Origin of the sequence: Wolbachia endosymbiont (group B) of Ischnura elegans (assembly GCF_947251585.1) — a bacterium.
Classification (GTDB): Bacteria; Pseudomonadota; Alphaproteobacteria; order Rickettsiales; family Anaplasmataceae; genus Wolbachia.
In genome coordinates this window covers 516088-573758 of record NZ_OX366371.1, presented here as the reverse complement: position 1 = coordinate 573758, position 57671 = coordinate 516088, and the positions used below count along the sequence as shown (strand labels likewise).

The 57671-nt window shown below is 34.3% G+C and carries 56 protein-coding genes and 8 pseudogenes (2 of these 64 only partly in view); 45 read left to right on the top strand and 19 right to left on the bottom strand.

The window, feature by feature from the left end:
* Positions 1 to 482: the final stretch of an IS66 family transposase gene (gene tnpC, locus OPR58_RS02965; RefSeq protein ID WP_265022241.1), read on the top strand. Its footprint begins 874 nt before the window's first position; 482 of the gene's 1356 nt are visible here — the last part of the coding sequence; its start codon lies beyond the left edge, outside the window; it ends in the stop codon at positions 480 to 482.
* Between the two features lie 71 nt (positions 483 to 553).
* Here tnpC (OPR58_RS02965) and OPR58_RS02960 read toward each other — a convergent pair whose 3' ends face one another.
* Positions 554 to 2152, bottom strand: coding sequence for an ABC transporter permease (locus tag OPR58_RS02960; RefSeq protein ID WP_265022964.1), 1599 nt, complete (start codon positions 2150 to 2152; stop codon positions 554 to 556).
* Positions 2153 to 2282: 130 nt separating this feature from the next.
* Here OPR58_RS02960 and trhO point away from each other — a divergent pair.
* The 11 genes and pseudogenes from trhO to OPR58_RS02905 all read left to right on the top strand — a co-directional run.
* A pseudogene (gene trhO / locus OPR58_RS02955) lies at positions 2283 to 2792 on the top strand (oxygen-dependent tRNA uridine(34) hydroxylase TrhO); the annotation flags it as partial.
* Between the two features lie 225 nt (positions 2793 to 3017).
* The gene (locus tag OPR58_RS02950) at positions 3018 to 3962 is read left to right on the top strand and encodes an IS110 family RNA-guided transposase (RefSeq protein WP_265022222.1); all 945 of its coding nucleotides are present in this window, start codon (positions 3018 to 3020) and stop codon (positions 3960 to 3962) included.
* Positions 3963 to 4183: 221 nt separating this feature from the next.
* A pseudogene (locus OPR58_RS02945) lies at positions 4184 to 4525 on the top strand (major capsid protein); the annotation flags it as partial.
* Complete coding sequence (locus OPR58_RS02940; RefSeq protein WP_264686591.1) at positions 4525 to 4836, top strand: head-tail joining protein; 312 nt, start codon at positions 4525 to 4527, stop codon at positions 4834 to 4836. The pseudogene OPR58_RS02945 and the gene OPR58_RS02940, both read left to right, overlap by 1 nt.
* Positions 4829 to 5305 carry a phage tail protein gene (locus OPR58_RS02935; protein ID WP_265022963.1) on the top strand — a complete coding sequence of 159 codons (477 nt, stop codon included), beginning with the start codon at positions 4829 to 4831 and terminating at the stop codon, positions 5303 to 5305. The genes OPR58_RS02940 and OPR58_RS02935 overlap by 8 nt, the downstream gene beginning before the upstream one ends.
* A 10-nt stretch (positions 5306 to 5315) precedes the next feature.
* Positions 5316 to 5789: a hypothetical protein gene (locus OPR58_RS02930; RefSeq protein WP_253308731.1), complete on the top strand. Its 474-nt coding sequence runs from the start codon at positions 5316 to 5318 to the stop codon at positions 5787 to 5789.
* Positions 5776 to 6240 carry a phage baseplate assembly protein V gene (locus OPR58_RS02925; RefSeq protein ID WP_047759504.1) on the top strand — a complete coding sequence of 155 codons (465 nt, stop codon included), beginning with the start codon at positions 5776 to 5778 and terminating at the stop codon, positions 6238 to 6240. The genes OPR58_RS02930 and OPR58_RS02925 overlap by 14 nt, the downstream gene beginning before the upstream one ends.
* Entirely contained in the window at positions 6237 to 6491 is a 255-nt protein-coding gene (locus tag OPR58_RS02920; RefSeq protein ID WP_047759655.1) for a PAAR domain-containing protein, read from the top strand. Before OPR58_RS02925 ends, OPR58_RS02920 begins: the two co-directional genes overlap by 4 nt.
* A 2-nt stretch (positions 6492 to 6493) precedes the next feature.
* Positions 6494 to 6829: a GPW/gp25 family protein gene (locus OPR58_RS02915; RefSeq protein ID WP_265022510.1), complete on the top strand. Its 336-nt coding sequence runs from the start codon at positions 6494 to 6496 to the stop codon at positions 6827 to 6829.
* A 2-nt stretch (positions 6830 to 6831) separates the two neighbouring features.
* On the top strand, positions 6832 to 7632 hold the full coding sequence (locus OPR58_RS02910; RefSeq protein WP_265022509.1) for a baseplate assembly protein: 801 nt from the start codon (positions 6832 to 6834) through the stop codon (positions 7630 to 7632).
* Positions 7632 to 8419 (top strand): annotated as a pseudogene (locus OPR58_RS02905) (phage tail protein); the annotation flags it as partial. The gene OPR58_RS02910 and the pseudogene OPR58_RS02905, both read left to right, overlap by 1 nt.
* Positions 8420 to 8649: 230 nt before the next feature.
* Here OPR58_RS02905 and OPR58_RS02900 read toward each other — a convergent pair.
* Positions 8650 to 9594 (bottom strand): IS110 family RNA-guided transposase, encoded by a 945-nt coding sequence (locus OPR58_RS02900; RefSeq protein WP_264336326.1) that lies wholly within the window; start codon positions 9592 to 9594, stop codon positions 8650 to 8652.
* A gap of 221 nt (positions 9595 to 9815) precedes the next feature.
* Between OPR58_RS02900 and OPR58_RS02895 the strand changes: the two are divergent.
* From OPR58_RS02895 to gatC, 8 genes and pseudogenes are all read left to right on the top strand, one after another.
* A pseudogene (locus OPR58_RS02895) lies at positions 9816 to 10190 on the top strand (phage tail protein); the annotation flags it as partial.
* 665 nt (positions 10191 to 10855) lie between these two features.
* Positions 10856 to 12157, top strand: a complete 1302-nt coding sequence (gene ltrA / locus OPR58_RS02890) for a group II intron reverse transcriptase/maturase (protein WP_265022346.1) — start codon at positions 10856 to 10858, stop codon at positions 12155 to 12157.
* A gap of 170 nt (positions 12158 to 12327) precedes the next feature.
* Positions 12328 to 12975: an ankyrin repeat domain-containing protein gene (locus OPR58_RS02885; protein WP_265023158.1), complete on the top strand. Its 648-nt coding sequence runs from the start codon at positions 12328 to 12330 to the stop codon at positions 12973 to 12975.
* Between the two features lie 25 nt (positions 12976 to 13000).
* Positions 13001 to 13462 (top strand): ankyrin repeat domain-containing protein, encoded by a 462-nt coding sequence (locus OPR58_RS02880; RefSeq protein WP_236514967.1) that lies wholly within the window; start codon positions 13001 to 13003, stop codon positions 13460 to 13462.
* Between the two features lie 106 nt (positions 13463 to 13568).
* Positions 13569 to 13844: a hypothetical protein gene (locus OPR58_RS02875; protein ID WP_017532679.1), complete on the top strand. Its 276-nt coding sequence runs from the start codon at positions 13569 to 13571 to the stop codon at positions 13842 to 13844.
* A complete protein-coding gene (locus OPR58_RS02870; protein WP_265022962.1) occupies positions 13753 to 15402 on the top strand; it encodes a recombinase family protein in 1650 nt (549 codons plus the stop codon). The genes OPR58_RS02875 and OPR58_RS02870 overlap by 92 nt, the downstream gene beginning before the upstream one ends.
* 74 nt (positions 15403 to 15476) lie before the next feature.
* Positions 15477 to 16397, top strand: a complete 921-nt coding sequence (locus tag OPR58_RS02865; RefSeq protein ID WP_265022961.1) for a ribose-phosphate diphosphokinase — start codon at positions 15477 to 15479, stop codon at positions 16395 to 16397.
* Positions 16387 to 16740, top strand: coding sequence for an Asp-tRNA(Asn)/Glu-tRNA(Gln) amidotransferase subunit GatC (gene gatC / locus OPR58_RS02860; protein WP_010401704.1), 354 nt, complete (start codon positions 16387 to 16389; stop codon positions 16738 to 16740). The genes OPR58_RS02865 and gatC overlap by 11 nt, the downstream gene beginning before the upstream one ends.
* A gap of 38 nt (positions 16741 to 16778) precedes the next feature.
* Here the strand turns inward: gatC and OPR58_RS02855 are convergent, their stop codons facing one another.
* Positions 16779 to 18035, bottom strand: coding sequence for a Tol-Pal system protein TolB (locus OPR58_RS02855; RefSeq protein ID WP_064085826.1), 1257 nt, complete (start codon positions 18033 to 18035; stop codon positions 16779 to 16781).
* A gap of 304 nt (positions 18036 to 18339) precedes the next feature.
* Between OPR58_RS02855 and OPR58_RS02850 the strand changes: the two are divergent.
* Positions 18340 to 18504, top strand: a pseudogene (locus OPR58_RS02850) (IS5 family transposase); the annotation flags it as partial.
* 47 nt (positions 18505 to 18551) lie between these two features.
* Here the strand turns inward: OPR58_RS02850 and OPR58_RS02845 are convergent.
* Entirely contained in the window at positions 18552 to 19511 is a 960-nt protein-coding gene (locus OPR58_RS02845) for an IS5 family transposase (RefSeq protein ID WP_265022394.1), read from the bottom strand.
* Between the two features lie 107 nt (positions 19512 to 19618).
* On the opposite strand from OPR58_RS02845, the pseudogene OPR58_RS11400 reads away from it, so the two are divergent.
* Positions 19619 to 20408 (top strand): annotated as a pseudogene (locus tag OPR58_RS11400) (IS5 family transposase); the annotation flags it as partial.
* Between the two features lie 294 nt (positions 20409 to 20702).
* On the opposite strand, the gene OPR58_RS02830 reads toward OPR58_RS11400, so the two are convergent.
* Positions 20703 to 21086, bottom strand: a complete 384-nt coding sequence (locus tag OPR58_RS02830; protein WP_265022960.1) for a hypothetical protein — start codon at positions 21084 to 21086, stop codon at positions 20703 to 20705.
* Between the two features lie 157 nt (positions 21087 to 21243).
* On the opposite strand from OPR58_RS02830, the gene tnpC (OPR58_RS02825) reads away from it, so the two are divergent.
* A complete protein-coding gene (tnpC, locus tag OPR58_RS02825) occupies positions 21244 to 22587 on the top strand; it encodes an IS66 family transposase (RefSeq protein WP_265022273.1) in 1344 nt (447 codons plus the stop codon).
* Between the two features lie 157 nt (positions 22588 to 22744).
* A complete protein-coding gene (locus OPR58_RS02820) occupies positions 22745 to 23710 on the top strand; it encodes an IS110 family RNA-guided transposase (RefSeq protein ID WP_265022959.1) in 966 nt (321 codons plus the stop codon).
* 70 nt (positions 23711 to 23780) lie between these two features.
* Here the strand turns inward: OPR58_RS02820 and OPR58_RS02815 are convergent, their stop codons facing one another.
* On the bottom strand, positions 23781 to 24203 hold the full coding sequence (locus OPR58_RS02815) for a DUF6444 domain-containing protein (RefSeq protein WP_265022563.1): 423 nt from the start codon (positions 24201 to 24203) through the stop codon (positions 23781 to 23783).
* Between the two features lie 175 nt (positions 24204 to 24378).
* On the opposite strand from OPR58_RS02815, the pseudogene OPR58_RS11395 reads away from it, so the two are divergent.
* Positions 24379 to 25327, top strand: a pseudogene (locus tag OPR58_RS11395) (IS5 family transposase).
* Positions 25328 to 26182: 855 nt separating this feature from the next.
* Here OPR58_RS11395 and OPR58_RS02800 read toward each other — a convergent pair.
* The gene (locus OPR58_RS02800) at positions 26183 to 27460 is read right to left on the bottom strand and encodes an IS4-like element ISWpi18 family transposase (RefSeq protein WP_264336305.1); all 1278 of its coding nucleotides are present in this window, start codon (positions 27458 to 27460) and stop codon (positions 26183 to 26185) included.
* A 269-nt stretch (positions 27461 to 27729) separates the two neighbouring features.
* Here OPR58_RS02800 and OPR58_RS02795 point away from each other — a divergent pair, with 269 nt between their 5' ends.
* The 6 genes from OPR58_RS02795 (at position 27730) to OPR58_RS02770 (ending at position 32075) form a co-directional block, all read left to right on the top strand.
* A complete protein-coding gene (locus OPR58_RS02795) occupies positions 27730 to 28893 on the top strand; it encodes a phage major capsid protein (RefSeq protein ID WP_265022958.1) in 1164 nt (387 codons plus the stop codon).
* A gap of 149 nt (positions 28894 to 29042) precedes the next feature.
* Entirely contained in the window at positions 29043 to 29258 is a 216-nt protein-coding gene (locus OPR58_RS02790) for a hypothetical protein (protein ID WP_265022957.1), read from the top strand.
* Between the two features lie 304 nt (positions 29259 to 29562).
* Positions 29563 to 30357 carry a 4-hydroxy-tetrahydrodipicolinate reductase gene (gene dapB, locus OPR58_RS02785; RefSeq protein WP_010401420.1) on the top strand — a complete coding sequence of 265 codons (795 nt, stop codon included), beginning with the start codon at positions 29563 to 29565 and terminating at the stop codon, positions 30355 to 30357.
* Positions 30354 to 31112 (top strand): phosphate ABC transporter ATP-binding protein PstB, encoded by a 759-nt coding sequence (gene pstB, locus OPR58_RS02780; RefSeq protein ID WP_265022956.1) that lies wholly within the window; start codon positions 30354 to 30356, stop codon positions 31110 to 31112. The genes dapB and pstB overlap by 4 nt, the downstream gene beginning before the upstream one ends.
* Before the next feature lie 68 nt (positions 31113 to 31180).
* Complete coding sequence (locus OPR58_RS02775; protein WP_265022955.1) at positions 31181 to 31315, top strand: hypothetical protein; 135 nt, start codon at positions 31181 to 31183, stop codon at positions 31313 to 31315.
* Complete coding sequence (locus OPR58_RS02770) at positions 31293 to 32075, top strand: ankyrin repeat domain-containing protein (RefSeq protein ID WP_265022954.1); 783 nt, start codon at positions 31293 to 31295, stop codon at positions 32073 to 32075. The genes OPR58_RS02775 and OPR58_RS02770 overlap by 23 nt, the downstream gene beginning before the upstream one ends.
* A gap of 202 nt (positions 32076 to 32277) precedes the next feature.
* On the opposite strand, the gene dxr is transcribed toward OPR58_RS02770, so the two are convergent.
* Together dxr and OPR58_RS02760 are read right to left on the bottom strand one after the other, a co-directional pair.
* Positions 32278 to 33453, bottom strand: a complete 1176-nt coding sequence (gene dxr, locus OPR58_RS02765) for a 1-deoxy-D-xylulose-5-phosphate reductoisomerase (protein WP_265022953.1) — start codon at positions 33451 to 33453, stop codon at positions 32278 to 32280.
* A gap of 27 nt (positions 33454 to 33480) precedes the next feature.
* Entirely contained in the window at positions 33481 to 33975 is a 495-nt protein-coding gene (locus tag OPR58_RS02760) for a hypothetical protein (protein ID WP_265022952.1), read from the bottom strand.
* Between the two features lie 321 nt (positions 33976 to 34296).
* Here OPR58_RS02760 and OPR58_RS02755 point away from each other — a divergent pair, with 321 nt between their 5' ends.
* The 5 genes from OPR58_RS02755 to OPR58_RS02735 are packed head-to-tail and all read left to right on the top strand — an operon-like array spanning position 34297 to position 37848.
* Positions 34297 to 34992, top strand: coding sequence for a hypothetical protein (locus tag OPR58_RS02755; RefSeq protein ID WP_265022951.1), 696 nt, complete (start codon positions 34297 to 34299; stop codon positions 34990 to 34992).
* Positions 34993 to 35033: 41 nt separating this feature from the next.
* Positions 35034 to 35645, top strand: coding sequence for a hypothetical protein (locus OPR58_RS02750; protein ID WP_265022950.1), 612 nt, complete (start codon positions 35034 to 35036; stop codon positions 35643 to 35645).
* A 46-nt stretch (positions 35646 to 35691) separates the two neighbouring features.
* On the top strand, positions 35692 to 36162 hold the full coding sequence (locus tag OPR58_RS02745; protein ID WP_265022949.1) for a hypothetical protein: 471 nt from the start codon (positions 35692 to 35694) through the stop codon (positions 36160 to 36162).
* A 55-nt stretch (positions 36163 to 36217) separates the two neighbouring features.
* Positions 36218 to 37477, top strand: coding sequence for a proline--tRNA ligase (gene proS / locus OPR58_RS02740; RefSeq protein WP_264375623.1), 1260 nt, complete (start codon positions 36218 to 36220; stop codon positions 37475 to 37477).
* Positions 37474 to 37848 (top strand): holo-[acyl-carrier-protein] synthase, encoded by a 375-nt coding sequence (locus tag OPR58_RS02735; protein ID WP_007302804.1) that lies wholly within the window; start codon positions 37474 to 37476, stop codon positions 37846 to 37848. Before proS ends, OPR58_RS02735 begins: the two co-directional genes overlap by 4 nt.
* A gap of 52 nt (positions 37849 to 37900) precedes the next feature.
* Here the strand turns inward: OPR58_RS02735 and OPR58_RS02730 are convergent, their stop codons facing one another.
* The 7 genes and pseudogenes from OPR58_RS02730 to yidC form a co-directional block, all read right to left on the bottom strand.
* Positions 37901 to 38635 (bottom strand): hypothetical protein, encoded by a 735-nt coding sequence (locus tag OPR58_RS02730; protein WP_264682722.1) that lies wholly within the window; start codon positions 38633 to 38635, stop codon positions 37901 to 37903.
* Between the two features lie 58 nt (positions 38636 to 38693).
* Positions 38694 to 39083, bottom strand: coding sequence for a phage tail tube protein (locus tag OPR58_RS02725; RefSeq protein ID WP_007302803.1), 390 nt, complete (start codon positions 39081 to 39083; stop codon positions 38694 to 38696).
* Positions 39058 to 39459 carry a tail completion protein gp17 gene (gene gp17, locus OPR58_RS02720; RefSeq protein WP_264374690.1) on the bottom strand — a complete coding sequence of 134 codons (402 nt, stop codon included), beginning with the start codon at positions 39457 to 39459 and terminating at the stop codon, positions 39058 to 39060. Before gp17 ends, OPR58_RS02725 begins: the two co-directional genes overlap by 26 nt.
* A 226-nt stretch (positions 39460 to 39685) precedes the next feature.
* A pseudogene (locus OPR58_RS11390) lies at positions 39686 to 40634 on the bottom strand (IS5 family transposase).
* Between the two features lie 220 nt (positions 40635 to 40854).
* Entirely contained in the window at positions 40855 to 41337 is a 483-nt protein-coding gene (gene nusB, locus OPR58_RS02705) for a transcription antitermination factor NusB (RefSeq protein WP_064085381.1), read from the bottom strand.
* Entirely contained in the window at positions 41337 to 41765 is a 429-nt protein-coding gene (locus tag OPR58_RS02700) for a 6,7-dimethyl-8-ribityllumazine synthase (RefSeq protein ID WP_007302797.1), read from the bottom strand. Before OPR58_RS02700 ends, nusB begins: the two co-directional genes overlap by 1 nt.
* Complete coding sequence (yidC, locus tag OPR58_RS02695; RefSeq protein WP_265022948.1) at positions 41743 to 43452, bottom strand: membrane protein insertase YidC; 1710 nt, start codon at positions 43450 to 43452, stop codon at positions 41743 to 41745. Before yidC ends, OPR58_RS02700 begins: the two co-directional genes overlap by 23 nt.
* Before the next feature lie 113 nt (positions 43453 to 43565).
* Here yidC and OPR58_RS02690 point away from each other — a divergent pair, with 113 nt between their 5' ends.
* Positions 43566 to 44090 (top strand): TIGR02281 family clan AA aspartic protease, encoded by a 525-nt coding sequence (locus tag OPR58_RS02690; RefSeq protein WP_010401102.1) that lies wholly within the window; start codon positions 43566 to 43568, stop codon positions 44088 to 44090.
* 5 nt (positions 44091 to 44095) lie between these two features.
* Here the strand turns inward: OPR58_RS02690 and secF are convergent, their stop codons facing one another.
* Both secF and dnaA read right to left on the bottom strand, forming a co-directional pair.
* Complete coding sequence (gene secF, locus OPR58_RS02685; RefSeq protein WP_010401100.1) at positions 44096 to 44971, bottom strand: protein translocase subunit SecF; 876 nt, start codon at positions 44969 to 44971, stop codon at positions 44096 to 44098.
* Between the two features lie 157 nt (positions 44972 to 45128).
* Positions 45129 to 46511: a chromosomal replication initiator protein DnaA gene (gene dnaA / locus OPR58_RS02680; RefSeq protein ID WP_265022947.1), complete on the bottom strand. Its 1383-nt coding sequence runs from the start codon at positions 46509 to 46511 to the stop codon at positions 45129 to 45131.
* 325 nt (positions 46512 to 46836) lie between these two features.
* Between dnaA and OPR58_RS02675 the strand changes: the two genes are divergently transcribed.
* On the top strand, positions 46837 to 47574 hold the full coding sequence (locus OPR58_RS02675; RefSeq protein ID WP_007302792.1) for a type I glutamate--ammonia ligase: 738 nt from the start codon (positions 46837 to 46839) through the stop codon (positions 47572 to 47574).
* Positions 47575 to 47577: 3 nt separating this feature from the next.
* Here OPR58_RS02675 and OPR58_RS02670 read toward each other — a convergent pair whose 3' ends face one another.
* The gene (locus OPR58_RS02670; RefSeq protein WP_265022946.1) at positions 47578 to 48228 is read right to left on the bottom strand and encodes a hypothetical protein; all 651 of its coding nucleotides are present in this window, start codon (positions 48226 to 48228) and stop codon (positions 47578 to 47580) included.
* 161 nt (positions 48229 to 48389) lie between these two features.
* On the opposite strand from OPR58_RS02670, the gene OPR58_RS02665 reads away from it, so the two are divergent.
* The 7 genes from OPR58_RS02665 to tnpC (OPR58_RS02635) all read left to right on the top strand — a co-directional run.
* Positions 48390 to 51464: an efflux RND transporter permease subunit gene (locus tag OPR58_RS02665; protein ID WP_320109899.1), complete on the top strand. Its 3075-nt coding sequence runs from the start codon at positions 48390 to 48392 to the stop codon at positions 51462 to 51464.
* A gap of 87 nt (positions 51465 to 51551) precedes the next feature.
* Complete coding sequence (gene nusA, locus OPR58_RS02660) at positions 51552 to 53105, top strand: transcription termination factor NusA (protein ID WP_265022944.1); 1554 nt, start codon at positions 51552 to 51554, stop codon at positions 53103 to 53105.
* Between the two features lie 7 nt (positions 53106 to 53112).
* Positions 53113 to 55434 carry a translation initiation factor IF-2 gene (infB, locus tag OPR58_RS02655; RefSeq protein ID WP_139686428.1) on the top strand — a complete coding sequence of 774 codons (2322 nt, stop codon included), beginning with the start codon at positions 53113 to 53115 and terminating at the stop codon, positions 55432 to 55434.
* A 9-nt stretch (positions 55435 to 55443) separates the two neighbouring features.
* Positions 55444 to 55794, top strand: coding sequence for a ribosome-binding factor A (locus OPR58_RS02650; protein ID WP_006015187.1), 351 nt, complete (start codon positions 55444 to 55446; stop codon positions 55792 to 55794).
* Between the two features lie 3 nt (positions 55795 to 55797).
* A complete protein-coding gene (gene ubiA, locus OPR58_RS02645) occupies positions 55798 to 56685 on the top strand; it encodes a 4-hydroxybenzoate octaprenyltransferase (RefSeq protein WP_029237698.1) in 888 nt (295 codons plus the stop codon).
* Positions 56686 to 56874: 189 nt separating this feature from the next.
* Positions 56875 to 57123: a DUF6444 domain-containing protein gene (locus OPR58_RS02640; RefSeq protein ID WP_265022250.1), complete on the top strand. Its 249-nt coding sequence runs from the start codon at positions 56875 to 56877 to the stop codon at positions 57121 to 57123.
* A protein-coding gene (gene tnpC, locus OPR58_RS02635; protein WP_265022269.1) for an IS66 family transposase crosses the window boundary here: on the top strand, positions 57123 to 57671 show its 5' end (the start). It continues 561 nt past the right edge of the window; the window shows 549 of its 1110 coding nt (coding positions 1-549); its start codon is at positions 57123 to 57125; its stop codon lies off the right edge, out of view. Before OPR58_RS02640 ends, tnpC (OPR58_RS02635) begins: the two co-directional genes overlap by 1 nt.

Here is a 57671-nt window from a genome sequence, read left to right as displayed (position 1 = left end):
TGGCAAGAGATTTTGAGAGATTTGCCCATAGTAAAAATGTTGAAGTGAGCAAAATTGGCCAAGCACTAAAATCGCTCAGCAATAAGGTGTTTGTAGTAGATAAGGCAAAAAAACAAAATTTGATAGATAATTTGAGATTTTATCGACTGGTGCGAAAAATTCGGAAAAGGGTAAAACATTTTTTACGTAAAATGACGAGGGTTGCAAATAGCACTCAAGCTTCAAGAATGGCCGCTAAGATGTTACGATCTGAGGATATGATGTGGAAGTTTTTAAGAAAACCTGAAGTGATAGAAACAACTAATAACCTTGCAGAACGGCAAATTAGACGGTACGTAATTTATCGTAAAAACAGCTTTTTCACCTGGTCAGAACGTGGAGAAAGATTCGTGGAAAGAATGTTGTCGATATTTTTGACATCACGTCTAAATGGCCAGAACCCCTTTCAAAAGCTACAGAATCTAGTAGCTGTCACTGCTTAGTTCTTTAATTCATTCTCACAATCCGTGAACGGTTACTATTTTGTTACTCTGCTGAACAGATGCAAAATAGTTTATTTTTGATTCTTATCATCAAGTGTGAATAAGATTATTGTAGAGGTTAAACCTATAATAACTATCATTAACGAAAATGGGGCAGCTTCTCTGTAACGCTCATCGCTGACAAGTTCATATATTCTAGTTGATATAGTTTCAAAATTAAATGGTCTGATAATTAGTGTTGCCGTGAGTTCTTTTACCGTATCCATAAACACGAGCAGAAATCCCGATAGTATGCTTTTCTTGATAAGGGGAATATGAATATTCAGGCACGTGGAAATAGGCCCATGACCCATAGTATATGCAGTCCATTCAATTTCATTTGGTGTTTTTTTGAGTCCCGACTCTATCGCCTTGAAAGATATAGCAAAAAAACGAAATAAATATGAGTAAACTAATGCGCCAATAGTTCCTACCAAGCTAATTTCTACAATATATTGAGTAATGAAAGAAGATATTCTGCTTAAAAACATTATTATGCTAATTGCAATAATTGCATTTGGAATTGCATATCCAAGAGAAATTAGACGTGCTACGTTGCTTATTACCTTATTTCTACGCGCTGTATATCCAATAATTATCGCAATGCTAATTGAGATTAATGCGGTAATAAATGATAAACCAACACTATTTGCTATTATATTATAGAATCTTGCTTCGTATATGAAAAAGCCTTTCTCTATGCTCCAATATATAAGTGGAATCATTGGTAAAATAAAGCCTATTAATATCGGCAATAAACACATAAGATAAGAAAAGATCAACGATATAGAACCGTTTATACTACGTTTATTGTGATAATCTGCATTAGTATTGATTGAAGAGTAAGATATTTCTCTTTTTTGTAGTTTTTTCTCGATAACTATTAGTGTTGCAACGAAAATCAGTTCTGCAACTGCCAAAACAGTAGTTGAATATTTGTCATGCAATAAAAACCAAGTACGGTATATTCCTGTCGTGAAAGTATCGATAGCAAGAAACTGTGGTGTGCCGAAATCTGTAATTACTTCCATTAGTACCAAGGATAACCCAGCTATAATTGATGGACGTATGGAAGGTATGATGACAGAAAACAGACTCTGTAATGAGGAGAACCCAAGTGTTGATGCAATAGTGACTGAGTTACTAACGCTCTTTAGACTTGAGCGGACCAACATATAAACGTATGGATATAGACTAAATCCCATTACTAATATTCCACCACCTAGGGATTTGATCTCGGGAAACCAATAGTCACCTTTGCCCAATTGAAAAGTATCTCTTAACAAGCTCTGAATCGGACCTGAAAACTCTAGCGTATTTACATAAACAAACGATACTATATATCCAGGAATTGATATCGGAAAGAATAAGGCAATCTCAAAAATTCTACTTCCGGGAAACGAAAAAAATGTAGTAAGCCAAGCTGGAATTACTCCAAATATAAAGGATATTAACCCTACTCCTACCATCAAAATTAACGTATTGAGTATATATTCAGGAAAAAGTCTACTAATTACCCATCCAGAGTTTGCTGATTCTGTAAATAGAATCGATATTAACGATAGTATAGGGCAGACAAATAATACACTTACTAAAAACAAGAATATATTTTTAAATACTCTCAGAAACATTAACTTGAATCTATATTTGATATTAAAATGTTATATGCAAAAACTAAAGATATCCAGTAATTAACAGCCGTCCTATTGAATATCTTCATAATTTTATATATTATGTTTTAAATCGATAAACTAATTAATTATGAGTTTTGTTATTGCAACTTTCTATCATTTTGTAAAACTCTCTAATTATTATGACATGAAAGACGAAATAAAAGTTGCATGCGACAACGTTGAATTAAAAGGCACTATAATCCTTGCAGAAGAGGGTATTAATGCAACTGTATCTGGAGAAAGAAACGCGATTGATAAAATACTTGATTTTCTACGTTCTGATTATAGACTAAGGGACCTTACATGGAAAGAGAGTGCAGCAGAATATCAACCATTTAGTAAGATGAAAGTGAGATTAAAAAGAGAAATTGTGAATCTTGGTGTAAGTAATCTCGATACTTCCGTTAGAGGTCAGTACATTGATCCAGATTATTGGGATGATTTTATCTCTCAACCTGATGTTTTAGTGATAGACACACGAAATGATTACGAAGTAAAACTAGGCAAGTTTAAAAATGCAATCAATCCACATACTCAGCGTTTTCGAGATTTTCCTCAGTGGGCAGAGTCATTTTCTGAGAGTAAAGACCTGAAAGTTGTAAGTTAAAAATGTGATATAAAAGAGATAAGAGGGAAAGATAACCCTACTCACTATAGGAATAGGGCTATCACGGGCGTGTGCGACCGAATGAAAGTTGGTATTACAACCGTAGCCATCAAGGTAAACTAGCCCCATCCCTCGATACGTTTGAATAGTTGCATGGGACATATGTATGCACCCGTTTACAATCTTAAATTAATTAAACTATCGAGGTTATTTATTATGATTACATCTTATCAAAATTTCATTGGCATTGATATCGGAAAATTTAAAAATGTTGCTGCAGCTTATAACCAAAGGAGCGCTATCAAGTTTGACAATGATGCTACTGGTTGGCAACAGTTGTTTCAAAAATTTTCAGATATCCTACCTAATTCTCTAGTAACTTTAGAAAACACTGGAAAATATGAGCTTGGCTTAGCACATTTTCTTGTTGATAAGAATGTTGCTGTACATCGAGCTAATACTCGTAAAGTAAAAAGTTTTATCATATCACATGGAACTTTAGCAAAGACAGATCAATCAGATGCAAGAGCCCTTGCTCAATATGGTTTTGAACGCTATAGTGCTCTATCTCTATTTGTGCCTATGTCAAAAGAACAAACCGCCTTAGTTGCACTCTGTCAACGTCGTGATGACATTACACAAATGAGAACTCAAGAGAAATGTAGGCTTGCAGCACCTGAAAACGACTATATAAAGGAAAGTTGCCAAAAAACAATAGACTTTTTTACCAGTCAGATAAATGAGTTCAACGATGCCATACAAAGAATTATTGATAAAAATCCAGAGTTACAAAAGCGTCAAAAGATCTTGAGAACAGTGCCAGGAATAGGTCTCAAGTTATCACAAGTTTTTGTGTGTCTAATGCCAGAACTTGGCCACCTAAACAAAAAAGAAGTTGCAAGTCTTGCTGGAGTTGCTCCACATCCAAAAGAAAGCGGTAAAACTATTGGTTACCGAAGGATAACAGGTGGTAGGAGCAATGTTCGTGCAAAGCTTTTCACAGCTGCTATGGCTGCTGCAAGATCTAAATCTGCACTTGGTGCTTTTTATTCTGATCTTATTGGTAGAGGTAAAAAGAAGATGGTAGCTATAACAGCTCTAATGCGAAAAATCATAGTAATTGCCAATGCAAGACTTAAAGAAGCAATTAATATGAAATAAAAAATCTGTATAGAAAATAGGTTAACGAATATGTGCGTCTACACACATTTAAAGCACATATTCGTTAACCATAAAATCTAAGCAGTGCTTGCTGTTTGATATAAATTTCTTTCTGTATAAACTAGGGTTTTTGTTGCCAAAATACATTTTTCAATTGAATAAAAATACAAAATTATCAACAAATGAGACTAAATTCAAAAAATTTTAAAAAACATAGTTGATGGCAAGAAGGAGCAGCACTTCGAAATGATATGAGGTCAGGATTTACGTTCTGTGGCATAACATTTGAGGAATATAGAGGGCAAGCAACTGATCCTGAAGAAAATGTGAGGAGGTTTATAGAAAGAGAAAGTGGAAACTGTTTTCCACTAGGAACAGCGAATACATTTACGACATATTTCGCACCAGCAGACTTTAATGAAACAGTAAATACACTAGGACAGCCACTATATGCAAAACAAGAGCCAAGAAGATTTGATAGAGGGACCGATTTGCATACGCAGTCGAATCCATTGCCAATGTGCCATCGTCCGGGAGTTTTGGTAAAAATTAGTTCTAGTTGATGAATATAGGAAAATTATTGGAAGATTGTTTTGAGCATTTAGGAGTGGAAGCCACATATTGTAATAAAAACAAGGAGGGCATTCGTAGAATAAAAGTGCTAATTAAACGTCCTGAGACTACGTACTCTCTAGGTGCAGATGGAGCATTAACTCAGCAAATTGCTTCTATAGAAATACGTGATCAGGACGTTACTTCCTTTAGCATAGGTGATTATATCAAGATTGAAAAAAGGTTCTACAAGATTTTTGAACCACCGTTAAAAGATTCTTCGAGTGAAATATGGAAAATTGAGGCAATAGAAAGTGTTTGATATTAAAATTAGTAACAATATTGACGAAAAAGAGCAGAAAGTAAAACTGGCAGCTATAAAAGCACTAAATAGAACAGCACTATGGTTAAAAGCGCAAGCAGCTAAGGAAATCAGTGAGGAAAAGAAGATAAAATTAAGTTTGATAAGAAAGAGATTAAGAATTTTTAAAGCAAAGACAAGCAGGTTGAACGTATTAATTAGAGCGAATCTGTATGACGTCAGAACTTCATTAATTGGTAAAGTGAGACAAACAAGAAGAGGTACGAAAGTAGGAAAACATGAGTTTATTGGAGCGTTTACTGCAACAATGCCAAGAGATTATAAAGGAGCTTTTAAACGCGAGGGAAAAACAGCATTGCCAATAAAGGAAGTTAAATTGCCACTCGAACCTGAAGCATCAAAAGTAATGAGAGATCTTGTTAATTATGAGATTGAGAAAGTGTGTACAAAATTTTTGAACGTGAATTGAGCTATAAAGGATGAATTTGAAAGATTTACATGATAAAATTTGTACCACGCTGAAGAAAGAAATTTCTGCGATACAAACATGCGAAGTATATCCAGCAATAAGGAAAGAATTAGTAGCACCGGCAGTATTTATAGAATTATCAAGTCTAGAGCAAGGAAAAGATCCAGGAACAGAAGAATTAGCTCTGAAAGCAAGATTTGAAGCTAGAATAGTAGTTGATAGCACAATCGAAAATGCTCCTCTTATTGTCAGAACATTAGCTGCCGAGGTGGCAAAAGTTGTAAACAAAAATACATGGAATATAAAAAATGTTTCACCAGGAGAATTTATCTCTGCAGAAATTGACGGATTTAGACCCGAATTAGATGCATATTTGGTGTGGATGGTTGATTGGAGTCATCAGCTTCATTTAGGTAAATCGATATGGACAGAAAATAAGATTAAGCCACATACGATTATAATAGAAGAAAATGTTAGAGAGTAATTTTGCTATTTCAGAGCTGCAAAGAAAGTTAGCAAACATTGTACGAATAGGAGTTGTAAAAGAAGTAGATTATGAGAAAGCAAAAGTAAGAGTGAAGATAGGAGAACTTTTAACAGATTTTCTTCCATGGATAACTTCTAGAGCAGGAGAGGAAAGAAGCTGGCTACCACCAAGCATAAATGAACAGGTAGTAATATTGTCACCATTGGGAGAGTTATCATTAGGAGTAGTACTAGCTGGAATATATCAGCAAAATTATTCTGCTCCAGAGAATAGTGAAATGATTAACAGTTTAGTATTTCAAGATGGAACAAAGTTATTGTATGACAAAGAGAGCAAGAATCTTGAAATTTCTGTAGTGGATAAATTAAATTTCAAAGTAGGAAAATCAGAGATAGAAATGACAAAAAGTGGAATAAAACTGAAAGCAGAAAGGATCGACTTAAATTGAACAAAGGAATAGTGAGGTTAGGAGACTACTGTGGAGAAGCTATACCACATTTCTGCATTAGCGGAAGTAATAATGTTTTTGTAAACGGTAAGTCAATATGTAGACAAGGAGACAGTTTTAGTGAAGGAAGAGCATTAACTGAAGGATCAAAAACAGTGTTTGCAAATGGTCTTAGTGTAGGAAGAGTAGGAGATATAGTTTCATGTGGGTTTAAAGTAATAAAAGGCAGTGAAAGCGTTTTTGCAAAATAGAAATGAAGGGTATGGATGCTAAAACAGGAAAAACGTTAGAAGGAATAGAGCACTTAAAGCAGTCGATAATTGATATACTGACCACTCCTATTAACAGTAGAATAATGAGGAGAGATTATGGCTCAAGATTATTTGAATTAGTGGATAAGCCAGTTAATCGTGATTTAACACTAGAAATTTACGCAGCAACTGCAGAAGCTTTGGAAAAATGGGAAAAGAGATTTAAGTTAGAAAAAGTAAAAGTTGAAGGAGTAAAAGAAGGGAGAGTAACATTGAATTTAGAAGGTGTCTATCTTTCAGAAGGCAAGTTCATAAATATTAGTGGAGTAGTTGTTTAGAAATGCAAACATCTAATATTATTGAAAAACTAAGATATGAGGAAATATTTTCGAGAATGAAGGAAGAGTTAGTAAAGCGAGATGCAAGTTTTACAGGATTGGTAGAAAGTGATCCAGCAATGAAGGTATTAGAAGTAGCAGCATGGCGAGAACTTTTGCTTAGAGAAAGAATAAATGAAGCTGTAAAAAGTAATTTACTAAAATTTGCAACGGGAGAAGATCTTGGTAATTTAGCTGAATTTTATGGAGTAGAGAGAGAAAAAGAAGAAGAGGACGAACGATTTAGAAAAAGAATAAAAGCAAAAATAAAAGGCTGGAGTACAGGAGGAAGTAAAGAGTATTATCGTTATCAGGCACTGTCAGCAGATAGTAGAGTAAAAGATGCATTAGTAGAATCACCTATACCAGGGAAAGTACAAATTTCAATCTTATCAACACAATTATCCACAACTGGCATAGTGTCAGAAGAACTACTAGAAATTGTAAAAAAGCAGGTTACTAGAGATGATATAAGGGTTTTAACAGATACGATAACAGTAATTGGTTGCAATATTACGGAAATAGATATTCACAGCAGAATGAGCATGAGTCCTGTAATATCAGAGGAAGAAATCAAGAAGCAGTTTATTAAGAAGTTTGAATTAGTAAAAAGATTAGGGTGGAGTGTAACAAGATCATGGATAATAGCGAATCTATTTGTAGATGGTGTAGAAAATGTGGAATTGATCGAGCCAAGAGAGGATGTTGTGGTTCTGGGAAATGAATCTGCAAATTTGAAAAATTTAAAGATTGAGTTGAATTAATGTTATTGCCACCAAATGCAACAAAACAGGAAAAAGCGCTAGTAGATGCGATAGATTATAAGGTTGATCCAAGCTGTATTAGAGGATTTAAATTTAGATTGGAAGAAGAAACATTGCCGTGGATAATAGAAGAATATGGTTTAGAAGAAATACTACGCTGGGTAAAAGATAGAAGAAAAGCAGTAGTAGAAGGAGTAAAATTTCAAAGACTGCGAGGAACACCTAAATCACTTAAAATAGCACTCAAGTGGGCAAATATAGAAGACATTACAATCATCGAAGAACCACCCGGTAAACACTTTTTTGAGTTGCAAGTAGGGATAAAAGAGGTACCAAATGACTTCTTCGTAGATGCAGTAGTAGAGCTGGCAAAACTATCACTGCCTGTAAGATCGAGGTTGATGAGGATTTTTAACGATTATTATAATGTGCAGAGATTTATATTGGATGAGAGTTTATTTGGAGATCTTCTTTCTGATTATTCAGGGGTAAAAATAGAAAAAGATGGACCAGTGTTATCATTTGGAAGAGTAAATTTTTCAGGTCTAGTGGTCCAGTTATTAGGATTATAGAAAACTATCTACGCGATCATTATGAACGAGCTTTAAGCAATGATATATATCGCCTAGATGTAGCAATCCTTGGAGAAACAGAGCCTCACACAAAGAATTATAACGGTATTTATGAAAGAAATCATTTGTGGTACAACTTAAAAGCACTATATCCATTACCACAGAGTTTATTACCATCGATTAAATTTGCAAAAGCGCAGATAGTATTATCAGATCAACTATGTTTTTTAAAATTTTTTGAATTTAGTTTCATTACAACTTTTGTTTGTAATTTTGTTTTTTATTCGAGTAAAAAGTGCATTTTTGACAATAAAAACCCTAACTTAATCATAGAAAAATTTTGTATCAAACAACAGTTACTGCTTAGATCTTATGGTTAACGAATATGTGCTTTAAATGTGTGTAGACGCACATATTCGTTAACCTATTTTCTATGCAGATTTTTTTAATTCACATTGACTGCTTCTTTAAGCCTCGCATTGGCAATTACTATGATTTTACGCATTAGAGCTGTCATAGCCACCATCTTCTTTTTACCTTTACCAACAAGCCTTGAATAGAAGGCACCAAGCGCAGACTTAGACCTTGAAGCAGACATCGCAGCTGTAAAAAGCTTTTCACGAACGTTGCTTCTGCCACCACTTATTCTGCGATAACCAATAGTTTTACCACTTTCTTTCGGATGAGGTGCAACTCCAGCAAGACTTGCAATTTCTCCCCTACTTACATAACCAAGTTCTGGCATTAGACACAGAAAATCTTGAGATAATTTTGCACCTATTCCTGGAACTGTTTTAAGGATTTTTTGGCGCTTTTGTAACTCTGGATTCTCATCAATAATTTTTTGTATGGTATTGTTGAGCTCATCTATCTGGCTATTAAAGAATTCAATAGTTTTCTGACAGCTTTCTTTTATATGGTCGTTTTCAGGTGCTGCAAGCCTAGATTTCTCTTGAGCTCTCATTTTTGTAATGTCATCACGACGTTGACAAAGTGCAACTAAGGTTGTTTGTTCTTTTGACATAGGTGCAAATAGAGATAGAGTACTATAGCGTTCAAACCCATACTGAGCAAGGGCTCTTGCATCTGATTGATCAGACTTTGCTAAAGTTCCATGAGATAGAACAAAGCTTTTTACTTTGCGAGTATTAGCTCGATGTACAGCAATATCTTTATCAACAAGAAAATGTGCTAAGCCAAGCTCATATTTTCCAGTGTTTTCCAGAGTTACTAAAGAATTAGGTAAGATATTTGAAAAATCTTGAAACAATTGTTGCCAGCCAGCAGTATCATTGTCGAATTCGACAGCGTTCTTCTGTTTGTGAACTGCAACAACATTTTTAAATTTTCCGATATCAATGCCAATAAAATTTTGATAAGATGTAATCATAATAACCTCGATTAGTTTTAATTAATTTAAGATTGTAAACGGGTGCATACATATGTCCCATGCAACTATTCAAACGTATCGAGAGATGGGCTAGTGTACCTTGATCCGAACGGTTATAATACCAACAGTTGGTCGGTCGCACACGCCCGTGATAACTCTATTCCTATAGTGAGTAGGGTTATCTTCCCTCTTATCTCCTTTATATCATATTTTTAACTTACAACAGTTGGAATTTAGGAGAAATAAACGCATGTTTTCCAGTTGGTAGTGTAGAGGAAAGAGGAAATAAATTTGTATTGGGAAGCGATACACTTTCAGGGCAACGTTGGAATTTAAAACACAAACCAATTTTAGAAAGATTCAGTATTATCCATCGTTACAAAGTAGAAAATTATACAGATCAGAAGGTCAGAAAATATGTTTTAGCAGAACACAACGTTTACTATAAAAATGACTCAGATTCAGAGCAAAAAGACTCAATACACGAATTAGAAAATTACATTTTAGTGTTTTACCCAGGAGTACTTAGGTGGCACGAACATCGACATTTGCACAGAAGTTGGAAAAGTAGTCAAGTAATATCTCTAATAAGCTAAGCATTTATATTTAGATCCTCATATATTATATTAATAATAGGTAAAAGTGTATGAAATAAAAAGAAAAAGACTTGCTTTCTTATGCTAAAATAGACATGACTTGAATAGCAGCAGGTAAATATAAGAAATTTATCTGACGCTAGAAAAGCTAATTTTGTGAGGTATGAAATGGTGCGCCAAGAAGTGCTTGGAGAACAGTTGGTGAAAATCCAACATAAACAAAGTCTAGCCAACAGTTTAGAACAGACCACTATGTTGCATGAGGTAACGAGTGTAATAGAGCTAGTGGAATGGACAATGCAGGGTACAACGAAAGTGAAGGGATTGAGTCCCGAAATACCTGAAGACATAGAGGTCGACATTTTCATTTCGGTGGAAGACAGCATGAGGGATAATGCAAAGGCGAGTTATCACTCACTCTATCGGGATCTGAGACCGTGCCATGTATTGAAATGGACTTCAAGTGAACTTGGGAGATCCTATGCATTCCTATAAAGGTACGCTGGAACAAGTCAACAAAGGCAAGAACTAGCGGAAGATGCAGAGGAAGTCGGACTGATTGATAGTACTCGGAGTGTGGGAAAGCCACGTACAAGGGGAAGCGATCAGCAATATAGTAACTGGTATAGGGATTGCTATGCCAATACAACGGAGGTTGGAATAACATGCAAGATAAACTAAACCAGATAGCAGTAAGAGCAAAGCAAGATAAGCGACTGAAATTCACATCGCTAATACATCTAATAAATGTAGGAAACCTTGCAGAGTGTTATAAAGAGCTAAAGCGTAACAAGGCTTGTGGAATAGACTGGGTAACAGTGGAAGCTTACGGAGAAAATCTAAAAGAGCGACTGGAAGGACTAGTGGATAGTATGAAGGGAAAGCAATATCAACCACAACCGGTGAGGAGGGTGTATATACCAAAAGCCGGAAGTAAAGAGAAACGCGGACTCGGAATACCATCAACTGAGGATAAGTTGGTACAGATTATGCTGAAGAAGATATTAGAAAATATTTACGAGGCAAACTTTCTGGACAGCTCATATGGATTTCGACCTGGAAGAAACTGTCATCAAACGGTAAATGCACTAGATAAAGCAGTTAGGTACAAACCAATAAACTACATTGTAGAAGTGGATATCAAGAAGTTCTACGATAATATACAGCATAAATGGCTAATGAGATGTCTAAGGGAACGAATAACTGACCCAAATTTACTGTGGTTAATAAAGCGTTTTCTTAAGGCAGGGATAGTTGAAGCTGGATATTATGAAGCAACAAAACAAGGTACACCCCAAGGTGGTATAGTAAGTCCTGTATTAGCAAATATATACTTACATTATGTGTTGGATTTATGGCTTGAAAAGAAATTTAAACCAAGATCCAGAGGATATATACAACTAATAAGGTTTTGCGACGATTTTGTGGTTTGTTGCGAAAGTAAGGTAGACGCGGAAGAATTTCTGGAATTACTGAAACAAAGGTTAAATAAATTCGGGTTGGAAGTATCTGAAAACAAGACCAGAGTAGTAAAGTTTGGCAAGAGGGAGTGGCAACAAGCGATAAGAGAGAAACGAAGGACGGAAAGTTTCAATTTTCTGGGGTTTACGCACTATGGTGCAAAAAGTCGTCTTGGTAGATTAATGATGGGACATAAAACCTCAAAGTTAAATCTAGCCAGAAAACTAAAAGAAATCAAAGAGTGGTTGGAAAAAGTCCGCGGAAGTATTCGACTTAAAGATTGGTGGCAAGTACTGAAGGCTAAATTAACAGGACACTATAACTACTTTGGTATTAGCGGAAATTATTGGTGTTTAAAACAATTTTATACATCAGTAAGAAAGCTAGCATTTAAATGGATAAATCGGCGTAGTCAGAAAAAGAGTATGACCTGGGAACAGTTTGTACACTACGTAGAAGTAAATCCATTACCAAAGCCAAAAATACATTTTTCTTTATATGCATAAGAGGGACGACTGTGAAAACTAATATTGATGAGCCGTGTGCGGGAAATCTGCAAGCACGGTTCTTTAGGGGGAGTTGTAGTAATAAAACTCAAACGAGAGGAGTAAAGCTACAGCTTCTACCAAACAGTTTTAGCAAGAGTAAGTTTTTTAAAGAAGTATCAAGTAACGATATTAATAAAAGAAATGAAGAAGGAGAGACGATATTGCACCAAGCAGTAGAAATCTCCGATTACACAACAGTGAGGTTATTAATAAAAAAAGGGGCAGAGGTTAATGCAAGAGATAAAAATGGTTATACACCTCTGCACTGTGCAGTATTCGCAAAAAGTTTAGAAAATGTAAAAGTGCTGCTAAGAGAAGGAGCAGAAGTAAATGCCACTCAATATGTCACTGGATGTACGCCACTCCACTCTGCGTGCAAAGGAGCAGGAGTTGAAATAATAAAAGAGCTGGTAAAGGCTGGAGCTGAAGTTAATCAACTGAATAAGTACGGCGCAACGCCAATGTATTACATCTGGGAAAGTGAAAAGTATCGTCTATGTGATAGCAAAGAGAGTGAAAAGGCGAGTAAATTTTTGAGAGAAAAAGGAGGAATAACAAAAAGTAGAGAACTGACGTGCTATGGAATAGAGGGGCTAGTGGGAGAAATAGCAGACATGTTGAATGGGAGTTATTTGCCGGAGCTAAAAATAATAGAGATAGGAGAAATAAGGAAGAGAGACAAATCGCTAATAAAGAAAGAATGTCAAAATTTAGCAAGCAAGATAATCAGCCAAGTGAATGCAATGATAGATGAGGTGGTAAAAAGGAAGGCTTAGGTTTAAAGAAAAGGTGGGGTAAGTTATGGTAAAGCTGGGTAAAAAAGATAAGTCACTATTAGAGAACTCGTTTAAAAATATTTATGAAAGAGACGAAAAAGGAAGAACAGCTCTACATTATGCAGTAGAGGTAAAAACAGTGAGGTTATTAATCGAAAAAGGAGTAGATGTGAATGCAGCAGATGTAAGAGGACATACAGCACTGCATCTAGCGATAACGGAGAAACGTCTAGAAACAGTTAGAGAATTGATAAAATCAGGAGGGAATGTAAATGCTGAAGAGTATGGCAATAAATGCACTCCGCTGCATCTTGCATGTATGGTAGGAGAAAAAGAAATAGTGGAGGAGCTAGTAAAAGCAGGGGCTGAAATAGAGCAAGCAGATAAATTTGGAATAACAGCGATGGATTATGCGAAAAATAGCAAAGAAATAGCCGAGGTATTAAAGAAAGAAACAGAGAAAATGGAAAGTTTGTTAAAAAAATAAGAGTCGTATCAGAAAGCGCAACAGCAGTTGGTAAAGGAAGGGCTAGACCAAATTTGAAGGCTGTAGCTGATAAAAGTTGGTCTTTTTCATAAGAGTAAATGGATTGATGGAAAAAAGGAGTGGTAAGGCTCCTTGCACTACAAAAACATTTGCAGGAGAAACTATGAGAAAAAGAACATTAACTTGCCGATACGAGCCAGATGAATTAGCGGAACAACATCTAGCAGACGCCTATGAGCTGTTACTAAGGTATGCGGTAAAAAGAAACAATGAAAAGGAGATAAAGAAAAATGATAACAGTGGCCTTATATGCAAGAGTTTCATCGAAGAGTCAAGCGCAGAACAATACAATAGAGAGTCAAATTGCCGAGCTCAAGCATAGAATTGCTGCAGATAAGCATGAGTTATTGAATGAGTATGAATTTAAGGATGATGGGCTTAGTGGGTGGAGTTTAGAACGTGAAGGTTTAGATGCATTACGTGATAAAGTAGGAGAAGATCAAATTGATAAAATTTATATTCATTCACCTGACCGACTATCAAGAAAATCTGCACATCAAATGATATTACTTGATGAATTTGAAAAAGCAGGAGTAGAAGTAATATTCTTAAATCATAAGACTGAAAATAATCCAGAGTCTAAATTGTTATTGGGAATGCAAGGATTAGTGGCAGAATATGAGTGTACAAAGATTATGGAACGTAGTCGTAGGGGAAAACTCCATAGAGCAAAAAAAGGCTGTGTAAGTGTAATTGGCATTGCACCTTTTGGTTATAATCGTATAAAGCATGTAGATAGAGAAAAGACAAAGTTTGAAATAAATGAAGAGGAAGCAAAAATAGTAAAGCAGATATTCATGTGGGTAGGGCAAGAGAGAATAAGTATAAGGGAAGTGATACGTAGACTAAGAGATAAGTCAATTAGAACAAGAACTGGAAAGAAGGTGTGGTGTCCAATAATAATTTGGAAGGTGTTAAGAAATCCAGCATATAAAGGACAAGCAGCGTTTGGTAAATTAAAGAGGGTTGAAAAAAGAGAAAGAAATAAACAAAAGATTTCTATCTGTCGCACAGATGAGGACAGCTGGATTTATATACCAGTACCAAAAATAGTTGATGAAGGGTTATTTAATAAAGTACAAAAGCAACTGGATGAAAATAGAAAAAGAGCAAGGATGCAGAGAGAGGGAGGAAAAAAGAAATACCTATTACAAGGTCTAGTTGTGTGTCAAAACTGTGGATATGCGTATAGTGGTGCACAATGTGGAGTTGAGGGAAAAAAGTTTAGCTATTATCGCTGTAGTAGTACTATACGTATTACTGATGGTAGGGAGAAGTGTACTAATAAATTGGTCCGTACAGATATGTTAGAAACAGCTATATGGGAAAAGGTGAAAAATTTACTAAAAAACCCAGAGATAATAAAAAATGAGTATCACCGTAGAATTGCAGAAAATAAAAATGATGAATCATCAGATAAGAAGTTTGCAAGAAGGGAAAATCAAATAAAACAAGGCATCGAAAAGTTAATGGAAGACTATTATAGTCAAGAAAATGTAGGAGATAAAGGATATATAAGTGAGGAAGAATTTAAACAGACGATGAAAAGAATGAGGGAACGCTTAAGAGGGATAGAAGAAGAGAAGAAAAAGGTAGTTGATCAAAAAGCAATAGAGAAGGGAATGAACCTTATCATCAACAGTATAAAGAGTCTTTATACTAGTATAAAATCGAACTTGGAACAGCTAGATTGGCAAACTAAGCGTGGTATCATTAAAGCATTAGTAGAACGAATTCAGATTAGTCATGACCAGGTAGAGGTGGCATTTAGAATCGAAGAACCAGCCCAGGATGGAGAGATTTTTAATTTGCAACATTGTACTGGACGTCATGATAAGAAAGCTAGTGAAATGTTTCGAGTAACTTTTTCTTTTCTATGAGCTACTTGACGGCAAGAATAAAGTTTTAATCATTCCATGGTTTCTGTATAATTTTCAAAACTTAATTGGTATATATGAAGGTAATAATAGGTAGCGCTAGTAAACGATTAGGAGATTCAATAGCAAGTGGGCTAAATGCTCAGCTATTCCCCAATCAGGTGTCAAGATTTGCCGATGGTGAGGTAAATGTAGAAGTAGCAAATGATCTACGTAATCAAGAAGTATATATAGTACAATCTCTTTCTTCCCCTGTAAATGATAACCTTATGGAGCTTCTGCTTACAATTGATGCAGCAAAGAGATCTGGAGCCAAGAGAATAACAGCTATTATTCCTTATTACGGATACAGTAGGCAGGATAGGGTTATTAAAAACAATAATATGCAATCTGCTTTAAGTGCTAAATTAACTGCAAATCTTATTCAAACAGCTGGTGCAAACAGTGTTGCTGCTATTGATTTGCATTCAAGTCAAATTGAAGGTTTTTTTGATATACCAGTTACTAATCTAAGCTGTTTTGAAGTATTTGTTAACTCTATATACAAGGAAAACTTTGCAATAGTTGCGCCTGATGTTGGAGCAATTGGCAGAGCTCGTGCTTTTGCAAAGATTTTAGAGGAAAAACACAAGTTGGATAATGATATTGTTGTAGTAGATAAATATAGAGAAAAAGCAGGTACATCTGAGGTAATGAATGTAATCGGAGAAGTTGCAAACAAAAATTGCGTCATTGTTGATGATATAGTTGACTCTGGCGGAACATTATGTAATGCAGCTCTTGCTTTAAAAAACCGAGGAGCAAAGTCTGTAGTTTCGTGCATTACACATGGAATACTTTCAGGAAATGCAGTTGAGAAAATCTCTTCCTCTTCTCTGGATAAATTAGTAATTACGGACACCGTATTTCACAAATTTGAAAAAAATGATAAGATAGAGGTTGTTTCAATTGCAAATATTTTAATTTGCTTTATGCAAGGAGGTAAAAGTGCCAGCTAGATCAACAGAAGATGTTATCACTTCGTTAATAGAATTTGCAAATAAGAGAAAAATAACAATTACTAAAGAAGAAATGCTTAAAACTGCACAGCTTGTGAGGATTAAGTTATCTGATGATGAGATTCAATACTACTCAAAAGAACTGACAATGCTGGATTGGATACATGATACTTTGTTGAAAGTTAATACTGAAGGTGTTTCTCCTATGCGTTATGGAACTATAGATAAGGATGTCCATGTACGCGATGATATTATAAATTCTCAAAACATTAAAGAAGAAATATTATCCAATACAAAATCGGAGCATGGGTATTTCGTAGTACCGAAGGTTATAAACGATTAAGATAAAGCAAGATTTATACCGATTTTATAGATCTACTTTCAAAAATAAGACCAATCTGGTAAAGAAGCATTCGTTGGAGTAAAAACCATTTTTTGATTTTTCTTTACTAAATCTACTAAATATAATTTAGAGTTGCTTGGTGATTCTGCGTTAGTAAAGATAATTTCTCTGCCATTTGGTAGCCATGCCGGAGATTCAATTTTATGTCCCTCTGAAAGCAAGCGCTCTTCTTTGCCATCTGGCTTCATAACTCCTATGTAAAATTTTCCTGACTGAATTTTTGTAAAAGCTATCAGATCTCCTTTTGGCGACCAAACAGGTGTAGCATATCTTCCATTTCCAAAACTAATTCTCTTGGGTTTTTTGCTTTTTTTAGTGAAATCTATGATATATAGTTGCTGACTTCCACTTATATCAGAACTAAAAACCATGTACTTTTGATCTGGAGACAAAGAGGGAGAAGTACTTATAGCTGAACCTTTAGTAATTTTTTTTGTTCGTTTACTGCTTAAGTCTAGAGATAATATATTTGTTTCACCACTCAATGAGTGGGAAATAAAAAGAGATTTACCATCAGGAGAAAATCTTGGTGCAGAAATAACTCCTTCAAATGCGCTGATTATTGATTCAGTGTTATCTTTTAAATTTTTTAATATTATATAACTTTTACCATTTGTGTATGAGATATAAACAATACCCTTTCCATTTGGTGAAAATCTTGGTGTTGACACAAATTTCTCACCATTTGTTAAGTACTTTATATTACTTCCATCTTGATTCATCACAGCAATTTTACGGACGGATTTGTAATTGCTATCTTTTTCTTCAGCGATATATGTAATTTTTGTATTGAAATGCCCTTTCTCACCAATCAATCTATCATGTATCACATCTGAAACAAGATGACTAATTTTCCTCCAGTCTTTTGCTAGAAAAACAACCGACTGAGTAAGTAATTCTCTGTTTGTAAAGCTGTCAGATAAACGAAAAGATAGCTCTAAATTTCTGTTTGATACTTCACTTAAACTTACTGTGACTACAGTATCGCTTTTCCAAGACTCAACTTTCGTGTTACGTTTCACATTAAATAAGCCACAATTAGATAGATTTGTTTCAATTACTTTTGTGATGCTTTCACTTAGCTCACTTTCCACTTCTGTCTTGCATGCACATTTAGATACAACAAGATCAATATTACCAATATTGCTTTTTTTTATATCAACATATAAAACAGCTTTTGTGGAATAAGGAATAAATAACGAAATAAATAACACCAGTTGAACGAATAGCTTCATTAGATTTCTTGCATTACCTCCTGTCATCTCAGCAAATAGCTTACTTTTGAAGTTAAATTGCATGACAGTAGAGTAAATCAATTTCTGCAGTACTTGACACTGGAATCCAGAAATTTGACTGCAAGTAAGTGCACTGAGGTGGCAAGCATAAAAGTAGCTGTTTTATTCTAAAATAAACGTCTTTGACAAGGTTGCATGAAAAACTGGATTCCAGTGGGCTTTGTTGCATAGGTCAAATAAAAAGAACTGGCAGTTACTGACAAAATTCACTATAAGACAAGCATTTAACCTACTAAAGAAAAATATGCCACAAAAAATGAGAGTCAGTAACTGCCATGAATATAACAAATTTCTCCAAGAGAGGGGAAATATTTTTTATTACGTCAATGATGCCATAGAAAATTGGTACGAAAAAGGTCCAAAAATGGCTGGTGGCAACTATATTTATAGCGATAAGGTCGTGATTCTGGATGGCTTTGTTGCATAGCACTGATAGGCATGTAAATCACAATGAACTTACGCAGCTAATTTAAATTTAGCCATACCAATATCAGTAAATTTGTTCAGTAAGTAGCACTTAATTAACAGCTCTTTTTCACGATTTACCTCTGATTTATTTTTCAAGCCAAACCCAAATATTTGCTTCAACCTATAGAAAAAGACTTCAATATAAGACCGTGCTCCATACTTAACTTTTTTCTTCCATTCATTAATACCATCTTCATAATTCTCATATGACCTAATTCTACTAATATACTTGTTTCTTTCTGATAAGTAGTCAGCTAAACAAATTTTAGTATCCTTCCTAGGGCGAATAATAGGCACAATATTGTATTTTCTGCATTCTTTATACACACTTTTTATATCATAAGCCGCATCTGCTCGAATAGAACAAATGTTATATTTATCACTGACTTCTTCTAACATATCGCAGACCGGCAAATAGTCTACAGCAACACCACTAGTGTAGTTCATGCTTATTGCTTTCTTATCATTTATGTTTAAAATAACATGTAATTTTCTTACTTGACCATAACCACTGTATTTTCTTTTTTGAATATTAAGCTTACTATGCCCACCGTTATTATTGTAGATACTAACTCTAGTGCTATCTACGGCAATTTCAACATTTTCCAGATCATCTTTATTGCTTCTATGGTCATCAATCTTCAAATTAAGCTTTTTAAATCTTCTGGAAGCTTGTGTATAGCTGATAATCTTAAGTTTTTTGCCTATTTGTACCATATAACCTTTTACAAAACCTACAGCTTGTCTCAAGCCAATTCTAAAAAGATGAACTATTATGTGTATTAAAATTACAACTTTATCACTATAAGTGTTATTGCCACCTGCAACTTTTGGACTATTTTCATACCAATTTTCTATGGCTTGATTAACAAAATGAAAAACATTTCCTCTTTTTTTTAGAAACTCATTATATTCTCTTTGGTTACTTACTCTCATTTTTTGTGGCATAAGTTATACTTGTTTGAAAAATGCCTATTTTACAACAAAATGCGTTAGTAACCATAAGCTTTTCTCCTTACAATAACCTCAACCAACACTAGCTATGCAACAAAGCCATTCTGGTTCACATAATAACTTATTTATTTAGAATAGATCTGAGACAAACAGCGGGATTTATAGCAGGGTACCTTGAGCAAGTAAGGAAAAACTTGCAAGTTATTAGCTATTCCCAGGCCTCAAGAAGGCTTAAAAAACTTAACATCAAAATTAATGATCGAAGACATGATAAAAATAATACAGAAGATATTGAGATTGCCATAGATAGTACTGATCTACAATAATATTCCAGGTCATAGCAAGGCAAATGGTACAGATAGAAAGTATCGCCGCTATGAGCAAACAAGAAAACTGCATGTAATGCTAGAGATAGGTAGCAAAAAAGTTATAGCAGCAAAATACAGTGGCGGAGTTTATTCTGACCACTATGGAGCATGTGATCTTATTGCAAGGATTGATGTTAAATATAATATAAGCACACTATATGCAGACAGGGCATATAATCGAAAGAAGTTATACAAACTGTGCGATGAGCTTGACATAAAGACAAGGATTCCTCCGCAAAATAATTCAGTAGAGCATCCAAAGTTGGATTATATGGATGAGAGAAATTCTACAATCAAGCTCATAAAGTCATATGATGAAGATGGTATGAAGAGGTGGAAAAAAGAGATAAATTATGGGAAGAGATCTTATATAGAAAGTTTTTTCTCGCGACTGAAGCAAACATTTGGGTTTAGTTTTAGAAACAAATCTGAGGTTAATCGTGAGAGAGAACTGCTACTCAAGTGTTATTTGCTTAACAAATTTACTGATATAGGCATGGCTAAATTTGAGATAGCTTCATGAATTTATTCCACGTTACCTATTATCCGAAGAGTGATGCAACAAAGCCCACTGGGATCGAGATTGCAAGTAATGCATTCGGTTTGGTAAGTATGGATTTTGCGTTATAGAATGAAACACTTTTGGTAAAGAAAACTGGATCCCAGTGTCAAGCACTGGGATGACACCACTTTTGCTTCGATATTTACACATTAGTCATGCATCTGAACGGATACTTTGAGACAGCTTCTATAATAAGCTTAAATAACTAACACTAAAAAATGAAGGGCAGACTTATTTAGTCTACCCCTTTTATACTTAGTTGGGTGATGATCTTCCTTTCTTTTGTTGTTCAGCTTCTGGTGATTTAACAATTGAGCTTGGCACAAGTCTAATGATTAGTTCTTTATCATCATTTTCTTCAGAGCCTAAACCTAACGTTTTTAACTTTTTTTCATATTCATGTATTAATTCATACTCACATTTATCATTTTTTCTTCCTAATGAATTTATCTTTAATAATCCATCATTGTTATTCATTTCCTTACTTGTAGCAGTAATGTAGTAACTTTTACTTTCTAAGCTAAAATATATAAGATACTCATAGGGGATAATACTGCCATTTTGATCCTTATTTTTGTTGTATTTTTTGATATACTCAAAATCTTCATCTTTTACTTTCACAAATAGGTAACCGTTCACGCAATGGCGTCAACTTAAGAGCCTTCATTAGCAGACTCTCCTAAAGACATGATGGCGTTTAGGCTTATCAACTTTGTCCATTCACGGTATAAGAAAGTAGTTTACAAAAATTGCATAATTAGTATAAAAAACAATAAACTAGATAGATGAGGGGTTGATGATAGAGGTGCTACAAGAAAAGATTGTGGTATTGGAGTCAGAAGTTGGTACTCTGAAAGCAGAGAATGATAAGTTAAGGACAAAAATAATTGAGCTAGAGGATAAGCTGGGTTTAAATTCAAAAAATTCATCGCTGCCACCATCGCAAGATGTATATCGCAAAAAGACAAAAAAGAAGAGCGATAAAAAACCAGGCGGGCAGCCAGGACATGAAGCGCACAAGCGGGAATTGATGGTAGCAGATGAGGTGGTAAAATGTTCAATTGATACAATTTGCATGTGTGGAAGCCAAGTTATTTTAGAAGAAGAAACTGTGCATCAAAAGGTTGAATTGCCAAAAATTAAACCGATAGTGACTGAATATAGGCTACAAAAAGGCTACTGTAAGGCGTGTAAGAAAAGGATCTCAGCTAGTCTGCCTGAAGGTGTGACAAGGGATCTTTTAGGAGCTAATGCAAAAGCAGTAATTAGCAGTTTTAGTGGATTTTTTATCAATTCAAAAAGGGAAGTACAGCAAATTTTGAGCAGCATATTTAATCTGAATATAAGCCTAGGTTTGGTATCAAAGACCGAGGGTAGAGTATCAGAAAAATGTATATCTGAATACGAAAAAATAAGAGAAGAGCTACGGAAAAGCAAGTATTTACATATAGATGAAACAAGCCATAGGAACCAGGGAAAGAAAGGTTGGAGTTGGGTAGTAACGAATAAAACAGCAACACTTATGAAGTTAGTTGGATCTCGCGGAAAGAAGATATTAAAAGGGCTATTGCCAGAGTATGATGGAATAGTTATAAGCGATAGGTATGCTGCGTATAATTACTTTAATCGTGAAAACAGACAGATATGCTGGGCCCATTTAGCAAGGGACTTTGAAAGGTTTTTTTACAGTAAAAATGTTGAAGTGAGCAGAATTGGCGCAGCATTAAAATCGCTGAGCAACAGGGTATTTGTGGTAGATAGAGCACGTAAACAAAACCTGATAGACAATTTAAGATTTTTCCGGTTAATGAGGAAGATTCGAAAAAGGGTGAAACATTTTTTGCGAGAGATAACAAGGGTTGCAAAAGGAACTCAGGCCTTGAGAATGGCTGCCAATATACTACGTTCTGAAGATATGATGTGGAGATTCGTGCGCAATCCTGATCTGATCGAGACAACCAATAACCTTGCAGAACGTCAGGCTAGACGGTACGTCATTTATCGTAAAAATAGTTTTTTCACTTGGTCAGAACGTGGAGAAAAGTTCATTGAAAGAATGCTTTCGATATTTTTGACTGCACGTTTGAATGATCAGAATCCTGTCCAGAAACTACAGAATTTAGTCGCTATTCCTGCCTAATTGGGAATATTCCGTGAACGGTTACTCATAAGGACCGTTTTGCAGCAAGGTTCTCCTCTCTGGTTTATTATACTGAAAGTTCCGAACAACTGGTTGAGCTTTTAGGCTCGTATATAAGGGTGGAAAATGCAGTATACACATTATTTATGGAGGGATTATGAATTTATCAAATATTATTACTGGCATTGATATTAGCAAAAATAAACTAGATATCCATATTCATCCACTTGGACATCATAAAGTATTTGAAAATAACGTTCAAACTATTGATCAAATAATCGACTTTTTGCGTTTACATAACGTAACCAAAGTTCGACTTGAAGCAACTGGTGGGTACGAAAAATTATGTGCTTATACTTTATTAAGCCATGGTTTTGAAGTATATGTCATTCAACCAAGATGGGTGAGAGATTATGCAAAAAGCCTTGGTATTGCTACTAAAACTGATAAAATAGACTGTAGCATCATCTCACGTTATGTTAGTAATACAGACATGCGTGTCACTCCTTTAAAAGTTAGTAGTATTGACTGTTTGAAGCAAAAATTATCTCGCAGGAATCAACTAGTAGAAATAGCAAAAATACAAAAAACCCAAGCTCATCAAGTAACCGATTTATCTATAATCAAACAAATGGAAGAGCTACTTGCAGTTTTACAAAATCAAATTCAAGTCTTAGAAGATGAGGTAATGGAATTAGTCGATAAAAATCAAGAGCTTAAAAAAAAGTACATGTCAATAACTAGTATACCTGGTGTAGGTGCAATAACAGCTATTACTTTTATTTGTTATCTACCCGAGCTTGGAACTCTCCAACATAAAGAAATATCCAGCCTTTCCGGAGTTGCACCTTTTAATCGAGATAGTGGTTTTAGTAAGGGAAAAAGGTGTATTCAGGGTGGTAGATCACAAATTAGAAAGGTTTTACATATGTGCATTCTTAGTGCGCAAAGGTACAATTCTTATATAAAAATCTTCTTTGATAGGCTATACAATCAATATAAAAAACCATATAAAGTTACCTCTACTGCTGCAATGAGAAAATTACTTATCCTTGCTAACTCTTTAGTAAGAGACGGTAGACTGTTTACTGAGGAGTATAGCCCTAAAACTGCTTCTATATAGCAATAGCATAGCTGTGAATAAGTACGCCCACACAAATTTTAAGTACTTATTCACAGCTACATCAATTTTTCTATTGACTTTTAACACAACTGCTACAATGTCCTCTTTGCAACCTGTACTCAGTTACAATTGGCTTAATTTCTGGCAACTCTGCCTTCTGATGAATAATTTCATCTTCTAAAGTAATCTTACCTCCACACATACAAATTGTATCAATTGTGCATCTCACTACCTCGTCTGCAGCCATTAATTCACGCTTATGCACCTTATGTCCTGGCTGACCTCCTGGTTTTTTATCACTTTTCTTTTTTGCTTTCTTACGATATATATCTCGTGATGGTGGCAGCGATGAATTTTGCGAATTTAAGCCCAATTTGTCTTCTAATTCAACTATTTTTGCTTTCAAGCTATCATTTTCTCTGATCAGTGCTTTTATTTCTTCCTTGAGATTAGCGTTTTCTGCTACAACCTTTTCTTGCAGCACTGTTGTCATTTACCCATTCCATATTTAGCTTCCTATCTCTTTACACTTTTATACTTACTTTGTAAACCACCTTATCTCCGTGAACGGTTACGGGATGGCTTTGTTGCATAGGTCAAATAAAAAGAACTGGCAGTTACTGACAAAATTCACTATAAGACAAGCATTTAACCTACTAAAGAAAAATATGCCACAAAAAATGAGAGTCAGTAACTGCCATGAATATAACAAATTTCTCCAAGAGAGGGGAAATATTTTTTATTACGTCAATGATGCCATAGAAAATTGGTACGAAAAAGGTCCAAAAATGGCTGGTGGCAACTATATTTATAGCGATAAGGTCGTGATTCTGGTTCACATAATAACTTATTTATTTAGAATAGATCTGAGACAAACAGCGGGATTTATAGCAGGGTACCTTGAGCAAGTAAGGAAAAACTTGCAAGTTATTAGCTATTCCCAGGCCTCAAGAAGGCTTAAAAAACTTAACATCAAAATTAATGATCGAAGACATGATAAAAATAATACAGAAGATATTGAGATTGCCATAGATAGTACTGATCTACAATAATATTCCAGGTCATAGCAAGGCAAATGGTACAGATAGAAAGTATCGCCGCTATGAGCAAACAAGAAAACTGCATGTAATGCTAGAGATAGGTAGCAAAAAAGTTATAGCAGCAAAATACAGTGGCGGAGTTTATTCTGACCACTATGGAGCATGTGATCTTATTGCAAGGATTGATGTTAAATATAATATAAGCACACTATATGCAGACAGGGCATATAATCGAAAGAAGTTATACAAACTGTGCGATGAGCTTGACATAAAGACAAGGATTCCTCCGCAAAATAATTCAGTAGAGCATCCAAAGTTGGATTATATGGATGAGAGAAATTCTACAATCAAGCTCATAAAGTCATATGATGAAGATGGTATGAAGAGGTGGAAAAAAGAGATAAATTATGGGAAGAGATCTTATATAGAAAGTTTTTTCTCGCGACTGAAGCAAACATTTGGGTTTAGTTTTAGAAACAAATCTGAGGTTAATCGTGAGAGAGAACTGCTACTCAAGTGTTATTTGCTTAACAAATTTACTGATATAGGCATGGCTAAATTTGAGATAGCTTCATGAATTTATTCCACGTTACCTATTATCCGAAGAGTGATGCAACAAAGCCCACTGGGATCCAGATATAAAAAGTATTTGCAAATTATGCAGTAAACAATAGTCCTTAAGGACATATGTCAAAAACAATGTCCAAAAACTAGATCCCAGTGTCAAGCACTGGGATGACATCATAGACACGCAAAGCTACTTGTTTCGAAAACAGTATGTTAAACTAATTTTGCCTCGAACACAAAGGCAGTGCTTGACACTGTTTACTATGCAAATTGCCACAATGTTCGTACAGCTGTGACTGAAATGATAAAAAGAGGATAATTAAAGGATACCATTTATTGTTTTGGCAAATTTGTACAGCTACGTACTTTATTTGCACATTCTTCTGAACAGATACGCAGCGAAAAAAAATGCTTGACACAAAAAAATGGATGCTGTATAGTGCTAACGATTAAGTATAATATTTACCGTGGTGTAATACTACACTGCTTTTTTTACTTCAACAAGTAATCAGTATCATTTTTCTCTCGTTACCAAGCGCCTTACGTTTATTTGTATCTACCATGAAGCCAATGCTGGAATCCAGAAAAAAGACCGGTGAATGGCAGGCACGAGCATTATACGTATACAGTTGTATGAACGTTGTTTACCATGAGGGCGCCTCCCAGCACCACTGCCATTAAGTTAAGGGAAAGAGAAGTTAAGATTGGACAAAAAATTTGAAGTGATTGATAATTATGGTAAATACTAGGGTGAATTTTTAAGAAAAGGGAGTCTGAAAAGTGCAAGTTATTTAAAAAAGTAATAATTGCAGGTTATTTTGCAAAGAATGTACTAATGCAATGATACTGAAAAGATATCTTGAATTTAAAACACATGTTTTCTAGCTCTTTTCTGGTAGTTGAGTGAACGAATATCAGATATCTTATGACGATCAACTCTTCTCCCTTTTCTCACCACTAAAGTGTTCATCAAAAATAACTGTGATAGTCGATCCATAATGCAGTCTATGTCTGACTCTGTAGAAAAAATATCAAAGGCTAAGTTTTTAATCGCATTAAATGAGACAGATTTATTGATGCTTTTTTTTAGTTTACTATTCTGTGCGCTCAATGTCTCTTCATCATCTTCTATCATGATACTTTCTAGATTACTGATGAAGATAGTTGACCAAAAATCCTGCTTGATAGTTTCAATACTTTTTCCTGTGAAATTCTCTAAATTTAATCTTCCCTTCAGCCTAGAAAAAAATGTTTCTACTCCCCAGCGCAAGTAATATAATCTCTCAAACTCTTCAACTGTAAAACGTTTCTCATCTAACAGAGATGTTACTAACACTTCAACTTCGCCAGAAGAAAGTATTATTTTGACTAACCTGAATTTCATCTCATCAGGTAATCCTAGCTTTCGTAGCTGTCTTGCTACTTTAATAGGTGCGGTAGACACTACCACCGTACTAGATGGGCTTTCCGGCTTAAACATAGCGTTTATTTCATTGAAAGACGAACTTGAACAGCGAATTATATAATTGATTTTCCTTCCTGTAAGCTCAGCAAGAAATCGATAAGATACGTATCCTCTATCACAGATTAACAAATCGTCTGATTTTATGGATTCAAGCATACCGATTGCTAAATCAACCTCATAGCTGTCACCTCTACTTAGCACAGATTTTATTGCAATATTATTTAGCACATCGTAGCAAACTTCAAAGGTTGCACTTGTATAGTCTTCAAATCTCTGGATTCCATTCCATACTGCTCTTGAGCCAAACTCACCTATTATTTTGTCGCTCTTTGGCAGAATCAGTATTGAAGCATCAAATGCAAGTACTCTGAAGCCATGGTGGGTTTTAAATTCCTGATCTTGGTAGTATAGGGAAACTATATCATCATTTAACTCTGAAAACGCAGTATGCTTTAGCTTCTTTCTTGCTTGAGTAAATGCACTTGCCGTAATTGTATAATCTTTTCTTGTATGCAGAACAAACTCATTAAGCATCACTTGTAATGACTTTACACTCTTTCTAAAAATCAGGAGAAATACATTAACGAAGGGCAGCTTTCTTTTTCGTGAGAAGTCTTTTGAGGATGCTCTGTGTGCGTTTATAAAGTTTAAACTCATCAATTTATTTTTTATAAACATGATTATTCTTTTTTTTACTCATGTCATTACTTCTTTTAATTTGTGGATCTTACCTGATTTTATAATACAGTTCATCACTTTTCCTTAACTTAATGGCAGTGCTCCCAGCACTGGGATCCATATTGTAAACAAGCGTTTGAGTTATACTAAGCTGCCATTCACCGGTCTTTTTTCTGAATGCAGTTTGCATAACAACGAAAAGGTACTGGGATTAAAGATTACCTTCAAATTACAATACTATTCTAATTTTATTTTTAAAGGAGGCTATTATGTCACTTACTGATATTGCTCACCGTGTTAATGAACTCGCTTCATCATGGGAGCAATTTAAATTAATAAATGATCGCAAACTAAAAGAAATCGAAAGCAAAGGACCTGAGCAGCTATGCAAGATAAATAGTAATATTGATAATTGCAAAGAGCGCTTAGATTTTATTGAAACTTCAGCTCAACGTCCAGAAATTAGCACAGATTTTAACATGGGTGATAAATATTTTTCTGATTATATCCGCAAAGGAATGGAAAGTAGGTTATCACATAAAACCCTAAGTGGAGATGACAATGATATTGGAGGGTATTTAGTTACTCCTCACATTGTAAAACGGATAAACAAGCGTATAGCTGATTCATCTCCAATGCGGCAAATATGTTCTAGTCAAAGAATCTCTACTGAAACATTGGATTATATTATAGAAGATTGTGACCGTGCTGGTGCAGGTTGGAGTGGTGAAGTCGTAGAGGACGAAGATGGTGGCTATAAATCCAAGTATGATTTTGCACAAGACACAAGTACACCTAAGATTCAAAAGATTTCCATCACAACTTATGAGCTCTATGCTCAGCCGCAAATATCACAAAAATTGCTCGATGATGCATTTGTCAATGTTGAAAATTGGCTTGTAGAAAAGGTTGCCGAAACTTTCAGTAAGAAGGAGAATGAAGCCTTTATTAAAGGTGATGGCACTTTTCAACCTAAAGGAATTTTAGCTTACGAAAATGGAAATGGTCATAATAAGATAGAGCAAATTAAAGCTGATAAGCTAGACAGCGACGCCATAATGATATTGTACTACTCTCTAAATGAACATTACTCTAAAAATGCATCATTTTTGATGAACAGGAGTACGTTAAAGGACGTTAGGCTACTAAAATCTGAAACAGGCCAGTATCTTTGGCAGCCGAGTTTATCGCTTGAAACACCAGATACTTTGATGGGAATACCAGTATATCAATCTGCTGATATGCCACCTACAATGATTGCAGTAGCGGATTTCAAACAAGCTTATAAGATCGTAGATAACAGAGGAATGAGAATACTTAGAGACCCTTATACAAACAAACCTTATGTTAGATTTTTTGTCACTAAGCGTGTCGGTGGGGAGGTTGTCAACACCAGTGCTATTAAATTATTGAAAATTGCGAGCAAATACTAAAATTTTATGAATTTTTATGAAATAGTTGACATATTATACTTTTTATGTAATAATTAAATTATTATTAATTTAAGGAGTAAAATATGTGGAAAAGCATAAAAAAGTTTTTTCAGTCGATTGCAGGAAGAATTGCATCAGGCTGGAAGTAGTTGTTTGGTGGTAAAGCAAATACTACTCAAGAAAATACATCACCAGAGAAACCTTTAGATGATAAGAAGCATGTAAATGATCAATCAAAAGGTAATACTGTTCGAATAGTTAACAATGAGGAAGTGACTACTGAATCAGAAAAGTTTTATGATGCAGAAGAGGAATTAGATGATGATTTTCATGATGCACGAGAGGAGGACTTTGTAATGTGTTAAAGGCACAACCTCGCTCAATAACTGGAGAACCAGAAGCACAAATACATTATATCTCTAATCCGAGCAAAGTAGGAAACGGTTATTATTAAAACAAACCCTTCACAAAAGAGCACCAAAGTTGGTGCTCTTTTTTTCTTTATAAGTTTTCTCCATAGGAGAAAATTGACTAATTACAATTTTTCGTATCAATTTTCAATAGATTCATCTATGTATAGCTATAGTTTTATCAGTGTAAGGCTAAATATGCTAAGCTTATAAAGATGACAAAGCTTCAAAAAAAGCCTAACATAGTGGAAAAAGCTTTATGAAAATCAAAGTTGGAGTAATAGGCTGCTTAGGCAGAATGGGTAAGAAAATACTCAATGAATTAATTACGAATACCAAAGTGGAAATAGCAGGTGCTGTTGCTCGCTTGGGCAGTGAGTATATAGGCTTAGATATTGGGCCTATTGTAGGCAATAATTGCAATTTAGGAATCAAAATTACAAGTTCTATTAGTGAGGTATTTGAATCGTCCGATGTTGTAATAGATTTTACAACTAAAGAATGTATGCTAGAATGCCTTAAGGCGGCCGTGAAATTTAAAAAACCGCTAGTTAGTGGCACAACTGGAATAGAAGGTCTAAATTTAAAAGAATATGCTGCTAAAGTTCCAATATTATGGTCAGCAAATATGAGTGTTGGAGTTAATGTGTTGCTGAAATTGGTAAAAGAAGCTGCCAAGCTTTTAGGTAATGAGTATGACGTTGAAATTTGGGAAATGCATCACAATTTAAAAAAGGATTCACCATCTGGAACAGCTATAGAGTTTGGTAAAGCAGTTGCTAACGCTGCAAAAGTGGATTTTGAGCTCAATCAATATTCACATAATAATTCAAATATAAGAGGGAAAGGAGGAATAGGCTTTGCAGTATCTCGTGGAGGTGGAGTAATAGGAGATCACAGTGTCATGTTTGTCAATTCCGATGAACGAGTAGAATTAAATCACAAGGCAATTGATCGTACAACGTTTGCTAGAGGGGCGGTTCAAGCAGCAATATGGTTGTGCGAGAATAAACAGGAAATACCAGGACTTTATTCAATGCAGGATTTAGTATGAGCGATAAATACGCTTTCGTTAAAAATTTAAATCTTTGGTATGGCTCTAAACAAGTTTTATTCGATATAAATTTGAATATTTGCAAAAAGAAAGTCACAACTTTTATCGGACCTTCTGGGTGCGGTAAATCGACATTTTTGCGTTGTTTCAATCGTATGAATGATTACGTACCTGGATGTAGAGCGACTGGTGAACTGGTAATCGATGGGCTGGGTAATATATATTCACGTGATATGGATGTTGTATTGCTCAGAGCAAAAGTTGGTATGGTATTTCAAAAACCCAATCCTTTTCCAAAGTCAATATATGATAATGTTGCTTATGGGCCTAAATTGCATGGCATGGTGAAAAATAAGCAAAAATTAGATGAAATAGTAGAAAGTAGTTTAACTAAGGTTGGTTTATGGGAAGAGTTGAAAGATAGATTGCAAGATAGTGCACTAAATTTATCTGGTGGCCAGCAACAAAGATTATGCATTGCTCGTGCAATTGCAGTAAAGCCAACTATTTTATTAATGGATGAACCATGCTCTGCTCTTGATCCAATGGCAACCAATACAATCGAAAATCTTATACAAGAATTGAAATTGAGGTTCACCATAATTATGGTAACTCATTCGATGAAGCAAGCTAAAAAATTATCTGACAGCATAGTTTTCTTTTGCAATGGCAAGATTGTTGAATTCGGAAGTACTCAAGAAATCTTTGAAAATGCTCAGTCTCCTTTAACGAAGGAGTATATTCTGGATCATTAGCTTAATAGTTGATATTTTAATTTTTTCTATGTATAATTTTATCAAGTTTGTTGTGATAGGGGGTTAAAATGTTTAGTACAAGTGAAGCAACAAAAAAGTTGTTTAAAGCTATTGAATTTCAAAATGCTAGTGGTGAAAGAATAACACCTGAGGAAGCTTGGAATCATTTTCAACAAGCCATTGAAAGAAGGAGCGAATGTTAACGCTTTTGAGGATGGGATGACACCTTTGATGTGCATTATTTCAGCTTTTGTTACTAGTAATAACGAGGAACATCAATATTTAGAGCTTATGGCTAAGTTGCTTGTAGAACATAAAAAAATCGATTTAAATATTAAAAGCAAGCAAGCTGTTATTGAGAGAAGACCAAAGGAACATGATGGTTATCCAGTTTACGAATTTGAGGAGAGAGAAGTAGTAGATCAGGGTAGAGGGGGTTGTGTATACCTTAACAATTCACAACCTGTTAATGAAGGATTTATACCTCAAAATTATGCTCGTGCAGAGGAGGAAATTAAGACCGGCAAGAAGGAAAAAAATACAGCTCTACACATTGCTTGCAAGTTGGGAAATGTAAACATGATAAAAATATTACTTACACATCAAAATATCAAACCTAATATTCAAAACTATGAAAACAAAAGTCCAAGAGATTGTATTGCAGGACATGTCAAGAAAGCAATAGAACCAGAATTCCTAAAGATAGAAGCAGTCGCTCAAAAAAGGAAACAAACTAATTATGCTTGTGCTTTTTTGTTATCTGGAGTACTTGCTGCTGGTATATGTTTCGCAGTTGATAACCCAACTCCGCTTGTTGCAACTTCGTTGCTTTTTCTTGCAATAGGATGCGGTTATCTGTATAGAGCAAATACAGTTATTAATGATGTAAGCTTCTCTCAAGTTATTGTGAACGAACGTGCTAGTGATGTATCTGTTCAGGTAAGGTATCATTCCAGCACTTGATGCTGGAATCAAGTTTTTCATTTAATCTCATTGAATTTAGCATAAGCTCAGTTTACTTGTAAATTTTTCTGGATCCCAGTGTCAAGCACTGGGATGACATTATGGAATACAGCTTTTTGATCGAAAATGTTGTCTTATCTGCAATGAATTTTGCTGGATAGCTACACCCATTTAGTTGTCTTTTCTCGTCTACCTTATTTTATCACTCTGCTGAACAGATACCTTTACTTTTTATGATTTCATTGGCAAGAATACGGCTTTCAAAATCGATACTTGTTATGTCGGATAGTGAGTTAATATCAGAGTACTTGTCAAAGTTTTCTATTGTTGATTTTACTACCTCTACTACTTCTAAAAAGCCAATTCGTGACTTCAAAAATTCGTTAACAGCTATCTCATTTGCAGCATTCAAAACAATACTATTTGTATGTGGAGAAGAAGAATTTAACACTTCCATGCTTAGCTTTAGTGAAGAAAAACATTTGTGGTCTGGTTCTTGAAAGGTCAATTTTTTTTGTTTTGTTAAGTCTAACTTGTAGTTCAAAGTTGATCTTTCTGGCCAAGATAAAGCATATGCAATGGGAATTTCCATATCAGTTTCTGCAAGCACAGCAAAGCTGAATCCATCGTGATAAACGACAATTCCATGTACTATCGATTCAGGGTGCACTACTGCTTCAATTCTATTTGGACTAATATTAAACAAATGATGTGCTTCTATTATTTCTAGTGCTTTATTCATCATTGTTGCACTATCAATTGAGATTTTCTTTCCCATTTTCCAAGTAGGGTGACTTAGTGCCTGATTTACTGTGATATTTCTTAATTGTTCAAGGCTATAATTTAAAAATGGTCCACCAGAGGCAGTGAGTATAATCTTTTCTACACATTTATCATCATTTTGCAAAACTTGAAAAATTGCGTTGTGTTCAGAGTCGATGGGAATTATTTGTACGCTCCTTTCTTTAGCTTTTTTAAGTAGTAACTTACCACCGCAAACAATACTCTCTTTGTTTGCTAGAGCAATAACTTTAGTACCGCTTTCTATAACCTTTATAACTGGCTCAAGGCCTGCGATGCCAACTATTGCAATAACTGAGAGATCAACAGGTAGAGAAGCAACATTTGCTAGACCTGGAGCACCAACTTCTACTTTGACGTTTGTACCAAGTAGATCTTCTTTTAAATCTTTGTAGAACCTTTCATCAGAAATGGCAGCATATTTTGCATTAAGTAGATTTGCCTGTTGTGCTAGCAGAGCAAAGTTAGAATTGGCACTTAGTGCTTCCACCTGATATTCTTCCTTTCTCTTTAAGAGCAAATCTACAGTCTTTTTTCCAATGCTTCCTGTTGATCCTAAAACTGAAACTTTTTTCACTAATTACAATAAAATCTTCTTAGTTATTTAGTAACCAAGCTCATGATCATCACCAACATATGGTGAAGGACCAGGTGAAAAAGATTGGCCATGATGATCACCTGCATCATGCATATCATGCAAACCATCAGCACTTTGAGCTATTTCATTGTTAGAGTGGGGATAATCATCCGGATGATGCCCCTCATCACCGTAGTCCATACCCATTCCTTCTGATGGCATATCTTCTCCACCTCCACCTGAAAAATATTCCGCAAGGTTTTCAAGAAATTTTATGCCAAACATATTACCTGATTTCCCAAATAAAGTTACTAGACTGCTACCACTTACCAAACCTTCAAACACATTATTATAAGCAGCAATTGCTCCTTCATGAAAGTTGAACATCCACTTCATTCCATCCACAATTGTTGCAACAGAGTCACTATGACCAAGACCGAAACCACTTTTCTCACTAGCGGCTTCCTGGTGTTGCTGCTGTGCCTGCCATTCTGCAATATTTGGACCTTGTGCTTCACTCATAAACTTTTATTCTAAGCCTTAAGCTATTATTTTACCAAAAACACTGTAAAATATCAATTGTTTAAGAGAGGTTATCATAAAAATAGCTAACACTAAGCTATTTTTATGATTCTGATTACTCTATACCAAAACATCGATGATGTGCTATAGTAACAAAGTGATGACTTGAGGTTTAAGACAGCTTCTATTTCTTCTTAGAAGACTGCTCCTCTCTCTTTTCTTTTTATTATATATTATCTTAGTATTAACTTACTCATAAATTATTGACAAGTATTAATAATTTAATTATTATTAATATAATATTAATAATAAGGAAAAAAAATGCTTACTAATAATAACACACCATCATCAGCTCCGCCACCACCCCCACCTCCACCACCTGCAGATTGGGGAAAAAATTGGAAGCCAGCGAAAAATAACGATAAAAATGAAAACACTCTTGGTAGTACTCCATCAGAAACCAGCAATAGCACTCAATCAAAAAAAGTTCAATCTAAGAGTCCTGTTCAACAATCACCTTTCAATTTTGAAGAGAGTTTACTATTTAAGAAAATACAAGAAAAAAATAATGTGGATAGCGAAACTGCAGATGAAGGAAGCAAGAATAGTATTCATGTTAAGAATCCAGAAACCAGAAATAGCGCTCAGTCAAAAGAAGAAGATAATGCGAGTGACAAAACTAAAAATGACAGAAGCAATACTAAACAGGTTGTGCCGAAAAAACCTATGACTGGACAACATAATGGTGTACAGTCTGATAGTGAAAATCAAAAGTCATCTGTAGCAGAACAAAAAAAGGCAACTGCCTTAAAATATTCAATTGCTATTTTGTTATTGTGTACATCCGGTCCTGTAGCTGGAGTATGCACGTATTTCATCATTTCAGCGGTATTAAGTAGTGCTGCAGTGCCAGTGTCTTCTGCAGTTATTGCTTTTGTTTCTGCATTGGTTATGTTGAGATTAGCTGCATATCTTATCAATTCACACCTTTCTGCAATAAACAGCGAGAAAAAATAGATCTGAATAAAAGAGAGCTTGGTCAACAGCAGCATAGTAAATTGCGAGAAAAAAGTAAGGTTTTATCTAACAACATAAAAGACACTGGCAGTAAGACAGCTATGAGTGAAGAGATAGATGATAAAAAGATAAAACAAGATTGTGAAAAACGAAAAGAGAATAAAGAAAATGATGTTAATCCAACAGATGCTCTGCTTGCGCAGACAAGAAAAGGTGTTCAGTTGAACCATGTTAACAATGAGGTTGAAAATGCTAAGACACCAGGTAATAACAAAGATGGGAAATCACAAGATTTTTCAGATGAATTGAAGGAAAAGCTTAAAAGCCGAAGGAAAGGAATTGTTGGAAAGGACAACGTACAACAGCAAAACAACGAAGTATGTCAAAATCAATCACAAGATTTACAGGAAGCAAAAGAACTTGGACATGGGAATACTCCTACATCATCATTTTCAGTAATAGCTGCTGAAACACCCATTGTACCGCCACCACCACCTCCTCCTTCAGCTCCAGGTGGAATTAATTCATTGAAAAAGACCAATGGTTCTGATAAGCCTGGTCCTAAAGTTAGTAATAACCCTAATCACTCGACTCATATGGTTATTTCGTCCGAACAAATAAACAATGTGAGGCGTCGTTTGAAAAAAAGTTGAGGATTCTAAAGCTGCTAAAAAGCTAAGTAATAACGAAGGTACAAATTTGATAAAGAACGCACTTGAGAAAATGCAGAATTCTCCTATTCTAGAAGTAACTAAATCCTTAGATAGCGAAAGTGGTGACAAAGATGATGATCAAAATCGTATACCCGATAGTGAGTGGGAAGATTCAACACCTTCAACCCCGCAATCAGAAGATGAAAGAGGAAGCAAGAGTCCTGACAGTGGTCATGAATCTGATGATAATGAAAAATCTAAACCTACATCTCCGTTACATTCTGTGCCAAAAGCAGGTAAGCCACTGGTACCGCCTAAGACTGCTGGTTTACAAACGAAATCTGAAGCTTCTCCTGGAGCACAAGCAAATAATGTTGACCCAGTGAATAATGAGGTGCAAAAACCATCTTCTTTGGTTAGTCAAAAGATTAAATTTTTTGGTGAAAAAGCACACGCATGTCAACTTAAAAGTGTCATAGATCTAGGCAAGAGCAGTAGTACACTCTTCCTAAAATAAGTTTACCTACAGGTCTGATTGTATTAAGATTACTTAGTACAATCAGATTTATCAAATGCGCTTATCTCAATATTACCTGCCAACTTTAAAAGAAACCCCTGCTGGTGCTGAAATTATTTCTCATCAATATTTGTTACGTGCGGGCTTAATCAAGCAGACAGCATCTGGAATTTATTCTTGGCTGCCGCTTGGTCTTTTGGTACTTAAAAATATTGAAAATATTATCAGAGATGAAATTGGTGCAATTGAAGTGTTGATGCCTTGTGTGCAGCCAGCAAGTCTTTGGCGAGAGTCAGGACGTTACGATGATTACGGCAAAGAAATGCTACGTATTAAAGATAGGCATGAAAGCGATATGCTTTTTGGTCCAACACATGAGGAGGTGGTAACTGATTTGATTAGAAATACGGTAAAAAGTTACAAAGATTTACCACTTTGTTTATATCAAATTCAGTGGAAGTTTCGTGACGAAGTAAGACCTCGTTATGGCGTTATGAGAGGCAGGGAATTTCTGATGAAGGATGCATACAGTTTTGATGTAGATTACGAAGGTGCACTTAATTCATATAATTTGATGTATAAAACTTACATAAAAATCTTCAAACGAATGGGGCTTACTCCAATTGGAGTGAGGGCAGATACAGGACCAATTGGAGGAAATTTAAGTCATGAATTTCATATATTGGCAAACACCGGTGAGAGCACTCTATATTATGACAATAAACTTTTTGAATTACTAGAAAGCGAAGATATTGAAAGCCTGAAGAGCATATATGCAGTTGCAGACGATATGCATGATCCTGAAAGTTGTCCTATACCGCAAGAACAGTTAAATGTTAGCAAGGGTATTGAAATAGGGCATATTTTTTATTTTGGTGATAAATATTCGAAACCTATGAAGGCAAGTGTTACTTCTCAAGATGGAAAAAATGTTAACATGCATATGGGTTCGTATGGTATTGGAGTTTCAAGGCTTGTTGGCGCAATAATAGAAGCTTTCCATGATGATAAAGGAATTATCTGGCCAGAGGCAGTAGCTCCTTTTAAAGTTGGTTTGATCAATTTACAAACAAAAGTAACGGAGGCTGCAGATAAAATATACAAAGCTTTGAAAAGCGATGAAGTGCTTTATGATGATACGGACGAAAGTGTAGGAGTGAAATTTGCCAGAATGGATCTGATAGGCTTGCCATGGCAAATAATTATTGGAAAGAAAGCAGTAAGTGAAAATATAGTTGAAGTAAAAAATAGGGCAACTGGAGAGGTAGAGGAAATACAAGTTGAAGAAGCAATAAATCGTTTTAGCGCAAAATGATATACGGTATTGGCACTGACATAGTATATATACCCAGAATATTGAGAATATCACAAAAATACGGGGAAAAATTTCTCAATAAAGTCTATACTAAGAAGGAGATAGAGATAAGCAAAAAATATAATAGCCAAGAAGTAAGAGCAAAATATTTTGCTAAACGCTTTGCTGCAAAGGAAGCTTTTGTTAAAGCGCTAGGCACTGGATTCAGCCAAGGAATTATAATGAAAGATATAGAAATATACAGTAATATCAGGGGAAAACCACATCTTGCTATCACAAAGGATTTCATCTCGAAAGACTACAAGATACACCTTTCTCTAAGTGATGATCAAGATTATGCTACTGCGTTTGTTGTAATTTGCGTTGAGTAGATATTGTTTAGTACATACGATTTCAAAAATTTTTTTGAAATTATACTTTGACCTACACAGATCGACCTTTCTGTGAATCCTGGTTTCTGCTTTCTTCAACTTGTTTTGCAAAAGACGTCTCTTGTGTATTCATATGTTGAAGTGGTTTAGCAATTTCGCGCACAACAGCAGCAACTGCAGTTAAAAACGCCTTGAATAATCCACCTAAAACTCCACCAACTGCTTCTCTACCGTACATACGAGCTTGCTTTTCATTGTCATCAGCAGTTTCCCCTGCCCTCCTTCGTGGATCCATTCTATGAGCAATAACTGAAAACAACACCCCCCTAATTGAAGACTTCACTCGTGCTTTTGCCTTCTGAACATCTTCATCACTTGCTACTTCATGTTTTTCCCTACTATTCATTAGCTCCTTTTGTTGTTGAAAACTTAAGATCTCTTCCATCAGTTGTTTCTTTCTCTTTTCCAGAACTCTTTTCTTGGACTCTGATTTATCGCGAGTGTGTTTTGTGGTTTCAAGTTCTACATCAATATCCTCAGATGCTGCTTGGCTATATAAGGTTTCTATGAGCCTATCTATACTTCGCTTTACTTGCATAGTCCTTTCGTAACTATCTAAATTATCAACTCCTTCATCAATTTGACTTAAAATATCCTCGAAAGGTTTTAAATACTCTTTAAATTGCTCTTCGAGCTGATTTTCATTCTTCAAATTCCTTTCTCTTCTGTCATCGCTATTCTCTTCAACATTATCATCGCCTTCTTCGAAAAGATCCTCATCGTTCATAATTTTTTTTAATTTATTCCCACTTATTATTATTGTATATGAAAAAATTAAATTAACACTAATGAAAAGTGTTCACAACTTCAGCACTGGCTAAAACTACAGTGAAGCTGTCAAAAGTGGCAGGATCATAATATCTCTCATACAATTCAACCGAACACCTGAGTTTTATCTTCTCCTTAGCATTAAAACTAATCTCATAATCATTATTAGAGTTTAACATTGCAGAATTACGCAATAATTCATCAGCCAATACTGAATTTAAAATGCCATTAATTTTTATTGTAATCTTTCTACTTCCAGCACAATCAAGCACTTTTCTCCAGCCAAAAGAGGAAATATCTTTCATCTCCTCTTTGTTATTACGCAAAGTAAACCTTAAGTTTCGTATATTATTCAGCACAACAAAATTATTGTCATGACCTTTAATTTTCAGCTGTAATTTGCTCATCGCTACCTCCTTGTATTAAAATATCAAAATTAATTGTTGAATGTAAAACTTCATCATGCTGATTCATAGCACAATTACTTTCAAAAATGGTCTCACTACTAATGCTCTTTACCACCAAGCTAACATGCTTTATAGCAGCAAGCATGCTGCTTATATGATAAGTATATATGTCGCATGAAAATCTTACTTTTGTAGCAAAATTAGATAGCATATGCAGGTTAACATAATTTACTATGCGCAATCTCAGATAAGGAATAGTAACCTGCTTAGGCAGGTAATCATAGATGTTAGTAACATATTTCTTTAAATCAGAGTTTGCTTTTAATGCTGCATAAATACTATTATACAACTCATTTATAATTTGAATTTTTTCCATCTCACAGATACGGTTACGAAGATTGCAATTTGCAGGTACAACAGATGGTATCATCCTAGTGCTTACTGTACGAACATTATCTGTCAAGAAGATGTCATCCCATCCCCAGACACTGGTTCACTTTATAATGATGTCGTTCCAGTAGCTCTTTCTTGTCATCCCAGTGCTTGACACTGGGATGGCTTTGTTGCATCACTCTTCGGATAATAGGTAACGTGGAATAAATTCATGAAGCTATCTCAAATTTAGCCATGCCTATATCAGTAAATTTGTTAAGCAAATAACACTTGAGTAGCAGTTCTCTCTCACGATTAACCTCAGATTTGTTTCTAAAACTAAACCCAAATGTTTGCTTCAGTCGCGAGAAAAAACTTTCTATATAAGATCTCTTCCCATAATTTATCTCTTTTTTCCACCTCTTCATACCATCTTCATCATATGACTTTATGAGCTTGATTGTAGAATTTCTCTCATCCATATAATCCAACTTTGGATGCTCTACTGAATTATTTTGCGGAGGAATCCTTGTCTTTATGTCAAGCTCATCGCACAGTTTGTATAACTTCTTTCGATTATATGCCCTGTCTGCATATAGTGTGCTTATATTATATTTAACATCAATCCTTGCAATAAGATCACATGCTCCATAGTGGTCAGAATAAACTCCGCCACTGTATTTTGCTGCTATAACTTTTTTGCTACCTATCTCTAGCATTACATGCAGTTTTCTTGTTTGCTCATAGCGGCGATACTTTCTATCTGTACCATTTGCCTTGCTATGACCTGGAATATTATTGTAGATCAGTACTATCTATGGCAATCTCAATATCTTCTGTATTATTTTTATCATGTCTTCGATCATTAATTTTGATGTTAAGTTTTTTAAGCCTTCTTGAGGCCTGGGAATAGCTAATAACTTGCAAGTTTTTCCTTACTTGCTCAAGGTACCCTGCTATAAATCCCGCTGTTTGTCTCAGATCTATTCTAAATAAATAAGTTATTATGTGAACCAGAATCACGACCTTATCGCTATAAATATAGTTGCCACCAGCCATTTTTGGACCTTTTTCGTACCAATTTTCTATGGCATCATTGACGTAATAAAAAATATTTCCCCTCTCTTGGAGAAATTTGTTATATTCATGGCAGTTACTGACTCTCATTTTTTGTGGCATATTTTTCTTTAGTAGGTTAAATGCTTGTCTTATAGTGAATTTTGTCAGTAACTGCCAGTTCTTTTTATTTGACCTATGCAACAAAGCCATCCCAGTGTCAAGAACTGGGATGACAGAAAAAGGAGCACTGCCATCATATTGGATAACACCATTTATTTCTATAGCTGTCTTTTCTATCTTATTTTGCCACCCTACTGAACGAATACCTTACGAGAAGTTACTAAGGATTTTTATTTAGTCTGACTGCATCCTTTACCTTATCTAACAACCCATTAATAAAGCCAATTTTGTTTGGAGCATCAAGTAAATCAGATGCAATGTTAGTATATTCATTAATAACAATTGGTGCTGGTGTATCAAAATCAATTAACTCACATACTGCAACACGCAAAATAGATAAGCTTATAAGATTTAATCGTGAAAGTGACCAGCTTGGGTGTAAATAAGACTCTATTATTTTATCATATTCTTCACTGCTTTTTATAACCTTACATAACAAGTTTTCTAAGAACTGATGTTCAAATTCTTCACATTCAAATATATCTTTCAACGTACTTATGTAGTCCTTAAGTTCACAATTTTCCAATTTAAAAGTGCTTTTGTTGTAACCTACGAAAATATTTGAGTAAGCAACTTGTACAACAAAAAATCTTGCCGTACTTCTTTTTATGCGCCACTTTTTATCTACTGGTTTTTCCTCCATTATTTTAATTTATTGTGTAGATCTATCATATGCAAAACAGTTGAGGCTGCATGGCCACCAACGTTCTTTTTATTTTTGTCAGCTCTAATTAGTGCTTTATCTTTACTATCTGCTGTGATTATTCCCATACCAAGAGGTATTGCATGATGCATAACAATTGCATTTAAGCCTTCGATTACTCCTTTACAAACGTATTTATAATGATCAGTTTCACCACGAATTACACATCCAAGAGCTAAATAACCATCATAATTAGTATTCTTGCCTTTGACCGCAAAAAGAATTGCAGCTGGTATCTCAAACGTACCAGGCGCTTTAATTATCTCGTAACCAATATTATTTCCTTTGAATTTATCAGTTGCACCCTCAAGCAAAAGGTTTGCTATTTCAGTATAATAAACTGAATTAACTATTAGTATTTTCGACATTCATTCCTACTTTTCTTGTTAAAAGCAACTTTATTAATGATTGTTGAACCAGAGTTATAATATTACTAAATATCCAATATATTACCAGGCCGGCAGGAAAAGAAGAAAAAATAAAGACAGAAATGTAAGGTAAAAACTTCATAACATTTACTTGAATATCATCTTTACTGGTTTGATCTTTCTCACTTAGCTTCTGCTGAATTATCATGGTAGCGCCGAAAATTATAGGTAAAATGCCTATAGAAATAGGAAAGTTATAATTAAACAACCCAAATAATGTAAAAATGTTTGTTGGATCAGAAGCTGAAAGATCCTTAATCCATAAATAAAAAGGGGCGTGTCTCATCTCTATAGTAACAAATAATACTTTATACAGAGCAAAAAATACTGGTATTTGTATGAGCATAGGGAAAATGCTCGACATTGGATTTACATTGTTTCTCTTGAACAACGCAATTGTCTCTTTGTGCTGCTTTAAGCTGTCATTTTTGTACAACTCTTTTATACGAGTTAATTCAGGCTGCAGGCTTTTCACCTTGAACATCGAAATATATGATCTATTAGATAAGGGAAGCATCAAAAGTTTGATTACTAAAGTTAGCAATAATATTGCTAAGCCAAAATTTTTCAAAACAAAGTTAAAATATTCAAGCAGTAAAAACACTGGCTTGGTTATAAAATAAAGTACACCAAAATCTACAGCCTTATCAAATAAAGGTATATTAAGAGTGTCTTTATAAGAATCAAGTAAATTCAACTTCTTTGCCCCAGCAAAAAAGTAGTTCAGAGTAGAAACACTTGCACCAGGGAGTATGTGTTTGTAAGGTTTAACAAAATCTACTTGAAACTTATCAATGTTATTAACATTCGTATGCTTAATACTTACATTTATTTGATCAGATTTTTCAGGTATGATAGCTGTAAACCAATATTTATCAGCAAAACCAAACCAACTTTTTTCACTTGTGCTGGCCTTTATTAAACGTTTCTTGGAAATATCCTTATATGTCCACTCCTCTAGTTTATTGTTAAATGCACCTAGTACTCCTTCATGTGATATCCAATAGGATTCGTTAATATTATCACGTTTACGATTGATTTTACCATAGGGAACCAAAACTACATTATCTTTTGTATTGTTTTCAATAATTTTCTCAACTTTAAACATGTAGTTATCGTCAAGGCTAATTTTCATTCTAAATAAAATGCCATTTTCATTATCCCAAAATAAATTGACCTCTTTTTGATTGAGTTTATCTGCTTGCCATACTGTTTTAGAATCTGGAACTTTAATCTTTTCATTCGGATCGAGCCACCCAAATTCTGCGAAATATACATCTTTTGATTCTGCAGGTGACAGTAACACCACTTGTGGAGAAGAAGAACTCGGTTCTAAGTGGTAGTTAGTTAAGATTAAGTCATCAAACCTTGCACCTTTCAGAGAAATTGATCCTTCAAGCATGTTATTGGTTAAATTAACTCTCTGTTCTCTAGTAGAATTAATAATTTCAGAACGATTTTGGTATATCATAGGAGCAAGGTCGTTAGAAGATTCGATATGTTCAATATTTTCAATCGATGGTTGGCTTTGGCTCGTGTTAAGAAAATTATCATAAATAATATGCCATAATACTATAATCAATATAGAAAGAATTGTTGCTAAAATTAAATTTTTTGCTTCTGACATGAAATTAAATCGAACATACCTCCTTAAAGTATATATTAAATATTGTACTAAAACAATAAAATTTACTTATTTTTAATAATAGCTTTTAACGCTAATCTTAAAAATTTACTCTTATGGCTTCAAATTTTAATAATATGAATGCAGCAAAAAATCTAGTTATTTGGCTACTGATAATAGTCATTACTGCAATGTTTATTGATTCACAAGGGGATAAACTAAGCAATAGGTTTCTGAGCACTTTTCTACCGTACAAAGGAAGGGTTCAAAATGGCGGAAGTATTGAATTTACAAAGTCATACGATGGACACTTTTATATTCAAGCTCAAGTCAATGATCGTAATATAACGTTTTTGCTTGATACCGGAGCAACTGATATTGTTCTATCGCAAAAAGATGCGTTACATGCTGGTATTAACTTACAAAACATTCAAGACTTTAAAATATATGAAACTGCAAAAGGTCAAATAAAAGCTGGAGTGGTTCAAATACCTCAAGTTAAAATAGGAAATTTTTTAATTAATGATGTGCACGCTAGTGTTAATACTCACTCTATGTCCCATTCATTACTTGGTATGAGCTTTTTGAGATATTTTCATTTCACTATTAGGGATAACAAGCTAATATTATATCGTAGTTAAACGTTCTATACTCTACTTATCAACGCTCTGCAGGTCAATATAGGAGCAGAGATAAATATTGCAGAACAGGTGCCGATTGCAATGCCAAAAGAAATGATTAAGCAGAAGTCTCTGACCACACCTGTACAAATCAGCACTAAAGGAAGAGCGGCAAGAAGAGTAGTACCTGAAGTTAACATAGTGCGAAATAGCGTCGAATTAATGCTGGCATCAACTACTTCACCTATTTTTGCATTTTTTCCACTTTTTTGATACTCTCGAATCCGATCATATATAACCACTGAGTTATTGATTGAGTAGCCAATTACGGTAAGGAGAGCTGCAACTGATGAAATATTAAACTCAATACTCGTTAAACTGATAAAGCCAAGAGTTAAAATCACATCATGGATCAGTGCCATTATTCCACCAAGTCCACACTGCCAGTTAAATCTAAGCCAAACATAAAAAAATATTCCAATAATTGCAATTAACATGGCTGATATCCCTTCAAATATCTGCGTTGAGCCTATTTGTGGACCAACATAATCTATTTTGCGATAAGTTACTAAATTACCTAATTTGCTCTCTAATATACTTTTAACCTTTTTAATTTTATCTTCATCTCCCTCATCTTTAAACCGCACAACTAAGTTATCACCAGCTTTTGAACTCTGTATCGTAAATCCACTTTCTTTTAATATACCGAGAATAGCATCATCCTTGCTTGAAGATTTTATCTCTATCAAAATTCCACCTGTAAAGTCTATACCCAAATTCATTCCTCGCAGCATAAAAGTAAGCATTGAAAAAATGATAAGAATAACGCTAACAAGTGCTGTCAAATTTCTATATTTACTAAATTTTATATCAAGATTATCTGGAATAAGTCTAATTGCCATATTTCCTACTTAAATTGTGATTTTATATACTTTTTAAGCAATCGACTAGCTATTTTCTCTTAGCTTATACTAATAATGATCTTTGATTTACTTAATCTACTTGAAAAAGATATTTGATCAAAAAAATGAAAACAGCCTGGTTGTCATTAATAAAGTGCTACTTAAACATCTTTTTTAATCGATTGATTTCATCAGCAAATTTTGGGTCAGTTCTTATGAAATTTTCCACTTGTTTGACTGCGTGTATAACAGTAGCATGATCTCTACCACCAAAATTTCTTCCAATATCTGGTAAACTTTTTTGCGTAAACTTCTTTGCGAAATACATAGCTATTTGTCTCGGCCTCGCAAGACTGCGGAGCCTTCTATTAGATTGCATATCTGCAATCTTTATATTGAAAAATTCAGCTATTTTTTTCTGTATCTCTTCTATTGTGATTGACCTATGATTTGACCTAAGAAGATCAATTAGGGTCTCACTAGCTGATTCTACTGTCATGCTTCTTCCAATTAAAGAGGTATGAGCAACCTTATTTAATGCTCCTTCTAGTTCTCTTATATTGGATTTTATATTCCTTGCCAAAAATTCTAGGACATCCTTTGGAACATACATATTCATTCGTTCCACTTTCGCCTGCAATATACCAAGTCTTAATTCAAAAGTTGTTTCATTAATATCTGCAACTAATCCCCAACCAAGTCGTGATTTTATTCTTTCTTCTACTCCATCAAGATCACTAGGAGACCTATCAGCTGATATAACCAATTGTTTATTTTGGTCTATCAATGCATTGAAAGTGTGAAAAAATTCTTCTTGTGTACTATCTTTACCACTGATAAATTGCACATCATCTACCATCAATACATCTACTGATCTAAATTGCTCTTTAAATAACATAATATCTTTTCTCCGCAGCGCCGTAATATATTGATACATAAATTTCTCTGCTGATAAATATACCACTTTTCTTTTTGCTGACGGAGAATTAACTATGTCCCAAGCTATAGCATGCATTAAATGTGTTTTACCAAGTCCCACTCCACCATATAGAAATAAAGGGTTGCTTCCTGATATTGGATCTATAGATTCCGCTACACGCTTTGCCGCTGTAAATGCTAACTCATTTGACTTTCCTACCACAAAATTATCAAAAGTGAATCTGGTATCTAGTGGTGAACCAAGATTATGATTATTTTCCTCTCTATTTTTTAGTATCGTATTAGAATTTGAATTTCTTTCTTCAATTAATTGAATATCAATAGAACATACACTTTGATCTTCGCTTTGCCATAATGACAATATTTTTTCCATGTAGTGAACTGTAATCCACTCCTTTATAAATCTTGTTGGTACAGACAACAAAACTTCTCCATTTCTGTTGCTGATAAATCTTAGTGAACTCAGCCAGCTGTTATATGTTGCTTCTCCATAGAGATTATGGAGATAATTTTGGATTTTTTCCCAAGTAACATTGTGGTCCGTTACTGTAATAATCTGATCAAAAAACATAGTAGAAACCTTAGGGTTAGTTAAGTTCATATACCACACCAAGAAAGAATAATAATCAGAAAGATGCAAGATAATCAATAGCTTACTGTAAGATAAAAAGCTAACACTACTTAATACATATCTAAAATTATGAGGATTTTTGACGAGTTGTAAAGAGTATAAAAGCACTAAAATTGATCATTTTTTTGAAATAAAAACAATCAATTTGTAAATGTCGCTTGTACCGAGGATTAGAAGTATGTTATTAAAAAATAGTAATATATTATGTATAAATAAGATATTAAATTTACTGATAAATAAGTAAAGTACTTGTATAAATATAGCTGATTTAGTATAAATTTATTGAAGTAAATTTGTGATTATATTAAGTAATTTGAGTCATAATACTGTATTCGGTATTGAACTGGAGTTTTACACTGAGGGAATAAAAAAAGAATATTTATTTCTGAATAGCATCAAAAATAAAATAGCTTCTCTTGGATTTTTTTGTGAGAAAGAGAGTTCTTTAAACCAATACGAGATAAAAAGTGATTGTTATACGAGTCCTGATAATTTAATTATGCATTTTGAGTTAGTAAAAAAATTACTGATTGGAACAGCACAAGAGTTCGATGGTAATGTTTCTTTTAAAGCAAAACCTTATTTGGATAGAGCAGGCAGCGCACTAAATGTACATGTTAGCCTCATGGATTCAAATAATAATAACTTATTTTATGGCAATAAGCAAAAATATAGTGACCACCTGATTCACAGCATAGGTGGATTATGTGCAATGATGAAAAAACATATGTTGTTTTTTGCTCCAAATGATGATTCATATTTAAGATTTCAGTACCCAGATATTCATACTCCAACTACGATTAGTTGGGGAGTGAATAACAGAACTGCTGCGATAAGAATTCCCTATTTTGGCAACGATTCCAAAAGATGCCGCCTAGAGCACCGTGTTCCTGGAGCAGATTGTAACCTTGAAAAAGTACTCACAGCAATAATTGAAGGTATAGTTTTTGGTATAGAGAACAAAATTGCTCCGCCAAATAGAGTGTATGGCATTGCATCTGATCCTCAATATAAGATGGAGAGTTTGATATAGCAACTACCTGTTAAACCCTAACCCATTAAACTCGTTTGAGGTAATTGGCCATTCTAGCACTTTCCTCACATCATTATTTACATTCCCATACTGTAATAGCAAGTCTGCAGCAGATAGTTTCTGCGTACTTTTAGATGATCCAAGCCCTATATTGGTAAGGTTGCTCGGTGGCTGCTCAGGAAGTGGATTACCAAGTGTATCCATGTGTTTAGGTAAAGGTTCCATAACAATATTTGTAGCACTAGAAACGAAATGACTATCTGTAGTATCAGCACTTTTAGAAAGTGAATTACCTTTGAAATCCATATGTTTAGGTAGTCCATTTTTCATTTCTTCTTCTGCTCTTTTATTTTTTAATTCTTCTTCTAGCTCAGTTTCAGTTCTTTTTGGTTCTTTTACGGTATCTTTTTCTTCACCTTCATTAACACTGCTATACCCTTCATCTTCTGACATATCATCAGTTTTAACAGACTTAGCTCCTGCTTTATTAAGCAATGAAAGTAATGCGTAAGTAACTGCAGCAGCAGTAACTATAATGGCTATCTTTGCAGCAATGTGAATCACTGTTAAAAATACTAAAGTTGATGAAACACCAACCAACCCAGATACGATCACTTTATTCTTGCCTTCTGTCACACTTAAAACTGCTACCATAATAATCCCTCAAATACCATACTAAAGTCATATTATATAGAAATTTTCTTACGCTTGCAAAATTGTAAAAATTTTAATCATTTACATAAAGCTATATAAGGATTAATTAATATATAATTTATCTTAGCTATAATATGATGTAAATACGTATAATGTCCGGAATGAAAAGCTTAATTATAGAGAGGAATAGAACAGTAATATTATTGCTTATCGTGATTTTTACCTTCGGCTCATACACTTATATAAAAATGCCAAGAGAAAGCAATCCTGATATACAGATTCCTATAATTAGCGTATTTGTCGGGTTTCCTGGTATTTCTGTCGAGGATAGTGAAAAGCTATTAGTGCTTCCTATAGAAAATGAACTAAGATCCATCGAAGGTGTAAAAGAATTGAGAGCTTTTGCAACTAATGATGGTGCTCACATGATACTCGAATTTAGAACAGAGTATGATAATAAAGAAGTGCTCGATAATGTCCGTTCAAAGCTTTTAAACATAAAATCAAAATTACCTATTGAAGCAGAATCTCCAATAATCAATGAAATAAACTTGAGCTTATTTCCGATACTAAACGTTGGCTTGATTGGTAATTTGCCGGAAAGAACTTTAACTGAAATAGCACGCAAACTAAAGAAAGAAATAGAATCTCTGCCAAATGTTCTTAAAGTTGAAGTAGCAGGTATGCGTAAAGAAACAGTGGAAGTTATAATTGAGCCCACAGTTCTAACAAAATATAACATTCAATCAAATGAGATATTTCAAGCTATATCAAACAACAACAGATTGGTAGGAGCCGGATCACTAGAAAATGATACCGGTAAATATTCGATTAAAATATCAGGGTTATTAAAAGACATAGAAGATATTATGAATATTCCTATTAGATCTCAAAGTGATGCAGTTTTGAGAATCAAAGATATAGCAAAAGTATACCTTGGGTTTGAGGATCACCAAGGATTTGCTCGTATTAATGGACTACCTAGCATTGTACTAGAAATTTCAAAACGTAATGGAAAAAACATAATAGACACGGTAAATCAAGTAAAATACTTAATGGACAAAGCAAAAGATCAATTACCTGAAAATTTAAAAGTAGTTTATTTGAATGACCAGTCAAAAAATGTACGTGATGTGCTTGACGACTTGGAAAATGGTATAATATTTGCCGTATTACTAATATTAACCATAATAATGCTCTTTATGGGAACAAGGGCTGCTATTCTTGTTGCACTATCAATACCTGGCTCCTTTCTAATAGGAATAATGGCTCTTTACCTCATGGGTATTACTCTAAATATAGTTGTGCTCTTCAGTTTAATTATGGCAGTTGGCATGCTGGTTGATGATGCAATTGTAATCAGCGAATATGCTGATAGAAAGATGATTTGTGGCATGGATAAAGTAGAAGCCTTTTGCACCTCAGTTCATGATATGTTCTATCCAGTTTTATCATCAACATTGACTAAATTAGCAGTGTTTTTCCCTCTGTTACTCTGGCCCGATACAGTCGGTAAATTTATGCAGTACATACCAATTACAATAATTCTAACTTTAACTGGATCGCTAATTATGGCTTTGGTTTTTATACCAACACTTGGTGCAATATTTGGTAAACCTTCCATAACTTCAAAAAAAGAAATAATAAGAATGAGTGCTATAGAAAGTGGTGAGATAAAAAATACTGGGCTTATAATAAGAACTTATGTACGTATGTTAGAGAAAGTCTTAGATCACCCCAAAAAATTTGTATGTGTTGTTGTGTTTGTTTTATTTTTGTCTAGTATATTATATTTTACTTTTGGTTCTGGATTAAAGTTCTTTCCGAATGTAGATTCAGATAACATTTTAATCAGCGTTAAAGTAAAAGAAAGCTTATCAGCCAAAGAACGAGATTTGATACTTAAGAAAGTAGAAGAACGTATTTTGGGTGTTGAAAAGGAAATTTATGTTTTTTATGCTCGATCAGGAAAATTTTCAGACAACGTTATTGCCAAAATTCAATTGGAACTTGTAGATTGGCGCTGCAGGCGCAAAGCTACGCAAATACTAAATGATATAAGGAGTAGTGTACAAAACATAAAAGGAGTAATAATTGATGTACAGGAACAAAAGTCAGGACCATCAGCTGACAAGCCAATACAAATTAACTTAAGCGGAAGTGCATCCAACTTGAATTCAGTAGCAGAGAAAATCCTAAAAATTATGGACCAACCTTCATCTGGATTTATAAATATTCAAGATAGTAGATCAGCACCTGAAATAGAGTGGAATATGAGTATTGATAAGAGTAAGGCTACAAGCTCTGGAGTAAGTGTTGCAACCATCGGTGATTTTATAAAGATGGTTACAAATGGAGTATTAATTGGAAAATATAGACCAAATAACGCAGATGAAGAAATTGATATTGTACTACGCTTTCCCAGAAAGAATCGCAACATGAAAACTATAGATAACCTTTTTATTAATACAGCAAATGGACCATATTCTATGAGTAGCATAGTGAAATACGTTCCCGAAAAAAAGGCAAATAAACTAAGTAGGATTGATGGATCACGCACAGTAACAATCTCTGCTGACGTTGATACTGGCTATCTTGTTGATGAAAGAGTTAAGTTCATTCAAAATTCGATTACTCAAGACTGTAGTAAAGGAGTAAAGATTGATTTCAAAGGTGATAAGGAAGATCAACAAAAATCAGGAGCATTTTTATTAAAGGCTTTTATATTAGCAATTACATTGATGATATTGGTGCTAGTGGCACAGTTTAACAACATATACTATACATTTATCGTAATGACAGCAGTGTTTTTATCAACAACATGTGTATTTTTCATTTTCTTTCTTATTCAGAAAGTTTTTGTAGTTGTCATGTGTGGAGTGGGGATAATTGCTTTAGCAGGAATTATAGTGAATAATAATATACTATTGCTTGATGCCTTTCATCAGCAAATTAAGGTGCGCAAAAATAACATTAAGCAATGTATAATAAACGCTTCAATTTCTCGCATCAGGCCAATACTACTTACCGTTGCAACTACAGTTCTTGGTTTAATACCTATGATTACTAGGTTAAATATCAGTTTTTTTACGCTACAAATCACATATGATGCTCCATCAAGCCAGTGGTGGGTTGATATTTCAGCAACCATAGCAAGTGGAATATTGGCTGCAACGGTCTTAACTTTACTCTTTACTCCGGCGTTGCTTGTCATACAAAGACATGAAAAAACTTGACTTAAATTAGCAATCATTTAACATTTTAGATAGCGTTCTTTACCTGTTGAAGCTATAATTATAACTAATTAAATTGGATTTATTTATATGATTGCTAATCGTAAAAGCAGTGTTAAGCAGAAAAGCAACAAGAATAACATAGTTGGGAGCCTTGATGTAATAAAAACAGCGGGAGAGCTCTCACTTCAAAAAGGTTTGGATTTTAATATTATAATAAATGCACTTAAAAGTGCTATCGAAGCAGTAGCTCAACAAAAGTATGGTAGCAAAAGTAAAATTGTAGTTAATATAGATAGAAACACAGGCAAAGTTACCTCATATAGACAACTAAAAGTCATTAATGATGAATCAAATGAAAATGAGTGTGACTTAATTAAGTTGACACAAGCTAAGTTAATAAAAGAAGATGCAAAAGTTGGAGATACTATTAGTGAGTTGATTTCTCTTAACACTGATCTTGTTTCAGCAAGAATTGCCCAGCAAAAGATTTCTGAAATAATCAAAAATGAAGAGTTAAAAAAGCAATATGAGGAATTTAAAGATAAGGTAGGAGAAATGAGGTATGGCATCGTTAAACAAGTAGAATATTCAGATCTTATTATAGACATAAACGGAATTGGAGCATACCTCCCTTTACGAAACTTAATTGGTGGTGAGTCATTTCGTGAAGGCGATAAGCTTAAAGCTTACATACAGGCTGTTAAGCGCTCTGACGATGGACGTCAAATCATTCTTTCTAGGACTCATGAAGGCTTTTTAGAGGCATTGTTGAATCAAGAAGTACCAGAAGTTGCTGACGGATTGATAACAATTAAAGGTATAGCTAGAGACGCTGGTTCAAGATCTAAAGTTGCTGTTTTTTCATCTGATAAGAATATCGATCCAGTAGGTGCTTGCGTTGGAGTTAAAGGAGATAGAATAAAAACTATTATACACGAATTAAACGGTGAAAAAATCGACGTCATACATTACTCATCAGATTTGGGTCAATTTGTTATTAAAGCCATTACTCCTGCAGAAGTATCAAAGGTCATTATTGACGAAAATGAAAATTGTATAGAGTTAATAGTTGCTGAAGATCAATTGAGTTTAGCTATAGGAAAAAAGGGTCAGAATGTAAGATTAGCTTCAGAGCTTGTTGGATGGAAAATTGAGATATTAAGCACTCAGCAAGAATCAGAAAGAAGAAATAAAGAATTTAGTCAATGTTCAGTTTTATTTGCTGAAGCTTTAAACTTAGAAGAGATTATGGGCCAATTATTGGTAACAGAAGGTTTTTCAAGTGTAGAAGATATATCTAACACTTCAATTAAGGAACTTGCTTCAATAGAGGGCTTCAATGAAGATATTGCAAATGAACTTCATAATAGAGCAAATAATTACCTGAAAGCAGAGAATGATAGAAAAATAGAAGAGCTAAAAAATTTAGGTATGGAAGACGATGTAATCAACTTAGCCTTATCAATAGATAATAAAATTGCTCTTAGTAAACATAATATTAAAACTTTAGAGGACATAGCAGATTTATCAAATTATGAGTTTTGTAGCATACTCTCTTCCTCAACTAATAATAAAGACAATCTAAAAGATACAGCAGATTTAATAATCATAGAAGCACGTAAAAAGCTTGGATTAATATAAAAACAATATGAATAATGAAGATATCAGTAATAAAAAATTAACCCTACAAGGCTTAAGCAAGCTTAAATTAGACATTAATTTAAACTCTTTAGATAGTCAAAGTACTGGTACTACAATAGTAAAAAAAAGAAGAAAAATTCATTCTGCAGAAGAATATAGTTTATTTGACGAGAGTAAATTAGGCTCTTTAACTGAAAAAGAACAAATTTCCCGCATTAATGCTGTACAGAATGCTACTTTGCTGAAAGAAAGGAATCAGAGAGAACAAGAAGAGAAAATAAAAAAAGAAGAAAGCAATCAAGAAGCTGAAGATAAAAATGAATCACACTCTGTACCTAAAGAAATAAATAAGGAAGTTTTAAGTAATACTAACTCAGTTGAACAAAAAGAAGATAGTATTGAATATGAGAACAATGATAAAAAGTCTTTTAAAGCTAGCAAAGATATATACTCTAAGCATTCTAAGCTAGTAATTACACAGGCAATAGATGAAAGAAATGAACACCTCCCTGTATTTAAGCAAAAATTTGGTATAAGAAGTAAACAATCAAAGTTTACTAAGGGTAAAAATATAGCAAGAGAAGTTATTATACCAGACAAAATAACTATCAGGGAGTTATCTATTCGTATGGCAGAAGATAGCAAGAGTGTGCTAAAAATGCTCAAAGAAGAAGTTGGGGAGAGCTATAGAGTAGATGATCTAGTAGATCCAGATATAGCATGCGAAATAGCAAAAAAATTTAATCATACGGCTAAACGAGTAAGTGATGCTGATAAAGAAAAGAATTTACTCTTCATAAGCAACAGAGAAAACTTACCTAAAAGACCAAAACCACCTATCGTTACTTTTATGGGACATGTGGATCATGGTAAAACATCATTGCTTGATGCATTTCGTGAATCCAATGTTGCAGAAAGAGAGTCAGGTGGCATCACTCAACATATAGGTGCTTATCAATTAACGACAAAAAATAAGCAAAAAATTACTTTCATTGATACACCAGGGCATGAGGCGTTTACTGCAATGCGTGCACGTGGTGCCAATATTACTAATATAGTTGTGATAGTAGTTGCAGCTGATGATGGAATCATGAAACAAACAGTTGAAGCAATAAACCATGCAAAAGCAGCAAATGTCTCTATTATAGTTGCCATTAATAAAATTGATAAATCACAACCTGGCGATGTAGAAAGAATAATTAATAGTTTGCCTCAGTATGACCTCATCCCCGAAGAACTTGGTGGTGATGTTATAATTGTGCCAGTATCAGCAAAAAAGAAAATCAACTTAGATAAACTAGAAGAGGCAATTTTATTAATTGCTGAATTAATGACGCTAGAAGGAATAGAGGATTGTCGAGCACTTGGATGGGTAATAGAGTCCAAAATAGATAAAGCTAAAGGAATATCAGCTACATTAATAGTTGAAGAAGGAACATTAAAGATTGGTGACATATTGATAGTTGGTACAACATACAGCAAAGTACGCAGTATGATTAATCACCTTGGTCAAAGAGAAAAAGCGTCACTACCTTCTACTCCAGTTGAAGTTACTGGTTTAAATGGTGTACCAAATGCTGGAGATAAATTTGTTGTTGTAAACTCTGAAAGGCAGGCTCGTGAAATTGTTGAATACAGGTTAGAATTAATCAAGAAAAAGCAAGAAGATTTAGACGACAGTAATTTAGATATATTCAGTCGTAATGATAGTGAAACAGAAGAACTATCTGTAGTTTTAAAGTGCGATGTCACTGGTTCTATTGAAGCAATATCAAGCTCAATTGATAAGCTTGGTAAAGAGCAAGTGAAATTAAATATTCTACACAAAGCAGTAGGAGGAGTAACAGATTCAGATGTGCTGCTTGCAGAAGCATCAAGCGCAGTAATTTTAGCTTTTAATGTAAAAGTGGATTCAAAAATAAGAGAATTAGCAAAACAAAAAGGTATAGAAATACATACTTACAATATAATATATGAGCTTATTGAAGACATGAGGATGTATCTAACTAAAATGTTAAAGCCTGTTACACGAGAGGTTCGTGTTGGTTCTGCATCTGTAAGGCAAATATTTAATGCATCCAAAGCCGGTAATATAATCGGATGTTATGTCACTGATGGAGTTATAAAAAAAGATTCTTTAATTAAGGTAGTACGTGGCAGCAAATTGGTGCATGAAGGAAAGTTAAAAGCACTACGTAGATTTAAAGATGATGTTAAAGAAGTGGGTGTAAATTTTGAATGCGGAATATCGCTAGAGGGTAATATCGATATTAAAGTTGGAGACATTTTGGAAGCTTATCAATTAGTGCAAGAAGAAAGGACGTTATAGTAGTTGAATATGAAAAAGGAAATTAGAAACCTAAAAGTAGCATCGGTATTACACAGGGCAATATCAAAAGTCTTAATGGAAGGTAATGTTCTTAATGAAAAAGTAGTAGTATCTGATGTAAAGCTAAGCAAAGATTTGAAGAAAGCAGATGTATATATTGTGTTATCTTCATTAAACATCCAAAATGATAATGATGATATCAGCACTGTTGTTAATGAAATGAACCAATCTGCATGGTCAATACGTAAATCTATATTGTGTTATGTTGATTTGCGATTTATACCTGAGTTAGTTTTTAAGCCTGATTTAGCATTCGATAATTTTGTCAATGTAAGCAAAATATTACATAATCACACTTAATTAATGTATTTCAACCATTATTTCTCATTAATGAGAATACACAGTTTAACAGGTTTATGGCTTGCGCTATTTCCTAGCTTAAGCGGCATTCTTTTAGCCTCAACTTCTCTATCGTATCAAGCTCTTTTTCTCCTTGTTTTGTTTACTATAGGTGCATTTTTAATGAGACCCGCAGGGTGCATAATCAATGATATCTTCGATAGAGAAATAGATGCGCACGTTGAACGAACAAAATATAGGCCACTTGCAAGTGGTGCATTAAACATAAAGCAGGCTTTGGCTTTACTTTCACTGTTACTGTCTATTGCCCTGTTAATCTTATTATTAACCAATAAAACTACTCTTATACTTGGAATAATTTCAATGTGCATGATAGTTATCTACCCCTTGCTAAAGCGTTACGTTTGGTGGCCACAATTGTTTTTAGGGTTTACTTTCAACATGGGATCACTCATGGGTTCAGCAGCAATAACAAACCAGATTAGCATAGAATCCTTGCTATTTTATATAGGATGCGTCTTTTGGACGCTTAGTTATGATACTATATACGCTCATCAAGATAAAAAAGATGATGAGAAATTAGGAATGAAATCTACTGCATTATATTTTGGCAATACAACAAAATCTTGGTTGAAAAGATTTTATTTAATATCCTTAATGGCATGGTTGTACGCTGGTATACTATCATCATTAAATAACATCTTTTATATTGCTTTACTTGCCATAGGATTCATATTTCACCACCAACACAAAAATTTCAATCCAGACGATTCTAATCAATGCATGTCCATATTTAAAAATAATTCCCAGATAGGACTCCTGCTCTTTTTCGGTATCCTTTTAGATAGAATTCTAAATTCTACTTTTGTATCCGTTCAGATGCATGGCTAATGTGTAAATATCGAAGCAAAAATGTTGTCATTCCAGTGTCAAGTGCTGGGATGACAGAGAAAGCATCATATTGGAATGACACCATTTATTTCTATGGCTGTCTTTTCGTAACCGTTCACGGAGATAAGGTGGTTTACAAAGTAAGTATAAAAGTGTAAAGAGATAGGAATCTAAATATGGAATGGGTAAATGACAACAGTGCTGCAAGAAAAGGTTGTAGCAGAAAAGGCTAATCTCAAGGAAGAAATAAAAGCACTGATCAGAGAAAATGATAGCTTGAAAGCAAAAATAGTTGAATTAGAAGACAAATTGGGCTTAAATTCGCAAAATTCTCATCGCTGCCACCATCACGAGATATATATCGTAAGAAAGCAAAAAAGAAAAGTGATAAAAAACCAGGAGGTCAGCCAGGACATAAGGTGCATAAGCGTGAATTAATGGCTGCAGACGAGGTAGTGAGATGCACAATTGATACAATTTGTATGTGTGGAGGTAAGATTACTTTAGAAGATGAAATTATTCATCAGAAGGCAGAGTTGCCAGAAATTAAGCCAATTGTAACTGAGTACAGGTTGCAAAGAGGACATTGTAGAGTATGTAATAAAAGAATTACAGCAAATTTACCCGAAGGTGTTGCAAGAGATTTTCTAGGACCCAATGCTAAAACAGTTATAAGCAGCCTTAGCGGCTTTTTTATTAACTCAAAAAGAGAGGTACAGCAAATTTTGGGCAGTATTTTTAATCTAAATATAAGCCTTGGTTTAGTCTCAAATACTGAACGCAGGGTATCGAAGAAGTGTGCATCTGAATATGAGAAAATGAAGGAAGAGTTGCAAGGAAGCGAGTATTTGCATATAGACGAAACAGGGCACAGAAATCAAGGAAAGAGAGGCTGGAGTTGGGTAATAACAAACAAAGCGTTGACACTTCTGAAGGTAAGCGAGTCTCGTGGTAAGAAGGTGTTGAAGAGTTTACTGCCAGAATAT

What these genes read in the sequence shown, in the direction of transcription:
- OPR58_RS02960 (WP_265022964.1), bottom strand. Translation starts at nt 2,152, where the DNA reads ATGTTTCTGAGAGTATTTAAAAATATATTCTTGTTTTTAGTAAGTGTA.
- OPR58_RS02950 (WP_265022222.1), top strand. Translation starts at nt 3,018, where the DNA reads ATGATTACATCTTATCAAAATTTCATTGGCATTGATATCGGAAAATTT.
- OPR58_RS02940 (WP_264686591.1), top strand. Translation starts at nt 4,525, where the DNA reads ATGAATATAGGAAAATTATTGGAAGATTGTTTTGAGCATTTAGGAGTG.
- OPR58_RS02930 (WP_253308731.1), top strand. Translation starts at nt 5,316, where the DNA reads ATGAATTTGAAAGATTTACATGATAAAATTTGTACCACGCTGAAGAAA.
- OPR58_RS02925 (WP_047759504.1), top strand. Translation starts at nt 5,776, where the DNA reads ATGTTAGAGAGTAATTTTGCTATTTCAGAGCTGCAAAGAAAGTTAGCA.
- OPR58_RS02915 (WP_265022510.1), top strand. Translation starts at nt 6,494, where the DNA reads ATGAAGGGTATGGATGCTAAAACAGGAAAAACGTTAGAAGGAATAGAG.
- OPR58_RS02910 (WP_265022509.1), top strand. Translation starts at nt 6,832, where the DNA reads ATGCAAACATCTAATATTATTGAAAAACTAAGATATGAGGAAATATTT.
- OPR58_RS02900 (WP_264336326.1), bottom strand. Translation starts at nt 9,594, where the DNA reads ATGATTACATCTTATCAAAATTTTATTGGCATTGATATCGGAAAATTT.
- ltrA (WP_265022346.1), top strand. Translation starts at nt 10,856, where the DNA reads ATGCAAGATAAACTAAACCAGATAGCAGTAAGAGCAAAGCAAGATAAG.
- OPR58_RS02880 (WP_236514967.1), top strand. Translation starts at nt 13,001, where the DNA reads ATGGTAAAGCTGGGTAAAAAAGATAAGTCACTATTAGAGAACTCGTTT.
- OPR58_RS02875 (WP_017532679.1), top strand. Translation starts at nt 13,569, where the DNA reads ATGGAAAAAAGGAGTGGTAAGGCTCCTTGCACTACAAAAACATTTGCA.
- OPR58_RS02870 (WP_265022962.1), top strand. Translation starts at nt 13,753, where the DNA reads ATGATAACAGTGGCCTTATATGCAAGAGTTTCATCGAAGAGTCAAGCG.
- OPR58_RS02865 (WP_265022961.1), top strand. Translation starts at nt 15,477, where the DNA reads ATGAAGGTAATAATAGGTAGCGCTAGTAAACGATTAGGAGATTCAATA.
- OPR58_RS02855 (WP_064085826.1), bottom strand. Translation starts at nt 18,035, where the DNA reads ATGAAGCTATTCGTTCAACTGGTGTTATTTATTTCGTTATTTATTCCT.
- OPR58_RS02845 (WP_265022394.1), bottom strand. Translation starts at nt 19,511, where the DNA reads ATGCCACAAAAAATGAGAGTAAGTAACCAAAGAGAATATAATGAGTTT.
- tnpC (WP_265022273.1), top strand. Translation starts at nt 21,244, where the DNA reads ATGATAGAGGTGCTACAAGAAAAGATTGTGGTATTGGAGTCAGAAGTT.
- OPR58_RS02820 (WP_265022959.1), top strand. Translation starts at nt 22,745, where the DNA reads ATGAATTTATCAAATATTATTACTGGCATTGATATTAGCAAAAATAAA.
- OPR58_RS02815 (WP_265022563.1), bottom strand. Translation starts at nt 24,203, where the DNA reads ATGACAACAGTGCTGCAAGAAAAGGTTGTAGCAGAAAACGCTAATCTC.
- OPR58_RS02800 (WP_264336305.1), bottom strand. Translation starts at nt 27,460, where the DNA reads ATGTTTATAAAAAATAAATTGATGAGTTTAAACTTTATAAACGCACAC.
- OPR58_RS02795 (WP_265022958.1), top strand. Translation starts at nt 27,730, where the DNA reads ATGTCACTTACTGATATTGCTCACCGTGTTAATGAACTCGCTTCATCA.
- dapB (WP_010401420.1), top strand. Translation starts at nt 29,563, where the DNA reads ATGAAAATCAAAGTTGGAGTAATAGGCTGCTTAGGCAGAATGGGTAAG.
- pstB (WP_265022956.1), top strand. Translation starts at nt 30,354, where the DNA reads ATGAGCGATAAATACGCTTTCGTTAAAAATTTAAATCTTTGGTATGGC.
- OPR58_RS02775 (WP_265022955.1), top strand. Translation starts at nt 31,181, where the DNA reads ATGTTTAGTACAAGTGAAGCAACAAAAAAGTTGTTTAAAGCTATTGAA.
- OPR58_RS02760 (WP_265022952.1), bottom strand. Translation starts at nt 33,975, where the DNA reads ATGAGTGAAGCACAAGGTCCAAATATTGCAGAATGGCAGGCACAGCAG.
- OPR58_RS02755 (WP_265022951.1), top strand. Translation starts at nt 34,297, where the DNA reads ATGCTTACTAATAATAACACACCATCATCAGCTCCGCCACCACCCCCA.
- proS (WP_264375623.1), top strand. Translation starts at nt 36,218, where the DNA reads ATGCGCTTATCTCAATATTACCTGCCAACTTTAAAAGAAACCCCTGCT.
- OPR58_RS02735 (WP_007302804.1), top strand. Translation starts at nt 37,474, where the DNA reads ATGATATACGGTATTGGCACTGACATAGTATATATACCCAGAATATTG.
- OPR58_RS02730 (WP_264682722.1), bottom strand. Translation starts at nt 38,635, where the DNA reads ATGAACGATGAGGATCTTTTCGAAGAAGGCGATGATAATGTTGAAGAG.
- OPR58_RS02725 (WP_007302803.1), bottom strand. Translation starts at nt 39,083, where the DNA reads ATGAGCAAATTACAGCTGAAAATTAAAGGTCATGACAATAATTTTGTT.
- gp17 (WP_264374690.1), bottom strand. Translation starts at nt 39,459, where the DNA reads ATGGAAAAAATTCAAATTATAAATGAGTTGTATAATAGTATTTATGCA.
- nusB (WP_064085381.1), bottom strand. Translation starts at nt 41,337, where the DNA reads ATGGAGGAAAAACCAGTAGATAAAAAGTGGCGCATAAAAAGAAGTACG.
- OPR58_RS02700 (WP_007302797.1), bottom strand. Translation starts at nt 41,765, where the DNA reads ATGTCGAAAATACTAATAGTTAATTCAGTTTATTATACTGAAATAGCA.
- yidC (WP_265022948.1), bottom strand. Translation starts at nt 43,452, where the DNA reads ATGTCAGAAGCAAAAAATTTAATTTTAGCAACAATTCTTTCTATATTG.
- OPR58_RS02690 (WP_010401102.1), top strand. Translation starts at nt 43,566, where the DNA reads ATGGCTTCAAATTTTAATAATATGAATGCAGCAAAAAATCTAGTTATT.
- secF (WP_010401100.1), bottom strand. Translation starts at nt 44,971, where the DNA reads ATGGCAATTAGACTTATTCCAGATAATCTTGATATAAAATTTAGTAAA.
- dnaA (WP_265022947.1), bottom strand. Translation starts at nt 46,511, where the DNA reads ATGAACTTAACTAACCCTAAGGTTTCTACTATGTTTTTTGATCAGATT.
- OPR58_RS02670 (WP_265022946.1), bottom strand. Translation starts at nt 48,228, where the DNA reads ATGGTAGCAGTTTTAAGTGTGACAGAAGGCAAGAATAAAGTGATCGTA.
- OPR58_RS02665 (WP_320109899.1), top strand. Translation starts at nt 48,390, where the DNA reads ATGAAAAGCTTAATTATAGAGAGGAATAGAACAGTAATATTATTGCTT.
- nusA (WP_265022944.1), top strand. Translation starts at nt 51,552, where the DNA reads ATGATTGCTAATCGTAAAAGCAGTGTTAAGCAGAAAAGCAACAAGAAT.
- infB (WP_139686428.1), top strand. Translation starts at nt 53,113, where the DNA reads ATGAATAATGAAGATATCAGTAATAAAAAATTAACCCTACAAGGCTTA.
- OPR58_RS02650 (WP_006015187.1), top strand. Translation starts at nt 55,444, where the DNA reads ATGAAAAAGGAAATTAGAAACCTAAAAGTAGCATCGGTATTACACAGG.
- ubiA (WP_029237698.1), top strand. Translation starts at nt 55,798, where the DNA reads ATGTATTTCAACCATTATTTCTCATTAATGAGAATACACAGTTTAACA.
- OPR58_RS02640 (WP_265022250.1), top strand. Translation starts at nt 56,875, where the DNA reads ATGACAACAGTGCTGCAAGAAAAGGTTGTAGCAGAAAAGGCTAATCTC.